Here is a 57,671-nt window from a genome sequence, read left to right on the forward strand (position 1 = left end):
ATGGAAAACCTGAACGAATTGTGGGTTGCTACACTAGAGAAGATTGAAGAAGAAGTTAGTAAACCCAGCTTCGAAACTTGGCTGAAAAGTACAAAGGCTGAAAAGTTGGAAGAAAACACGTTGATCATCTCCGCACCAAACGAATTTGCCAGAGACTGGTTAGAAACACAGTATACGGAACTGATTTCCAATATTCTCGAAGATGTTACCGGGACACGATTAGCTACAAAATTTATCATCCCGGACTCTGTTACCCAGCCAGAGGAAGAAGAAAAAGGACCGAAACCGAAGTCATCAGGAAATACAGGAGACGTATCAAAAACAATGCTCAATTCCAAGTACACCTTCGACACCTTTGTCATTGGAGCTGGAAATCGCTTTGCACATGCTGCATCATTGGCAGTCGCAGAAGCACCGGCAAAAGCATATAATCCGCTTTTTATTTATGGCGGTGTTGGTCTTGGGAAAACGCACTTAATGCATGCAGTTGGGCACTATGTACAACAGCACAATCCCGAAGCAAAGGTTGTCTATATGACATCTGAAAAATTTACCAATGAATTTATTAATGCCATCATGGACAACAAAACGTTAAATTTCCGCAATAAATATCGAAATGTCGATGTTCTATTAATCGATGATATTCAATTTATCGCGGGAAAAGAATCAACACAGGAAGAATTTTTCCATACATTCAATACATTACATGAGGAAAACAAACAAATTATTATCTCTAGTGATCGACCACCTAAAGAAATACCGACACTCGAAGATCGTTTGCGTTCCCGCTTTGAATGGGGATTAATTACAGATATTACACCACCGGATTTGGAAACGAGAATTGCTATACTAAACAAAAAAGCAAAGGCAGAAGGACTGGATATTCCAAATGAGGTAATGCTGTATATCGCTAATCAAATTGATACGAATATTCGTGAGCTGGAAGGTGCATTAATCCGTGTTGTCGCCTACTCTTCTTTGATTAATCAAGATATTGACGCCCCGCTCGCTGCAGATGCCCTAAAAGATATCATCCCTAGTAATAAACCAAGAACCATTACCATTCAAGGCATCCAGGAAGCAGTTGGAGAGAAATATAACGTTCGTCTGGAAGATTTTCCTGCAAAGAAACGTACAAAAGCAATCGCCTTTCCCAGACAAATTGCCATGTACCTCTCCCGTGAATTAACCGATTTCTCACTGCCTAAAATTGGGGAAGAATTCGGCGGACGTGATCATACAACAGTCATTCATGCCCATGAGAAAATTGTAAAGTCAATGGAGAATGACACGAATTTAACAAGTGAAATCGAAGAAATTAAAGAACAGTTAAAATCATTTTAGGAAAAATCCACATGTGCATAATGTGTAAAACAGAACAGATCGATGCACAAGTTATCAACATGTGCATAACTTGTTTCAGACGTTTATCTCTTACTTATCAACATAATCACAGCTCTTATTACTGGTATTACTGTATTTTATAATAAAAAATAATTAAGTATGTCTATAGGAGGATTCATTCATGAAATTTGTAATCAGACGTGATCAATTAATTGCCAGTGTACAAGATGTTATGAAGGCAATCTCATCTCGTACTGTTATTCCAATTCTGACGGGAATCAAAATCGAAGCAAAAAAACATGGCATTATACTAACAGGAAGTGATTCAGATATTTCGATTGAATCCTACATTCCAGCTGAAGAAGATGGAAATGTAAATATCGAACTTATTGAAGAAGGAAGTATTGTCCTCCATGCCAAATATTTTCCCGATATTGTCCGCAAATTACCAGAAAAGACATTAGAAATTGAGTCTGATGAAAATTTAAAACTAACCATTCGGTCTGGAAAAGCGGAATTTAATTTAAATGGACAAGATGCTGAGGAATATCCACAGCTCCCTTCTTTGCAGACAGATGAAAGCTTTGAACTGCCAACAGATTTATTAAAAAGTTTAACGAAGCAAACGGTTTTTGCTGTTTCCACAATGGAAACTCGCCCAATCCTGACAGGGGTGCATATGAAGCTGAACGAGAATACATTAACGTTTACAGCAACCGACAGCCATCGACTTGCATCACGAAAGATTCCTGTAAACGAGACAAACGTCGAATTTTCCAATATTGTTGTACCGGGAAAAAGTTTAAGTGAATTAAATAAAATTTTAGATGATACGCCGGAATCTATTGAAATTAGTGTGACGAATAATCAAATCCTATTTCGAACGAAACATTTGAAATTCATGTCTCGTTTACTCGACGGAAATTATCCAGAAACATCACGACTTATTCCGGAACAAAGTAAAACAGTGCTTCATGTAAAAACGAAGGAATTATTAAATACAATAGATCGTGCATCCCTTCTGGCGAAAGAAGAACGCAATAATGTGGTGAAATTGTCAACAGAAGGTAATCACTTAGTCGAAATTACAGGTAACTCGCCGGAAGTTGGAACAGTCGCTGAAGAAATTAACGTTCAATCCATCGAGGGAGAGGAATTAAAAATCTCGTTTAGTTCCAAATACATGATTGATGCATTAAAAGCGATTGAATATGAAGAGGTAAAAATAGAATTTACCGGTGCTATGCGGCCATTTATCATTCAACCAGCCAACGAAGATCCAATTTTACAACTGATTCTTCCAGTTAGAACCTATTGAGAAAAACATGATTCACCTTTTTTCTGGAGAATCTTCGTATGTGATAAAAACTGTGACGTAGTGAAAGTAACTTTATGAGAAGGTTCTCGTTCTAATGATAGTTGAGCGTAGCGAATGCTTCAACCAATGCTTGGAAAGAGAATGGCACATTACGTCGCTGTTTCGATGTTTAATGCTATAACATACATAAAAAAGCGCTTATCTTTTTTGGGGTAAGGGCTTTTTTTACGATAAAAGCCAAATTAAAGGCCAAATGAGCATTTTTTAAATAAAATGAGGGGTTTACCTTCCCTAAATGCTAAAACTTTAGTAAAATAGATATATGAAACGTTTAAAGCCAAATAACAAAAATGATGAAATGAAACTTGGTGAGTGAATTGCATGAAGAAATTGAAATAAATACGGAATTTATTACGTTGGGTCAATTTATCAAGCTTGCGAACATACTTGAATCCGGTGGAATGGTCAAAACATTCCTGCAGGAAGAAGGCGTCTTGGTAAATGGCGAATGGGAACATCGACGCGGAAGGAAGCTTTACCCAAGTGATGTGGTCAAAGCTCAAGATGTTGGATCATTTATCGTAGCAAAGAGCAATTAGTCGCAGAAAGAATGAGGAATCCTGCATGCACATTGATCAACTTAACTTAAAACATTTCCGTAATTACCAAAAATTGGATATTCCTTTTGATGATAAAGTCAATGTTATTATTGGGGAAAATGCACAAGGGAAAACCAACTTGATGGAAGCTATATATTTGTTGGCCTTTACGAAATCCTACCGCACCCCACGTGAAAAAGAACTTATCCTTTGGGACGAAGAATATGCTAAAATAGAGGGTAGGATTACCAAACGCAACCAGACGTTTCCACTTGAAGTTGTTATTTCATCTAAAGGGAAAAAAGCAAAGTTAAATCGAATGGAACAGAAACGATTAAGTGACTATATTGGTGCATTAAATGTAGTGATGTTTGCACCGGAGGACTTAACACTTGTGAAAGGCTCTCCGCAGAATCGCAGACGATTTATCAATATGGAACTGGGGCAAATTCAGCCAAGGTACATTTATCATTTAGCACAATATCAAAAATTAATCAAACAACGGAATCATTTATTAAAGAAAATGCAGCGGCAGGCAAATCCCGATAACAATAAAACAATGCTGCATGTATTAACCGAACAACTAATTGAACATGCTGCAATATTGCTGGAGAGGCGGTTTGTTTTTCTGGATTTACTGAGAAAATGGGCCAAGCCAATTCATCATGGTATCAGTCGCAACCTGGAGGACCTTGAAATCAGGTATGATCCCACAATTGAGGTATCAGAAGAGGCAAATAAGGAGAAAATAGAAACGATCTATTTAAATAAATTTCAAGAAATACAGGAAAAAGAAATCGAACGTGGAACAACATTGATCGGACCTCATCGCGATGATCTGATTTTTTATGTGAATAATAAAAATGTTCAAGTCTATGGTTCTCAGGGACAGCAGCGAACCACCGCTTTATCTGTGAAATTGGCAGAGATTGAACTTATTTATAATGAAGTCGGGGAATACCCTGTTTTGCTCCTTGATGATGTATTAAGTGAACTGGATCATTTCCGGCAATCACATCTGTTAAATACCATTCACGGAAAAGTTCAAACCTTTGTATCGACAACAAGCGTTGATGGAATTAACCATGAAACATTACGAAAGGCTGAGTTGTTTCAGGTAAACGAGGGAGAAATAGATATATGATTCAAGGGGGCACGCGCCTATGTTTATTCATATAGGCAATGATCATGTGATCAGATCGAGTGATGTTATTGCGATCGTTGATTATGATTTAATCGATTCATCTTCCATTATGGAAGAGATGATGACTGAATGGAACAAACAAAAAAGGGTTGTTGGATCAATGCATGATGCCAAATCGGTCATGATTACGACGGAAATTATTTATTACAGCACATTATCTGTTGCTACCTTAAAAAAACGAGCAAGTATGATTTCAACAATTAGTAAATTAGATGATTTTTCAGAGGAAATAGAATAAACACTTTTCAATATGGAAAATTTTTCTTATCAGTCAGGAAATGGATGTGAAAATATGTCAATGGAAGACAGAGATGAGAACCAGGCATACGATGCTGACCAAATTCAAGTTCTTGAAGGATTGGAGGCAGTTCGTAAAAGACCAGGAATGTACATTGGAACAACAAGTGAAAAGGGATTGCACCACCTTGTATGGGAAATCGTTGACAATAGTATTGACGAGGCCCTAGCCGGATATTGTGATCATATTCAAGTAATTATTGAAAAAGATAACAGTATCACGACAAAAGATAATGGTCGTGGTATCCCTGTTGATGTACAGAAAAAAACCGGAAGGCCTGCTCTTGAGGTTATTATGACCGTACTTCACGCAGGTGGTAAATTCGGTGGCGGTGGATATAAAGTATCTGGCGGGCTGCATGGTGTTGGGGCTTCCGTGGTTAATGCTTTGTCTAGTAATTTGGAAGTATATGTCCACCGTGATGAGAAAATTTACTTTTTAGGATTTAAAAAAGGTGCCCCTCAAGGCGAAATCGAAGTCATTGGCGATACGGATATTACAGGGACGATTACACACTTTAACCCGGATCCGGAGATTTTTGCAGAAGGAACAACATTTGATTATGATACATTGGCTCAGCGCCTGCGTGAATTGGCCTTTTTAAATCGAGGTTTAACAATTACGTTGGAAGATAGAAGAAGCGATGAGGAGCCGGTAAGTTACTATTATGAAGGTGGTATTAGTTCCTATGTTGAATATATTAACCGGACGAAAGATGTCTTGCATGAGCCTTTCTATGCAGAAGGTGAAGATGACGGGATTGCTGTAGAAGTAGCCATTCAATATAACGATGGATTTGCAAGCAATCTTTATTCGTTTGCCAATAATATTCATACGTATGAGGGTGGTACCCATGAATTTGGTTTCAGAACCGGCTTGACTAGAGTAATTAATGATTACGCACGCAAAAACAATCTATATAAGGAAAATGATCCCAATCTCTCCGGCGATGACGTACGTGAAGGAATGACAGCGATCGTTTCTATCAAACATCCGGATCCACAGTTTGAAGGACAGACCAAAACAAAACTTGGTAACAGTGAGGTGCGTACCGTTACCGATTCCGTATTTAGTGAGTCATTTTCCAAATTTCTATTTGAAAACCCATCTATCGGAAAAATTATTGTAGAAAAGGGTCTTATGGCTTCCCGGGCTCGAATGGCAGCAAAAAAGGCACGTGAATTAACACGACGAAAGGGCGCACTGGAAGTTTCCAACCTGCCAGGAAAACTAGCTGACTGTTCATCCAGAGACCCGGCAATCAGTGAATTGTACATTGTGGAGGGGGACTCTGCAGGTGGTTCTGCCAAGACAGGACGCAGCCGTCATTTTCAGGCGATCCTTCCATTGCGGGGTAAAATTTTAAACGTGGAAAAAGCACGTTTGGACAAGATTTTATCGAATAAAGAAGTACGTTCGATGATTACAGCACTTGGTACAGGGATCGCAGAGGATTTTGATATCACGAAAGCACGGTATCATAAAGTGGTTATCATGACGGATGCGGATGTTGATGGTGCGCATATACGTACGTTATTATTAACATTTTTCTATCGCTATATGCGTCCATTAATTGAACATGGCTATATTTATATTGCGCAGCCACCACTTTATAAAATTCAACAAGGAAAAACAGCCCATTATGCCTATAATGATGCGGATATGGAGAAAATTTTAAGTGAAATTCCAAATTCACCAAAGCCAGGCCTGCAGCGTTATAAAGGGCTTGGAGAAATGGACGCCACACAGTTGTGGGATACGACCATGAACCCCGAATCTCGTACATTGCTACAGGTAGACTTGACGGATGCAATGGATGCGGATCAGGTCTTTGATATGCTCATGGGTGATAAAGTGGAACCAAGACGAATCTTCATTGAAGAAAACGCCCAGTATGTCGAGAATTTAGATATATAACAGCTAGGTTAGAAGTAAAAGTCAGAGGTCGGATAGAAGACCCGACATTCTGACTCTTGTGTTTTAGGAGGGAACTAAATGGCAGAGGAACGATCAAACGTTCAGGAAATTAATCTTAGTAAAGAGATGCGTACATCATTTCTTGATTATTCGATGAGTGTTATTGTGTCACGTGCATTACCTGATGCACGCGATGGATTAAAACCGGTGCACCGGCGAATTTTATATGCAATGAACGATTTAGGGATGTATACGGATAAACCACATAAAAAGTCAGCACGTATTGTTGGTGAGGTAATCGGGAAGTACCATCCCCATGGAGACTCCGCCGTTTATGAAACGATGGTTCGGATGGCACAAGATTTCAGTTACCGTTATATGCTCGTAGATGGGCATGGAAACTTCGGATCTGTAGATGGCGATTCGGCAGCTGCCATGCGTTATACAGAGGCAAGAATGTCCAGGATTTCCATGGAATTATTACGTGATATTAATAAAGATACAGTCGATTATCAGGACAACTATGATGGAACAGAACGTGAACCCGTTGTTTTCCCTGCTCGTTTCCCCAATTTACTGGTAAATGGTACGTCAGGAATCGCAGTAGGTATGGCAACAAATATTCCACCGCATCATTTAGGTGAAACCATTGACGGGGTACTGGCACTTAGTGAAAATCCGGAGATAACGATTGATGAACTAATGGAAGATTATATACATGGACCAGACTTCCCCACAGCAGGGAAAATTTTAGGAAAAAGCGGTATTCGTAAGGCATATGAAACCGGCAAGGGCTCTATTACAATACGTGCAGAAGCTAATATTGAGGAACAGTCAAATGGCAAGGAAACCATCATTGTTACAGAGCTACCTTATCAAGTAAACAAGGCAAGACTCATTGAAAAGATAGCAGAACATGTTCGTGAGAAACGAATCGAGGGAATTGCAGATTTACGGGATGAATCCGACCGTACAGGGATGCGTATTGTGATTGAAATCCGGCGTGATGCCAATGCCAATGTTGTTTTGAATAATTTATATAAATATACAGCTCTGCAAACGACATTTGGTATTAATATACTTGCCCTGGTTAATGGTCAACCAAAGGTACTGAGCATTAAGCAATGCCTGGAGCATTATCTTGAACATCAAAAGGATATCATCAAACGCAGGACCGCATTTGAACTGCGTAAAGCAGAAGCGCGTGCCCACATTTTGGAAGGTTTACGTATTGCACTGGATCATTTGGATGAAGTTATATCCTTGATTCGAAATTCCAAAACAACGGACATTGCGAAAGAGGGTTTAATGGAGCGCTTTGAATTATCCGAGAAGCAATCACAGGCTATTTTAGATATGCGTCTGCAGCGTTTAACCGGTCTAGAGCGTGAAAAAATTGAAAATGAATATAGTGAGTTGATGGCTCTCATTGCTGAATTGAAGGCTATTTTAGCAAGTGAGGAAAAAGTACTGGAAATCATTCGCGAAGAACTGACAGAAGTGAAAGAACGCTTTAGCGACAGCCGTCGTACAGAAATTGCTGTTGGTGGTACAGACTTTTTCGAGGATGAGGATTTAATTCCTGAGGAGAATATTGTTATTACCCTTACGAATAAGGGTTATATCAAACGTCTGCCGGCATCAACCTATCGTAGACAAAATCGTGGTGGTCGCGGTATTCAGGGAATGGGTACGAACGAGGATGATTTCGTGGAACATCTTGTCTCCACCTCCACCCATGATACGATACTATATTTTACAAACAAAGGGAAAGTATACAAAACAAAGGGTTATGAGGTTCCCGAATTCAACCGAACTGCAAAAGGGATTCCGATTATTAATCTACTGCAGGTCGAAAAAGGCGAATGGGTTAATGCCGTCATTTCGGTTAATGAATTCAGTGAGGATTATTACTTTTTCTTTACGACCAGACTCGGTATATCCAAGCGAACGTCCCTTTCCCATTTTAAAAATATCCGAAAAGGTGGTTTGATTGCAGTCGGGCTGCGCGAAGAGGATGAATTAATTTCTGTTCGGCTGACCGATGGAACGAAGGATATGTTAATTGCAACGAAAAACGGCTACCTTATTCGATTTGAGGAATCCCAAATTAGAACCATGGGAAGGACTGCTTCCGGGGTAAAAGGTATTTCGCTTCGAGGAGAAGATGAGGTCGTCTCCATGGAAATACTGGAGGAAGGGTCGAATATCCTTCACGTTACGAACAAAGGATACGGGAAACAAACACCAGAAGAAGAATACCGGAGAATAAACCGAGGTGGCAAAGGTATTTTTACATCTAAATTATCGGATAAAACCGGACATGTTGTCGCCGTAAAAGCTGTATCCGGATATGAAGATTTGATGCTGATAACGGTAGCAGGTGTTTTAATACGTATTCCAGTTGAGAGTATTTCAGAAACCGGTCGTAATACAATGGGGGTACGCCTCATTCGTTTGCAGGAAGACGAAGAGGTAGCAACCGTTACGCGAATTGAGGAAGAAGACGAGCAGGAAGAAGCGGAAAAAGAATAAAATAAACAGTGATCAGGTGAGATTTACCGGCGTTTGGGAACTGCTTATCAGCGCTTACCTGTTCATAAACGAAAATAGATAAAACACAAGGTAACGTAGTAAGACAAATGTTATCATTTCGTCTGAGGCGTTACCTTATTTGCTTTCTAATCATAAAGTTTGGCAATGAAGGGGTATAGATCATCCCCCTACTTGATCAGCGGGAACTTTATTGGAGCCACTTTGTTGTTTGAGGAAGAGATAGATTCCGAGTAAAATAAGACAGCCGCCAATGACTTCTACGCCAGTTATCATTTCATGTAAGAAGACCATTGCTAAAATAGACGCTCCAACTGGTTCTCCGAGTGTGGCCATGGATACAGTTGTTGTATTGACATAGTTTAATAATAAATTAAAAATAATATGTGCTGCTGATGGGAAAAGCGCAAGCAGTAAAAATACACCCCAATCGTTAGCTGTATAACCTGTAACAGGGATGTTACCAATGACATTATAAACCAGCAACGTTAAACCGGCTATGAGAAAGACGAGAAAGCTGTATATCCAGTGATTGACGTATTTGACGTTTTTTTGTCCGATGAATAAATAGAAAACAACAGAAAAGACGGCAAGTAATGATAATATATTTCCCAATAGTACACCTTGCCCTAAATTTACATTACCCCCTCCTACAATTACCACACCTATAAATGCAATTCCGATCGTGATAAGTGTACGTATATGTATCTTCTCCTTGAAGAAAATGAAACCACCAAACAGAGCTATTACAGGTTGCGATGCTAAAATTAACGTAGAACTGGCTACAGTCGTATGATTTAGAGATTCAAACCATAAGCCAAAATGACCACCCAAAAAGATACCTGCAAAAATGAATGCGAACCATTCCTTCTTTTTAATTTGGGGTATGGTTTTCATATGTTTAAAGACAAAAGGCAATAGTAAAATACAACTAAGAAACATGCGATACATGCCCATTATCGTTGACGGTGCATCGGATAATCGAACGAAAATGGCGGATAACGATATACAAATAATAGCTGCGATAAGTAATGTATTTATCGTTCTTGATTTCATAGGAACACCTCTTTCAAACTTGAGCAATTAAGTCACTATGGCATATAGTAATAGTAAAAAGACTGAAAAAGCAAGTCAAATGCTACAAGATAATTGGGAAAACAGTTTAACACATATCGTACATTTACGTAATGATTCGTATGATTAGGGAAATGTTTGCTTTTTGTAGATGGATCCCAAATGATTTGCTATCTAATTAACGATTATTTATCATTGACAAGTCAAAATGGTATACTAGTTATGTATGTATATGAACAAGTAATTCAGGAGGAAAAAATGAGTAATTTACCTTTTATACCGATTATTGTTGGAACAGATATCAATGCCTATAATATGGCTATCTCATTTCATCAGGCATATGACGTAAAACCGATTTTAATTGGGAAACAGCAAATGGCATTTACCGATTTGAGTTCTGTCATTGAAAAAATAGAAATACACCCAACCTTGGCAGACGAAGGACAGTTTGTACCCACACTCACTACACTGGCTACGAAACTTGAACCTACAGATAAAAAACTTCTATTAGTAGGAACAAATGACGTATATATTCGGTTGATGATTGAGAATGAAGCACAATTAAAGGAACATTTCGTATTTGATTTAATCGACGAATCGTTAATGAATCAGCTTCAGAATAAATCGAATTTCTATAAGCTTTGTAGAGAATATGGTATTGATACGCCTACCACTCACTTTTATGATTGTAAGCACCCAAAACCTTTCGAAGAAGAGATGATGTATCCTGTCATCATTAAACCAAGTAATGGCATTGCCTATTACAATCACTCATTTGACGGGCAGCAAAAAGTATATAGGGTGGAATCGAAAGAAGAAGTGCAGCAAGTTATTGATAAGATCACTGCAAGTGGTTATCAAGATGAGCTTATCATTCAGGATTTTATTCCAGGGGATGATACATACATGTGGGACAGCGTTATATATGCAAATGCAGGAGGGCAGACACAACTTGTTACATTTGGACAAGTCGTACTTCAAGAGCATACGGCTACTGCAATAGGAAATTACACGGCAGTGATTTCACGTTATAATGAAGAAATGATGAAAAAATTACAGCATTTCCTAGAAGCTGTCGGCTACGTCGGGTTTGCAAATTTTGATCTAAAATATGATACCCGCGATGGTAAATTTAAAGTGTTCGAGGTAAATATTCGCCAAGGGAGATCCAGCTATTATGTGACTGCACTCGGGCACAATATGGCAACATATATTGTTGATGACAGCATTTACAGAAAGGAAAAGCCACTAACCTATCTAAACGAAGAGCATTTATTTACCGTTGTACCTAAAATCGTGCTTCGCAAGTTTGTCCGAAACGAAAAGGTGCTGGCGGATGTAAAACAGCTCATTAGACAAGGTAAATGGGGAAACCCATTATTTTACAAAAAGGATCGCAATCTTAAACGAAAACTCTATCTATTCATACGTCAAATCAACTATTATCGTAAATATAAGAATAATAAATGGTAAAGGCTTCATTCCGTTTCAGGGGCCCTTTCATACAGCCATTCTCCGATTAAAAAATATATCTTTTCAGCGGCTATATTGACGTAATGGGAAATGATTGCATAATCCTGTTCCGATTTGGTGGATATAAGCTCTCCCCAATATTCTGTCTCATAGCGGCTGATCATGCTTAAATTATATAATAATAAATAATGGACCATGATTTCATTTATAGATAGGTAATAGTCGCGGGAACAAGGAAAGTATATTTCTTGTTTATCAAGATGGACGTAAAACGGACCGGTTATATGCTGCAATGGTTTTTCCAGTTTAATATGAAGCCGGTCATTTGAAGTTTTTATATCCAGCATAGCTGGTAAATAAATACGGAGACGCTGTATGAATGCGGTCTTTGTTAAATGATAGCTATCCAGCAGGTGAAGTGGAAACGTTATGTTTGTGGCTCCTTTTTTACCGATCGAAATACTTTTTACCTCTTTCCGATAGGAGTAAAAATCATTCATTTCAGGGATTAATCCAAGCAATAGATTCATGTTAATCTTTTGGAATGGCGGGGTTTCTGCATGGAATAGGTGGTTGTAGGCATAACAGAATAGACCATTTTGTTGGATTTTCACTTCATCTCCTGTAAAAGAATAGTTCTTTTTCTTACGTTTTCTGGCCGTTACACCATGCGCCAGGACTGCTGTGGATTCCGGATAATCGGGGCGGTTTGTAAGGAGGCATGCCTTTAGCAAATGGACGAGGCCATAAAAATATAACATTGGCTTCAACCGAATATCTGCATGCTCCCCTTCTGTTAAAAAAATACTTCCATGATCCAGGTAATACATAAATGTTCCACTGTTTTCAAAGCTTTTGGCATTTGCATCGCTATTGGGCAGATCCCTGTAGCATTTTTTCAAAAAGATCTGGCTTGTTTGCAGTGTTCGTAAATAGGTATAAAGTGATTCCACTGTCCTTTTCTCCATGACGATTCTCCTCGTGAAATAATATAAAATTTCGAATCCAATTATTTTTAAGTATCGACTTGAAAAAGCTTTATGGATGGCGTATTGTAAATGAAAATAAGCATTACTTATGTAGCTTAACCAAGTTGCCTATTCGCATTCATAATTCATAATTGAAGGAGGATAAAGATGCGGGAAGATAAATTTGCCAAAGAAGGATTAACATTCGATGATGTGTTGCTCATGCCAGATAAATCAGATGTATTGCCAAAGCATGTACAAATTGCAACAACCTTGACAGATGATCTGAAACTGAAGGCTCCTTTTATTAGTGCAGGGATGGATACTGTAACGGAAGCAGAAATGGCGATAGCAATGGCCCGTCAAGGCGGATTTGGTGTCATTCATAAAAATATGTCGATTGAAGATCAGGCAGAACAGGTGGATCGTGTCAAACGTTCGGAGAGTGGTGTGATAACCAATCCATTCTTCTTGACCCCAGAGCATCAAGTATATGATGCCGAGCATCTTATGGGTAAATTCCGCATTTCAGGTGTACCGATTGTGAATACCATTGAGGAGCAAAAATTAGTCGGTATTTTGACGAATCGAGATTTGCGTTTTATCCAGGATTATTCCATTATGATCTCCGAGGTTATGACAAGTACAAACCTTGTCACAGCACCAGTAGGGACAACATTAAAAGAGGCTGAGGAGCTGCTGCAAAAACACAGAATTGAAAAACTGCCACTTTTAGATGAAAAAGGGATTCTAAAAGGCTTAATTACCATCAAAGATATTGAAAAGGTCATTGAATTCCCAAATGCTGCCAAAGATGCTCAAGGTAGACTTATTGCAGGTGCTGCCGTAGGGGTTACTGGTGATGGTATGAAGCGGATTGAGAAATTAGTTGATGCCGGTGTTGATGTTATTGTTATTGATACAGCACATGGGCATTCAGGTGGCGTTATAAATCAAGTGAAGGCTGTTCGGGAGACTTATCCGGAACTTACGATCATCGCCGGAAATGTAGCTACAGCTGAAGCAACGGAAGAATTAATTAAAGCGGGTGCATCTATCGTTAAAGTAGGAATAGGCCCGGGATCGATTTGTACCACCCGTGTTGTTGCAGGTGTCGGTGTTCCACAAATAACAGCAATCCATGATTGTGCTACTGTTGCGGAGGAGTACGGGGTTCCAATCATTGCAGATGGTGGAATTAAATATTCCGGTGATATTGTGAAGGCACTAGCTGCAGGTGCACATGCTGTGATGGTCGGCAGCATGTTTGCAGGGGTTGCTGAAAGCCCTGGCCAAACAGAAATTTTCCAAGGACGGCAATACAAAGTTTACCGTGGCATGGGGTCCGTTGGTGCCATGGAAGCTGGCTCCAAAGATCGCTACTTCCAAGAAGGAGCTGACGTGAAGAAGCTTGTCCCAGAAGGTATTGAAGGCAGAGTCGCTTATAAAGGGCCGATTGCCGACACCATTCACCAATTAATTGGAGGCTTGCGTTCAGGCATGGGCTATTGTGGTACAAGTTCGATTGATTCCCTGCGTAATGACGGGCGGTTTATCCGTATTACAGGAGCAGGCCTGAGAGAAAGCCACCCACATGATGTACAAATAACGAAAGAATCACCGAATTATTCGGTATAGTACTGTCGTTAAAATAAAAAAGTTATAGATGGGTACATTACCCATCTATTTTTTCTCTTTTTTCTGTGGTAAAATAAGAGAGATATATAAGATTTAAAATTTAGGTGGAGGTACGGGGAAGTGAAACAGATAAAAAAAAGGTTACTATTTTTAATTGCAAGTCTCGTGTTGATAACGTCGGTAATGGTACAACCATTTTCAACTCAAGCTGCAGATACATTGGATTTAGATGCAGAATCAGCGATTTTAGTTGATGCCGAAACTGGTAAAATATTATACGCAAAAGACCCGGATGTAGCCTTGCCACCAGCCAGTATGACGAAAATGATGACAGAATATCTTGTGCTTGAGGCGATTGATTCCGGTGATATTAGTTGGGATACAACAGCTGAGATCAGTGATTATGCGTACAGCATTTCTGCTAATGCATCATTTTCCGGCGTAGGTTTAGAGCAGGACAAAGAGTATACAGTTCATGACTTGTATGACGCTATGGCAGTTAATTCAGATAATGCTACAACAATTGCACTTGCTGAGCTGATAGCAGGAACAGAAACTGAATTTGTCGCTTTAATGAATGAAAAAGCGGATGAATTAGGTCTTCCTGAATATAAGTTTGTCAATTCAACCGGCTTGGATAATTCATCCTTGGATGATAATCGTCCGGAGGGTACGGATGCAGACGAAACAAATTTATTATCAGCTGAATCGTCTGCCTTGCTTGCTTATCATTTAGTGAATAAATTTCCGGAGGCTTTGGAGATATCCAGTCAACCGGAAATAGAATTTGAAGGTGAAAGTCTAGATAATTGGAATTGGATGCTTCCACATGAAGCTACATTCCTGGAACAATTTTATTATGAAGGTATGGATGGACTGAAGACAGGAAATACAGATCTAGCTGGCTATACGTTTACAGGAACAGCAGAACGTAATGGGAAACGTTTAATTTCAGTAGTGATGAAAACAGAAAGTGAAGCAGAACGTTTTAACCAAACAGAAAAACTGATGGATTATGGCTTTGAACAATTTGAAACCACTGAATTATTTCCTGCCGGCTATCAGGTAGAGAATGAATCCAGTATTCCGGTAGCGAAAGGAAAAGAAGATGCCTTGAATATTTCCACAGCGGAAAGTTTCACGGTTCCAATCAAATCCGGAGAAGAAGAACAATATAGCGTGGACTATACGATTGACGAAGATTATTTAAACGAAGATGGAGCGTTAACTGCACCAATTGAAGAAGGCGAATCAATAGGAACAGCAGAGCTTGTGTATGATGGGGAAGCGGATTATGGTTATATTTTTGATGATAACCGTAATACAGTTGATCTTGTGGCAAATGAATCCGTGGAAAAAAGTAATTGGTTTATGCTTACATTAGGTGCAATTGGCGACTTTTTCGCAAATTTATTCACTTCATCTGTGGATTGGATTAAAGGGTTATTTTAAGATTACATAAGGGGGAATGGAAATGGTTCATACAGGAACAGAACGAGTAAAACGTGGGATGGCAGAAATGCAAAAGGGCGGCGTTATTATGGACGTTGTCAATGCTAAGCAGGCAAAAATAGCCGAAGAGGCTGGGGCAGTTGCTGTTATGGCATTGGAGCGTGTTCCATCTGATATTCGTGCGGCAGGTGGTGTAGCACGTATGGCTGATCCTACTGTTACAGAAGAAGTTATGAATGCTGTATCGATTCCGGTTATGGCAAAGGGACGCATTGGTCATATTGTTGAGGCGCGTGTTTTAGAGGCAATGGGCGTTGACTATATTGATGAAAGCGAAGTGTTGACACCGGCCGATGATGTCTTTCATCTGAATAAATCAGATTATACGGTACCATTCGTATGTGGCTGCCGTAATCTAGGGGAAGCTATGCGTCGTATTGGTGAAGGTGCTTCTATGCTTCGGACAAAAGGAGAGCCCGGTACAGGTAATATTGTTGAAGCGGTTCGTCATATGCGCCAAGTGCAATCTGAAATTCGCAAGTTAACGGCAATGTCTGAGGATGAAGTGATGACATTTGCAAAGGAAATTGGAGCCCCATATGAATTATTATTGGAAGTTCGCGAGGAAGGTCGCCTTCCCGTTGTGAACTTTGCAGCAGGTGGTATTGCAACTCCAAGTGACGCAGCGTTAATGATGGAATTAGGAGCAGATGGTGTATTTGTTGGATCCGGTATTTTCAAGTCCGATCATCCGGAAAAATTCGCAAAGGCCATTGTTGAAGCGACAACTCATTATACGGACTACAAATTGATTAGTGAGCTTTCAAAAGGGCTTGGTACGGCTATGAAGGGTCTGGAAATGAGTACGATCGAAGGACATGACCGTATGCAGGATCGCAGCGAATAGAAAGAGGGAATCGTATGACAACAATTGGTGTACTTGCCTTGCAAGGTGCAGTTCGTGAACATATTCGGTCGATTGAAGCTTGTGGCGCAAAAGCCATGGAAATAAAGCGTAAGGAAGAACTCGAGGATATTGATGGTTTGATTTTGCCAGGCGGGGAAAGCACAACAATGCGCCGTTTGATTGATAGCTACGGCTTTTTTGAAGCCATTCAGGAATTTGGCAAGCAAGGTAAACCTGTGTTTGGTACCTGTGCCGGTCTGATTTTAATGGCAAGTGAATTGGAAGGTGAGGAAACCTCTCATCTAGGCTTAATCGATATGAAGGTAGCTCGTAATGCATTCGGACGCCAAGTAGCAAGCTTTGAAGCTGCGCTTACGATTACGGATGTGGCGGATGACTTTAATGCTGTATTTATTCGAGCCCCCTATGTGACAGAAGTGGGTACTGATGCAGAGATCCTTGCAGCGCATGCAGGGCAAATTGTGGCAGTGAAACAGGGGCATTATATTTGTACTGCATTCCACCCCGAGCTAACGGACGATAATCGTGTTATTGCATATTTCGTGGAAATGGTGGAAAAATCAATACAAACACTTGCATCTTAAGAAGAAATTGATTATGATGAAACATAACAAAAGTTGCGATAGGAACGAGTAACAGTAGATCTTTCGCTAGAGAGTCGATGGTTGGTGTAAATCGATGGGAGTATACTGTGAATCCATCCTTGAACTGGTTTACGGAAAAGGTCTCTAGTACATGAGTGACATGAAAGTAAACTCGGTTACGTGCCGTTACACACGAGAGCCGGAAGAGTGCGTCTCTTCAACAAGGGTGGCAACGCGGGAATGAGACTTCCGTCCCTATTATTCAGGGATGGGAGTCTTTTTATATATGGAGGAGCTGTTTCCCAACATCAACGCATGGGGTACAGATCCTTTACAGCGAATATGAAGGAGGTAATGAACATGTTAGATATGAAATTTTTACGGAATAATTTTGATGATGTCAAGGAGAAGCTTTCTAAGCGTGGTGAGGATTTATCTGCATTGGATAGGTTTGGGGAACTTGACGGGCAACGCCGCGATTTAATTGCTGAGGTAGAGAAACGAAAAGCGAGACGTAACGAAACGTCCAAACAGATTTCAGCCTTAAAAAAAGAAAAAAAGGATGCAGAACCAGCTATCAAGGAAATGCGAGAGGTTGGCGAGCAAATTTCTACGCTTGATAAAGAGCTGAAGGAAGTGGAAGGACAATTAGATTCGATCATGCTCTCCATCCCTAATATCCCACATGAAAGTGTACCAATTGGAGAAGATGAGGACGATAATATAGAGGTGCGTACATGGGGGGATTTTCCGGAGTTTTCCTTTGAGACCCAGGCTCATTGGGATATTGCAACAAATCTAGATATATTGGATTTTGAAGCAGCTGGAAAAGTCACAGGAAGTAGGTTTGTCTTTTATAAGGGACTTGGTGCGAGACTGGAGCGTGCACTTTTGAATTTCATGATGGATTTACATGCAGATGAACATGGTTATGCGGAAATGTTACCGCCATATATGGTAAACCGTGCAAGTTTGACAGGTACCGGACAGTTGCCTAAATTTGAAGAAGATGCGTTTCATATTTCAGATTGGGATTACTTTTTAGTTCCGACAGCGGAAGTTCCTGTAACGAATTATCATCGTGGGGAAATTTTACCCTCAGCGTCTCTACCAAAAAAATATGTCGCATTCAGTACTAATTTCCGTTCAGAAGCGGGGTCTGCCGGCCGCGATACACGTGGATTAATCCGTCAGCATCAGTTTAACAAGGTTGAGCTTGTACATTTTACAAAACCGGAAGACTCTTATGAAACGCTAGAGACGTTAACTGGGAATGCGGAAAATGTATTACAGTTGTTGAATCTACCATACCGTGTGATGAGTATGTGCACAGGTGATTTAGGTTTTACCGCAGCGAAAAAGTACGATATTGAAGTATGGATCCCTAGTCAGGATACGTATCGCGAAATTTCTTCATGCTCCAATTTTGAAGCTTTCCAAGCAAGACGTGCAGGCATCCGTTTTCGGCGAGATGAAAAGGGAAAGCCGGAATTCGTTCATACGCTTAATGGATCCGGACTCGCCATCGGTCGCACAGTCGCAGCTATTTTAGAAAATTACCAGCAGGAAGACGGATCAGTAATCGTTCCTGAAGTGTTGCGATCTTATATGGGTGGGAAGGATGTTATAAAGTAAGAGAGGTCTGTCCCTCGGAATATTAATGCGATAAAGTAGTAAGGACAGTTCCCAGCCTAGTTTGTAGACACAAAAACTGTAGCGGACATGGTGCTTCGGCATTCAGCGCAATTGGTTCGGTATTCCGAGCGTCGGTTTCGGCAATCGTGGCTTATTCATCGGCATTCAGCGTTTTATGTTCGGCATTCATGTCTGAACTTCGGGTTTCAGTATAGGGGGGCCTATTTTTTCCTACGTTAATACGTTGATGTATCGAAGACACTCCCCTTACAAGAAAATAATTTCTAAAAAAAACAATTGACAAATTAAAATAACGATAGTATTGTATATAGCAATACAAATTTAATAATTATTACTTCTTATCAAGAGAGATGGAGGGACTGGCCCTGTGAAATCTCGGCAACGAACTTTTTTTATAAAAGTAACGTGCCAACTCCAGCAAGCGATGAGCTTGAAAGATAAGAAGAGGATGAATACACGCGTTACCTCTTCTTATCTTTATAAGAAGGGGTATTTTTATTTTCGAGGGGGAGAGAGCTTGATTACATTTGAACATATGACAAAGGTTTATCAGGGTACGTCTCAAGAAGTGAAGGCCTTAGATGATGTTAATCTGCATATTGAAAAAGGCGAAATATATGGTGTGATCGGCTTCAGTGGTGCTGGGAAGAGTTCATTAATTCGGTGTGCCAATCTACTTGAGCGTCCGACATCGGGGAAGGTTATTGTGAATCATCAAGATCTATTAAGCCTTTCAACGAAGGATTTAAGGGAAGCCAAACGTAATATTGGAATGATTTTCCAGCACTTCAATTTATTGAATTCGAAAACGATTTTTACAAATGTAGCAATGCCTTTGTTACTTACCAAAACACCAAAAGAAGAAATAAACAAAAGGGTTTATGAACTGTTGGAGTTCGTTGGATTACGTGATAAGGCGGATAACTATCCAGATCAGTTATCCGGCGGACAGAAACAGCGTGTAGGCATTGCACGATCACTCGCTACACAGCCTGAAGTTCTGTTATGTGATGAGGCGACGTCAGCTCTGGATCCGGAAACAACCAATTCAATTTTGAAGCTATTGAAGCGCGTCAATCAGGAGTATAATATTACGATATTAATTATTACGCATGAGATGGCGGTTATTCGTGAAATTTGCGATAAAGTAGCGGTGCTGGATAATGGAAAAGTAGTTGAGTCAGGCTCTGTATTCGATGTGTTTTCCCAGCCTAAAACAGAGGTTGCCCATAATTTTGTCCGTTCCGTTATGCATGATGAGATACCTGAATCGGTGCACCAACTGCTTCAAAGGCAAGACGGGGATCATCAAATTTATCGCATTGTATTTACCGGTGAGTCAACAGGAGCACCACTGCTTTCCCAAATAGCGAAACATTTTAATGTCGAAGTGAATGTATTATTTGGAAGTATTACCGAATTACAAGGGACACCATTTGGCAATTTGATTGTGAAATTTGAAGGGGACGAAAAGGAGATTAATCGTGTCATCATGCATGTTCATCAGAAAAAAGTAACGATAAAGGAAGTGTTAGCAGATGTTAGTTGATTGGCAGCAAATTTCAGGCGCATTATGGGAAACAACTATCATGGTAATTGTCTCTTTACTATTTGCCGCTATCATAGGATTGCCGTTAGGAATTTTACTTGTTGTAACACGAAAAGGGCATTTATGGGAGAATAAAATAGTTTTTACCATTTTAAACGCTATCGTAAATATTTTCCGATCCATCCCGTTTATTATTTTAATGGTTGCAATCATTCCATTCACCCGCTTAGTTGTTGGAACGTCGATTGGAACTGCGGCTGCAATTGTGCCAATGATACTTTTTTCAGGGCCTTATATTGCAAGATTAATAGAAAGTTCCTTGCTTGAAGTTGATCCGGGTGTGATGGATGCTGCCCAGTCGATGGGTGCTACGCCTGTACAAATCATTACTCGCTTTCTTATTCCTGAAGCATTAAGCTCGCTTATGCTCGGTCTAACCATTGCAACGATCGGTTTGGTTGGTGCTTCTGCAATGGCTGGGGCCGTCGGCGGTGGGGGGCTTGGCGATCTAGCAATTACATTTGGGTATCAGCGCTTTGACACAATTGTCATGTTAATCACCGTTGGTATTCTTGTCATTATGGTCCAAGGGTTACAGTCAGCCGGAAATATATTATCGAAAAAAATTAGAAGAAGATAGAAGGAGGAAAACAACATGAAAAGATTTGGCTTCCTATTTTTCATTAGTTTTTTAGCTATTGCTCTTGGTGCCTGTTCGGATAGTGAAGCAGCAACAACCGTGAAAATTGGAATTAGCGGGTCCGATACGACAATTTGGGATTATGTTGCTGAAAAGGCGGAAGAGGAAGGAATTGAGGTTGAAATTGTCCGCTTTTCTGATTATGTGCAGCCGAACCTAGCACTGGCTGAAGGAGAGATTGACGCGAATGCGTTCCAAACAATTTCTTACTTTGATGCCTTTATTGATGAACATGATTTGGATCTCACACCGATCGCAACAACGGTTATCGCTCCAATGGGGTTATATTCAGAAAAACATGATGCGGTAGAAGACATTCCAGAAGGTGGAACCATTGCACTTGGTAAAGAAGCAACCAATATGGGACGTGGTTTGCAACTGCTTGAAGATGCAGGATTGATTGAGCTTGAAGAAGGCTTTGACGGCAATGGTTCCCTTGATAAAATTGTCGGAAATCCTAAAGATTTGGATTTTGAATTACTTGAAGCTGGGCAGACACCCCGTGTCCTACCGGATGTGGATGCATCCATTATTAATAATGGCATCGCAGTAGATGGCGGCTTTAGCCCCTTAGATGATTCGATTTTCCATGAAGATGAAACAGCGACACCTTATATTAATATCATCGCGACCCAAGTCGAAGACAAAGACGATGAAGTTTTAAACAGATTAGCAGAAATATATCAATCGGATGATGTGGCAGAATTTATTATCGAAGAGCGTGACGGGAATTCCATCCCGACAACTGTACCATTAAGTGAAATTGGTTATTAAAAAAATAGATGAGGTGATAAGTATGACAGTAGTGACAGATACGTTAGAGACAGTGAAAAAAAGCATTTTGGAAAATATCGAGGAAAATAAGGAACGTTACATTCAAACAAGCCATGAGATTCATGATAATCCTGAAATTGGCAATGAGGAATATTTTGCCTCAGGGCGCTTAATCCGTATTTTAGAAGAAGAAGGCTTCCATGTAGAGAAGGGAGTTGCCGGGCATGAAACGGCATTTTTGGCCAAAAAGAAAGGCAAGAAAGACGGACGCTCGATTGGATTCCTCGCCGAATATGATGCACTTCCTGAAATTGGTCATGCATGTGGTCATAATATAATTGGTACAACAAGTGTAGCTGCTGCTGTTGCTTTAAGTAAGGTCATTGATGAAATCGGCGGAGAGCTTGTCGTGCTCGGGACTCCGGCTGAAGAAGGCGGGCCAAATGGAAGTGCGAAGGGAAGTTTTGTGAAGGCAGGTTTAGTGGAAGGGATTGATGCAGCCATTATGCTTCACCCGGGAGCAGAAACGAATCTAACAGGTCCAAGTTTAGCGGTTGATCCACTGGATTTTGAGTTTTTTGGAAAACCGGCACATGCTTCTGCACATCCGGAAGAAGGAATCAATGCATTAGATGGCGTACTGCAGCTGTTTAATGGGATCAATGCCTTGCGTCAGCACATACCATCCGATGTACGCATCCATGGTATTATTACCGATGGTGGGGATGCGCCGAATATTGTACCTGAATATGCAAATGCCAGATTTTTCATACGTGCTCCCTCAAGGACGGTGTTGAATGACATCACCACGAAGGTAAAAGCTATTGCAGAGGGTGCAGGACTTGCAACCGGCGCAACAGTGAAGGTGAGCGCTTTTCAAAATGAAGTGGATAATTTCATTGTAAATAAACGCTTTGATCACGTATTTAAAGGCGTCGCTGAGCATTTAGGAGAACGGGTAAGTACAAAAGAAAGAGCGGCATTAGGCTCAACGGATGCAGGCAATATAAGTCAAGTTGTTCCGACGATTCATCCCCATATTAAAATAGGTCCAAGTGATTTAATTGGGCATACGGTCGAATTCCGGGAAGCAGCTCGCTCCGAAAAGGGTGATCATGCCTTAATTACAGGAGCAAAAGCATCTGCATTAACAATATTAGAACTCCTTACCAATCAAGAAGTGTTTGATGAAATTCAGCAGGAGTTTGCGGAACGATCAGAAGGATAAATGCTTATCAAGGGACTGTCCCTGCTACAATGTATTCATGTAGCAGGGACAGAACTCATAGCCATCAAGTCATGATAAGCGCATGGGATTAGCTTATAGAAACTCCATTAGCTGCGTTGCAATGGAAAAGTAAATCATCAATCCAATAATATCGTTCAAGGTTGTAATAAATGGCCCTGAAGCAATGGCAGGATCAAAATTCAGTTTGTTGATGATTAATGGAATAACCGATCCCACAACGGCTGACACGCTCAGGGTACAAAGGGTGGATATGCCCACAATGACTCCTAACATGCCATTTCCATAAATAACAAGGATAATGGCAGCGATGATCACCATACAAATGAGCCCCAGGAGTGCCCCTGTACTGAACTCTCTTCGTATCATTCGCCAGAGATTACTTTTTTCCACGGTCCCAAGTGCAAGTCCACGCACAGAAACAGCCAGTGACTGAGTGCCCACATTTCCCCCGGAACCCATGATCATGGGGATGAAGGCGGCAAGCAGCACAACGGATTCGAGTGTCTCTTCGAATCGATCGATGACCCCACCTGTAATTAAACTCAAAAGCATCAGTACGATAATCCATGGTGCACGCTTTTTAGCAGCTTTAAAAGGGCTTATACTAACATCTGTTGCTCCTTTTGTTGCGGAAATCTCGCCAAAGTCTTCCGTTGCCTCTTCTTCCAGAATATCCAACACATCGTCAACGGTGACAATACCCAGCAGCTGATTCTGATGGGAGACAACAGGGACGGCTAACAAGTCATATTTTTTGATGACCATCCCGACTTCTTCCTGGTCCATATCTTCAGAGACGGATACAACGTTTGTACTCATTGCGTTTTCGATGGTGGTATCCGGTTTAGCTATAATTAAATCGCGGAGGGAAACGACACCGACAAGTTCCTTCTGAGCATCAACCACATATAAATAATAAATAATTTCGGCATCCGGGGCCTCATTCCTTAACTTGTCTAACACAGCTTCTACAGTTGCGGAGGCTGGGATACTAATCAATTCTTTGGTCATTATCGCTCCGGCAGTTTCATGTGCATAAGATAAGATCGCCCTTATTTCATGCGCTTTTTTATCATCCATTTGTTCTAATATTTCGTCTGCCCGATGACTGTTGATTTCCGTTAAAAACTGGACAACATCATCGGTAAATAAATGATTAAATATGCTTGAGGCATAGTTTTCATCCATCTCCAGGAAAAACAGTTTCTGATCCTGGATATCCAAATTACTGAAAATCGCTGTGAATTCCTTCGGGCTTAAAAAGGAATATACAAGGTTGCGTGCTTCCACATCCATTGTTTTAAACATATCGGATTGGTCGAATGGATGCAGTTCTAAAAAGGTATCACGAAACTGTTGCTTTTTTCCGTTATGCAGTGCATCCAGTACCGTTTTCGTATATATGGCGCGCTTTTTTTTCGTTAGTTTACCCATTAAAAATCCTCCTTATCTTGAAAGGAGTCTATACTGCTTCTAGAAGCTTTAGACACAAGTTTCATAATACGGACATGCGGTTATTTAGAACCCCGCTCCAGAAATATACTTCGCGCACCTTAGGGCGGCTGGTGGGCCTCCGAAGTGCTAGCGCACTTCGGAGTCTCACCTATGCCTTTCCTCCCGCAGGAGTCTACGTATATTTCTTCCGCTAAACGATGTATTATTCGTTTACAGGGTTGATCATTTTACTTTTGTCCAAGGCCTCTAGCTAAGGATGCAGGAATGGACTCCTTGATACTTGCATATTTTTAACATAAATCGAAAGGGGTCTGAGTCAGTTGATGTACTTTGCTGCATATCCATTCCACATCCTTTCCTAATGGTGTACTAAAAAAACACCTCCTCGAAAGAAGGTGTTTTGTATCTAGCGTTGATGATAAAGCCAATGTCGAATCAGGCTTATTCAAATAGGCGTAACAAAATTCCCTCAATCGTAGAGCTTTAGCACTGTGCGGCATAGGAAAAAATCCAGCTACATTAAAAACCACCTTATGTCGATGGTTTCTGTTGACCCATTGGCGTCTTTGGACATTTTTGGGCAGTAGCGTATCTCCATCACAGGAGCCTTACCTAACGAGGTATCTTTTTATTCATAGGTGATAATACAGGTCTTTGTTCCGTTTGTCAACCCAATCCCCTTCGTTTCTTAAGCTGCTTATTTCATTTAATCTCGAGTATAACAATGTATCACCCGGGACAGTCTCTTCAAAATTCCCATTCATCCTTCAGTATCAGGTATAGTGTCAGAAGCATATTTTCCAGTTCCCGTTCATTCTTCCTGTTCACTCCTATACCTGCTTTTGGTAAAAGAGTCTGAGCCATCTTATACGTAAGCTGCATTCTTTCAGCTTGAGGTAATTGCAATATTCGATTACTGTATGTATTCAATAAGTTCCATTCTTTTATTCCAAGTGAATGAAGGGCTCCGTCTTCTATAGATAGGCTTTCCTTCGAAAGACCACGTGATTTGATTTCTTTTTCAATCGCGGTGGCTTTATGTTCTTTCTTTGGTCTAGGTTCATGTACAACAAGCGTTCCGGCAACTAAATCACCCAGCCTTTTATGTTTGGAATGGAAGAAAATCATGATCATTCCAGTAAGATACATTGGAATCATATCGATCACGCGCAGTAGATTTCGGATCAAACTGGAAAGCAATGTGATGCTATGCCCATTATCCTGAATCACTCGAAGCCCCATTAATCTTTTTCCAAGTGTTCTGCCACCAAAGAAATATTCACATACGAAAAAATATCCCCAATAGGCGAGAAACATAAGAATAACGACAATAGCAGCAGCGGAATCCGTTACGAGCAAGTCCATGTCAGCGTTAATAGCGAATACTAAAAATAAGGTAATGACTATATTGAAAATCGTCAACACGATCTGATCGATAATCATTGCTCCTGCTCTACTCCCCAAACCTGCCAGCTTAAATTGGAGGGAGACGAATTCCGGTGTTTTAATCGCTACTTGTTCTTCTTGATTCATCTTTATTACCCCATTTCATTCATAATAGTTTTCATTAAGGTACGTACAGCTTATAATAGACAATAGCCTGAGAAAATATGGAATCTAGTGAAAGAAGGTGTTGGCATGAACCTCAATCAATTCGTGAAACAAAATCGCAAAGACTGGAAACAGCTTGAGCAATATATAACAATCTTACAGAAAAGCCAACGAAAACAAACCGGTGAGACCATTCATCAATTCAACCAACTTTATCAAAAAGCGGCACAGCACCTGTCTTATAGTCAAACATTTTTTCCGGATGAGGAGATTACTTCCTATTTAAACGGGCTTGTTGCCAAATCTCACAATCTATTATACAAGGACCAAGTTTCCAGTATGAAGCAGATCCGGACTTTTTTCAGTACAACGTTTATTGGGCTGCTTTTGGAGCAGTGGAAGGCGGTCACCGTAGCGATGGCCCTGTTTATTATTGGAATGCTTGCTGCCTTTCTTTCGGTACTAAGTGATCCACTACATCTTTACGGGCTACTGCCGGAACAAGTAGCGCAATCGGTTAGCCCGGAGGAATTAGGTGCTAATCACGATGCCATTAATCATTCTATGATGTCTGCTTCGATTATGACAAATAATATTCAGGTAGCATTTCTCGCCTTTGCAGGAGGGATTACATTTGGAATCCTGACCGTCTATGTCATGGTTTATAATGGGATCATGATTGGCGCGCTGGCCGGCCTTTTCTGGCATTACGGGCAATCTTACGAGTTCTGGGCTTACATTGTTCCGCATGGCATCATCGAACTCACGGCTATATTTATTGCAGGTGGCGCCGGCTTGCTGATGGGATATAAGTTGTTTGTCCCCGGTCCATACGCTCGTGGATACCAATTAAAAAGGCAGGCGAAGCGATCCGTCCAGCTATTGCTTGGAACGATTCCTTTATTCGTGATTGCTGGTATTATTGAAGGATTCATTACCCCAGCATCATTTTCACTAGAGGTGAAATATATCGTTGCCATTGTAACCATTCTTGCACTCATTCTTTACATGGTAAGTGGAAAAATGCTGTATCTTAAAAACAGTACTAAAGCAAGCCTTGATTCATAATGTCAATATAACGAGAAACGGCTGTCGTGGCAAGATGCTCCTCTGTTGTCTCGACCAGGAGCAGTCCCTGTCTCTCCCATTTGACTTTTTCCCGTTTTTTCGTTTGTATTTGTTGCTGGGCCATGCTTTTTAACATGGCCTGTTGCACTTGCATTGGTTCCTGTTTAGAAGTAGTAAGAAGCGTCTCATCTGCTACAGCGATGATCATAAATAAATGCTGTTGCCGCAACCGTTTTAACTGGATGAGGATGGTTTCTTCCTGCAAGAATGTATGGACATCACTAAATAAAAGAATCAGACTTCGCTTTTTTTGTACGTTTTGTACATAGGCAAAGGCGGCCGGATAATTGGATTCATTCGTATCTACGTTTACATTGTATATTGCCTGTACTATTTTTTGCAGGTGATTCATTCCTTTGGCAGGAGGCACAAATACGTTTACCTGTTTCGAAAATGCAAGTACTGCCACGTAATCCCCATTTTTGAGTGCTGCTGTAGCTGTCGTTAATGCTGCTTCCAGACTTTTTTCCAAGCGGTTTCCATTTCTTAGTTCGGCGCCCATCATTCGTCCGCAATCGATTAAAATCGTGATATATTTTCCATGCTCCGGTTCATACTCATTCGCCATCAGCGTTTGCAGTTTTGCCGTCTGTCGCCAGTTGATTTTTCGCGGATCATCCCCCACTACATAATTTCGGATCTGGGTAAATTCCCCTGTACGATCTCGTTGTTTTCGAATCTTTGCTCCTTCATACAATAAAAATCGCTGTGCATGCTTTAAATACTGCTTTGTTTCCGTCAAATCAGGAATAACCTTCACCATATTTTCCAGCTCGATTGCCATTTGCTTTTCCCATAATCCGAAGACACTCTGGTAGCGAATGTACATTTTGTTAACTTCATATTCCCCTCGGACTGGTGCAACGATGTTATACGACAATATAGCAGACTCCTGTCTATTTATATTCCCCTTTAATGGGAAAGGAGCCTGAAATGATTGTGGCACCCCATCTATTAAACGTACGTTTACTGCATAAGCGGAGGCGTTACTCAGTTTCATGTGAGCGGTGTAGGTGATGCCCTTTTCCATTTCACTGGGTATTTGGCGTTGCCCCGTTATTTCCTTCCTTTTTGGTGAAAAAGATAAATCGATTAGACTCATCCCTAGAATAATACCATTCACGATAAATAGCCAAAGCCATGAAAGACCTGAAAAATTGGAAATCACAATGAGACCAATGGAAAAAATGAGAAAAATCACAAGCAGTTTCCTTGTTGGCAAGATCCCTCTATCTTGGAACAGGAACCGCGCCCACAAGCTCTTCAATAATTTGGTCAAGGCCCACTCCCTCCAATTCCATCTGTGGCGCTAATTGTAACCGATGCCTTAATGCTGGCTTTGCAACGATTTTAATATCGTCAGGGGTTACATAATCACGACCGGTCAAATAGGCCCAACTCCTGGCTGCTTTCACCATGGAAATAGCTGCACGTGTACTTGCCCCGAACTCGATAGCATCTATTTCTCTTGTCCGTCGTACAATTTGCATCGTATACTCAAAAACATCATCACTTAATGTGACATTCTCAATCTCATGGCGTATGGAAAGAAACGTCTTCATGTTCATCACAGCATCTATTCCTGCTTCTGCTGTATTGTTTTCCATGACTTGTTTTAACACATTTGTTTCATTTTCAAAGGAAGGAAAATCGATATTCAATTTCAATAAAAAACGATCCTGCTGCGCTTCCGGTAACGGATATGTCCCTTCATATTCGATGGGGTTTTGTGTAGCCACAACGAAAAAAACTTGCGGCAATGGATACGTTTCTCCTTGAATCGTCACTTGCTTCTCTTCCATTGCTTCCAATAAAGCAGCTTGCGTTTTTGCTGGTGTCCGGTTAATTTCATCCGCCAACAATATATTTGAAAATATCGGCCCTTTAAGGGTTTGAAAACGACTGTCCTGCATATTGTAAATGGTGCTCCCGGTGATATCACTCGGAAGTAAGTCCGGTGTAAACTGTATTCGTTTAAAATCTCCATCCATTAAATCGGCAAGGGTTCGAACCATTTTTGTTTTACCGGTGCCGGGGACACCCTCAATCAATACATGCCCATCTGCTAAAATTGCAGCTAACAGGAGTTTCAAGTTTGACGTTTGACCAAGAACGCTTTTTTCATACGCTTCCAGTAAAGACGTTAATTCATTTCTCATCATCTTCCACCTCTTTTTGCAATCTATCTAACTTTTTCGACCATAAAAGGTATTCTTGTTTGTTCACATGCGCCTTATGTAAAACATCGATAAGACCATTCAGAAAGACGTCAACCCCTTCGTTCGGTTGCTTCTCCCATCTTTGATTCAGCTCCCCCTTTATGTCTGCCCAGTTCTTGTGGTAGGGAATGCCCCACCGCTCCTGCAATAATTGTTTTACATAATCTGCTTGAATAGCTAAGGAATCTTGATATCGATGTCCCTTTTGATACCAGGATGCCAGTGCCCGGATCCGTTCATCACTGAATCGAGCGGTTTCTTCCCTTGGCTCCACAATGGGGCCAAAGCGTTTCCCTTGTAGCCAAAGCCACATGAGAGTAAGCAAAATTGCTTGTATCCCGAGCACCAAGATCCAGTCGGGATAAAGGTTGGTTAGACTTGAAGCATGCCCTGTTTCATGCATATATTCATCAAAAAAAATCGTGTTCCAGTTTTGTTTTTCTTCCTGCATGAGTTCCTGCAGCAGCGGTATATGATCTTCATCCAGAATTCTACTATTGGTCATCCAATCAGGAGCCGTTGCTGCAATTAATGTTCCATTGCCATAAGCGCGTTTGATGGCGATTGCGCCAGCCTGATCATGCAATAAAACATCATCTTCCGTGCTTGCCTCTATACGAACGGAAGAACTTTTTACGGCTTGGTAATCTGTTCCGGTACTGTTATGTATGATTTCATTACTTGTATCTTCCTCGACAGCTGTCGTATTCAAACCAAACATCCCATCCGGATTGGTTTTTAATAAAAGAATGGAGTTCCCGGATTCCATAAAGGAAATATAGTCATCCATTTTTCCTTGGTCAGGGATGAAAAATGGTTCAGCCATAATAAGCAGTTGATCTTCCTCTTGCGCCGGTAAATGTTCCGGTGCAAACGGCCATCTTTCAACCGAATCCATTTCCTTATTCATGGATGTGTAAATGGCCTTCACTCCTGTTGGCGAAGGGGACTGTGAAACAAAAGCAGGATATTCTTCCGGTTTATCTGGTGCAATAAAATAACTGATTACTCCGACAAATAGAAGAAGAACAGCGAGCCAGATCAACATTCTTCTGCCTGAAATTGGTTTTTGCAACGTTGTCCCTCCCCTAATCTTTCGTGTGTCTTTCTCCTATATCTTCTGTGAGCCACCCCATGATCTCATCGCGAAATGGGATATATTCGCTCTTTTGTAAATGGCGTTCGCCATAGACCACTTGATCAAATACCAACGCCAGGTGATAAAATGGATCTGCGATTTGCTGATTTACTTCCTTAAGTTCAGCAACGTATTCCCCATTTGTCTTCCAATTTCTCACTATCAGCCAATTTTTCGCATGAAAGTAAAAGAGAAGCGCCAGGAACATATGACGCGTGGCACCTGTATAATTTTCGCTATTTTCCTGTTTGCGGGCCTCTGTTAGATGATCGTGGTATGTCCAATCTTTTTCGTTCATGGACTGCAGCGGCTGATAATCGCGAAATGTACGGCTTCGTCTTCCTTTCCGAAAAGCGAGAAAAACGACGAATCCAATGAGAACGACCACAATACCAATAAGTACCATAAGTATGATACTCGCAACCCCCTGCGTTGGTTCTAGTGAAGGTAATATATCGGATAATAGGTCATGAAACCAATTTTTTAACTGATCCCACCAAACCTCCAGAAAATTTCGATTATCTTCATAATAAATCTGATATTCCGGTTGGTCTAATATATCCTCTAGTTCTTCCCTCTCCATTTTTGATCACCTCCATCTCGACCCTCCCCGGTACATGTTAATTACCGGGGGTTTGATAGTCATCGATCATTTCATTTAAGTCATCGCCATCATGCCGTGTTTTTAAATCAAAATAAAGAATGGCATACCCCACCATAAATACCATCGACGTAAATAGGGTTACCAGATTAATGATAAGTGTATATAGGACGCTTGTTCCTAAAAGCATAATGAATATGGATTCGATGGCCACACTTATAATAAAAAATATGAGGGAAAGGACTAAATAGATCCCCAGTACTTTCCATACTTGTTTACGTGTTAAGCGCCAACTCCTTGCCAGTCCAGGCATGTTATCGTCAAACACGGTAGCCCCAAGGTAAAGGCTCCAGCGACTCATGAAAAAGAATACAGTGAATCCAAGACCTAAAAATAGAATAATCATCATTATAATTCCTGCAACCGGGGCTGCCATCGTACCGATAACACCGAAGATTGTAATGATAATAGTTGGGACAAAAACCATGCCAAAAAAAATGACGCCAAACAGTAAACTACTGCCTAGGATCTGCCAAAATTTGGAAAACGCTTGTTTTATAACAGATTTCACTGTAAATTCCTGCCCTTTATTCAACTGATTGATAGCAAATAAACCAGCTGCTAATGCAACAGGATACAATATCAACATTGGAAAAGTCACGACAATATTCGCCAAATCTTCTCCTAACGTTGTATTAGCACTCGCCTCCACACTTGAAAAAATTTGATCAAACCTACTGCTTCCACTACCCATTTCTCTAAAAAAGCTAGTTCCGGATAATAATAAAATGATAGCTTGCAGTAAATAAATCGGACCAATAAGGATAAGTACAATCTTGAAAAAATCCGAAAAATGATTTTTGCATAAACGAAATGCTGCATCAAGGATTTCACCAAACCCCTTGGTTTGTTGTTGTTTATTCATTTATTCTCCCCCTCCTGGAATTTGTAGTATGCCTATTTTAACATTATTTTCTACAATTTGGGTGTTTGGTTGAATAAAATCCGATAATGTACAAAAGGTCTGGTACCATTAAGTTAATAAGTGGGATGATGGCAGTTCCGTAAACTGATCCTACTGCTAATTATGATTTTTAATTGACTTCATTTCAACTATATTTTACTATTACGTTATACGTTATATCGTAAAACGTAATAGTTGTAAAAAGGAGTGAGAACGTGCCTAAAAAAAGTAAATTCTCAGAACCTAGCTTGCTCATTTTGATAAGCCTTGCTGAGAAGAACCGTCATGGTTATGCCATTATGGAAGACATTGAGGAAAGTTATAACATCAAAATAGGACCAGGGACATTATATGGAGCTATTTCTCGTTTAGAGAAATGGGGATATATACGTGTGCTTACGTCTGAAGAACATAAAAAACCATACAAACTGACAGAGGAAGGACAACAATACGTAACGGAACAAATTAAAGAAATGCAAAAGGTAACGAATCTTGGTTTAAAAAGGCTTGGTCTAGTATGAAGTGGTTTGTTTATTTGTATCCTAAAACGTGGAGAAAACGTTATGGCAATGAACTAATGGATGTATTAGAACATACCGATAAGTCATTTAAAACAATCGTTGATTTGCTTTTTGGTATCATTGACGCCTGGAATATGGAGTTAACAGAACGGAATAATTATTGGATTCGTATCGGTCAAATGTTAGTTTTTATCACGTTAATCAATGCTATTATTGTGTTAAAAGTGAAGCCGCTAAACGAAGTTATATTGGTAGAACAAGTGGCGATGGCGGCAGTTTTGATAGCTATGCTTTCTTTATTGGCAGCGGTTGTTGCTTTTATCGTAGGCTTATTTAAGTTTGGCGTCGAAGAAGGCTATTCCTTTAAAACAAAACTATTGAAAACTTCCGTAGGTTTCATGGGAGTATATGGGATTTTTACTGTAACATTTTTGGTCTTGATAAAATAACGAGGTATCAGGCAAGGAAGACGACTCCAACGATATGAAAAGGAGAGGATTATTATTTATCTAGGAAATTATAAAATTTTGCAATCGTGGGTAAGTTTATCAACGATGATAGTGGCCTTTGCTGCTTTAGTAATAACTGCTAATACCACACCAGCTTCTGACACTGTGGTATTGGATGAACCAACTGATATGTGGTCATCCATTGGAAAGCTAATGGTTTTATTTTTACCACCTTTCATTTTATCGTTGTTTAAACATTCTTCTGTGAAAATTATAGCTGCGATTTATCAAGTTTTTATTATTCTTGTTTTTTTAGGTGTGATTCTTTTAGGCATCATTTTTTCTAATGGTTTTCATCTATCTCTTTCTAGTGGCGGATTTTGGATAAGTGCTCTTGGTGTGATAGGTATGATTGGTAGTATGGTTAGTATCATCAGTACTGTGAGGGAACTTAAAAGAAATTCAGTTATTCATTAAACACATTTTAAGACAGATAAAGCCATGAAACGTGTAGGAGGATTAGTTAAATGTTGAAAAGGCTCTCCATGGTCCTGTTAACGTTGATAGTAGCTCTTATTGGGGTTTTATTAGCTGCAAATACGAAAACAGGTGAAACAATCTCTTTTGAGGAACCCATTCTATTTTGGATAGGTATTGGAGTAGTTATTATATTATTCTTACCATCTTTGATCTTATCTATCTTTAATAATAATGGCGCAAGAATTGCATTTGCAATGTGTCAAGGGTTTATTGCATTATTATTTTTGGGGCTTATCCCCTCTTGGTTTTTAGGTTTTAATGGCGGTGCCGGGGCCAGTATAATTGGAATTGTAGGCACTGTTGTTAGCGCTTGTAGTATAGCGGTTACTTTTTTTGATGGGAAAAATAACGGCAATAAAGGAGTAGTGTCATGAGTAAAAATAATAACGTTTTGGCGTCACTAAATTATTTTGGCATTTTTTTTGCTCCGTTTTTATTTCCACTTGTTATGATGCTTGTAACCAAAGATGATAAAGTACGGTTTCACGCAAAACGAGCAATCTTATCTCATTCGCTCATACTTATCATAATAATCGTAGTGATGGGGTTAAGTACGATCTTTTATCTTTTTCATCCAGCGAAATTGACAGCTGGTGTTTTGGTAATTGGTTACCTCGTAGCAAGTGTAATAAGTGTCATTCTTTTTATATGGAATGTGGTACAGGGCGTTGAAGCGGTGACTTCAAACAACATTGCTAGATAGATACCGTTTTTTAGGGTGAAGTTGTATTCCTCCCCTTTTTCCCATTCTGATAACGTGCAAATGAACGTTTCTTCATGTTAGAATGGTCATACGTTATCGTGAATGACTCCGTATGGTTTTGAGTTCGTCAACCTTAATGATACGTGGTTTCACGATGACTTTTTATTGATTTTGATGTTGTTGCATTCATTTGCTAAATCATAATTTAAACACTTTACCCATTTTTAGAGAAAGAAGGTTTCCCTTTTGTATATGTTAATTATCGTGGGAATGATTGCTGGTATGATGGTTCCTATGCAGACTGCGGTAAATAATCGGCTGACGGTATTTACAAAAGCTGTTTTGCCGACATCTTTTTACTCTTTTTTAACGGGGACTATTATTCTATTTATCATTAATCTTATCGTGGATCCTGGCAAATTCACGCTTTCATTTTTTGGGTCCCAATCATACTCTTATGTCTGGTTTGCAGGCGGTGTATTGGGTGTTATTTTTTTGACAGGGAATATTCTGTTATTACCCAGAATCGGTGCAGCTTTGACGGTTATTGTGACAGTCACAGGACAAATGGTCATCGGTATTTTTATTGATACATTTGGCTGGTTTGATGCAGACGTAAAGCCTTTGCATGTGATGCATATTGTTGGTGTACTCCTATTAATTGCCGGGATTATTTATATGAACGTGAAAAAAAGGGGAGCTGTTACAAAGAGTTCTTCCCTCCTTTGGATTTTATTCGGCTTAGGTACAGGAATGATGCCGCCGATGCAAACAGCTATCAACAGCAGTTTGCGATATGAGGTAGATTCCTTTATTTACGCGGCTTTCATATCATTTCTTGTAGGCACCATCGTGTTATTTATGATGGCAATCCTTATTCATAAGGGAATCAAATTAACACGTACTTCCGGAGATATGACATTAAAGCCATGGCATTTTGCCGGTGGTGTTCTTGGTGCTGCATATATTGCTTCCAATATTATGTTAATGCCTTACCTTGGTGTAACACTGACGTTGATGTCTACGATTTTAGGGCAAATTGTTATGGGGCTCGTCATCGATCACTTTGGCATGTTTAACTTACCGAAATATCCGGTTGATCAAAGAAGAGTGATTGCTGTATTGATGATTATCAGTGGCATTGCATTATTAAATTTCTTTTAAAAAAGCCGTTTTTAGGGGGATGCATCAAACGCTAATTCCCCTAATGGGAAAATATGGAATTGAAAAACAAAGAGATTAAGCGAGTAAAATGTTTATAAAATAATTGACATCAAAAACAAGGCATGATATATTAATCCTTGTCGTTACGGAGGTATACCCAAGTTCGGCTGAAGGGATCGGTCTTGAAAACCGACAGGCGGGTCAAACCGCGCGGGGGTTCGAATCCCTCTACCTCCTCCATTTTATAAATTAGCGCATAACGATTGGAGATAAAAATCGCTACATTGTAGCGGTTTTTTTATATATATGTGCTTTTAACCATTGTAATAAAGACTCTTATATAGCATACTTACTGTACATGTTGACGAGGAACGGACTATTTTTCGGCAAAAAAGGTGGATATCAAAATGAATAAAAACATTGCATTTATTGGTGCAGGATCGATGGCAGAAGCAATTATTTCAGGCATTGTGAAGGCTGAGATATTACATAAGGAGCAAATAATCGTTACAAATAAAAATAATCAGGAGCGTGTGCGTCAGCTTCAACAAAAATATGAAATCCGGAGTATGATGGATAAAGAGAAAGTAGTGCGTGAAGCAGATATTATTATCCTTGCTACGAAGCCATATGATCTAAAAAATGCGGTTGAGACCATAAAAGCATATATCAAGCCGAATCAGTTGATTATTTCCGTCATTGCTGGAATTTCTACAGATCATATTTCCGACTTAATCGAAGGTGATTTCCCGGTAGTACGTACCATGCCCAATACCTCTGCTACCATTGGCTATTCCGCAACAGCAGTTACGGCAGGCAAATTCGCTACAGAGGAACATCTCGAACAAGCGAAGGCGTTGTTTCAAACCATTGGAACCACAACCATTGTCGATGAAGCAGACATGCACACGGTTACAGGCATCTCTGGAAGTGGACCAGCATATATTTATTATTTCGTGGAAGCCATGGAAAAAGCTGCTGTTGAATTTGGACTGGATCAAGATGTTGCGCGCAAGCTTGTTATCCAAACGATTGTAGGGGCAGGTGAAATGCTCCAACATTCCGGTGAATCCGCATCTACATTACGAAAAAAAATCACCAGCCCAGCAGGAACAACAGCCGCCGGCATTGACACTTTAGATCAGTATCACTTTGAAGAAATTATGAAGCAATGCGTGCAAAGTGCAAGAGAGCGTTCGATTGAATTGGGTAAGAAGGAGTAAAGGAGAGATTTCTAGATAGGGTGCCTACATGTGCTCTCGGTAGAAGCTAAAGTTATGTTGAAGCGGTTCCTTCGTGTGAGGGTGATCTGTCCTTACTTCGAGGAGAAGTGTTTCATTTACTAAAAATATAATGTAAGAGAAGGACTTCGCTATTCAGCATAGAATAAAAGTACAATCACAAAAAAGCCTTATAGTTAAGGAGTTACAGCCATCCAATTCCCTAACTATAAGGAGATCGCACTGATAATAGAATGATAAAAACAATATTTAAGGCCGGGTGGTTCCATGCCTCCTAATCAATAGTAAAATAAATCCATCCAACTATTTCATGAATTCCCTCGATTTCCATCGCCGTGACTGCTGGATAAAATGTCCTATTCTTTCTAAAATCGGCTCAATGGATCCTTCTTCCTTCATTAAATCATAATCGGAGATACTAATGCGCAGAATGGGACAGGCATTGAAATTATTAATCCAATTTTCATAGCGTGTGTACATTTCCTCCCAATAGGAAATAGGTGTATTTTTCTCCATTTCGCGTCCACGTTCATGAATTCGCTCAATAATCTCATCAAATGTCCCTTCTAAATAAATGAGTAAGTCCGGGTGTGGGAAATACGGAGTCATTACCATGGCGTCAAATAGATTTTTATATGTTTCATAATCTGTTTTGGGCATGGTGCCATTTTCATAATGCATACGTGCAAAAATTCCTGTGTCTTCATAAATGGAACGATCTTGAATGAATCCACCGCCATATTCGAATATTTTCTTCTGTTCCTTAAATCGCTCTGCTAAAAAATAAATTTGTAAATGAAAGCTCCAACGTTCAAAGTCTTCATAGAATTTTTCCAAATAAGGGTTTGTATCTACCTTTTCCAAGGATGTTTTAAATTGCAATGCATGTGCCAGTGCGTTCGTCATGGTAGACTTTCCGACACCAACTGTACCTGCTACTGTTATGATGCTGTCATTTGGAATTTGGTATTTTTCTCTTAATTTCATTATGTTTATTCTCCTCTATCAATCGTTTATCGTTTCGCCTGAATAGCACGGGACTCGAGCTGCATCCGCACCTGCTCAATCACACGATTTAAATCTTCCTGATGGTGCACAAAGTCTGTCTTATCTCCGTTAATCCGTATGACCGGAATATCCGGATGCATGACCTCAAATTTATTCATGTAATCTTCATAGTCTCGTGCGAGTTGAGCCAAATAGGATGGCTTCATATTTTGCTCCACATCCCTCCCGCGTCGACGAACACGCTCGACTAGCGTATCAATGCTGCCGTGCAGGTATATCATCATATTCGGAACGGGCATGTCACTCGTCAAAATATGATAAATCTGTTCATACTTCTCAAATTTATCCGCTGGTAATGTACGTTTCGCAAAAATCATGTTTTTCGATATATGATAATCAGCAATAACTGCTTTATGCTGCTTTAGGAATTGTGTTTCAATATCCTCTAATTGCTTGAAACGATTGCATAAAAAGAACATTTCCGTTTGAAAACTCCAAGCCTTGATATCATCATAAAATTTGCCGAGAAATGGATTTTCCTCGACGATTTCTTTAAGCAAATGAAAATCAAAATGGACAGAAAGTTTTTTTGCAAGGGATGTCTTTCCAATACCAATGGGCCCTTCTATTGCAATAAATGGAACCTCTGTCATAGATACTCCTCCAATCAATAATCAATCTGGACAGATGTGTTTTATTTTATCATAGAATGAAGCGATCATCTATGAGATAAAAACTTCCACTTTTCAACAAAGCCTCATTTATGTATAATGGGTTTACTACAATTAACACATGTGGCTCCGTAGCTCAGGGGATAGAGCGTTGGTTTCCTAAACCATGCGTCGCAGGTTCGAATCCTGCCGGGGCCATTCACTTAAGTTCTACGATTTTCGATAGGATATAATTCCATTCGCTACTCCACTACAAATGACAACAAGAGAGGGAATAGTATGAGTCTTACAAAGAAAATTCTTATCGCCCTTATTTTAGGGGTGATTGTTGGTATAGGTTTTACCTTTGTATCACCAGAGGTGTTTTCCCCTGTTGATACGTATGTATTAACTCCGGTTGGACAAATATTCTTAAACCTCATCATGATGATTGTTGTGCCGATTGTGTTTGTATCTATTGTACTAGGTACAGCCGGTTTAGGTGATCCGACAAAGCTTGGGAAAATCGGGCTTAAGACGATTAGTTTTTATCTGGTTACTACAGCGGTTGCATTAATGATTGGGCTGGGAGTTGCTTATGTGCTTGAGCCTGGTACGGAGGGAACTTTTGATGTAGAAAATGCGGAATTTGAAGCGGAATCTACCCCACCGGTCATGGATACGCTGATCAATATTATTCCGGAAAACCCTTTTGAAGCACTGGCCTCCGGGGAAATGTTGCAGATTATTGCGTTTGCATTATTCATTGGGATCGCACTTGCTTATCTAGGTGAAAAAACGGCTGGAATATTTCGGTTGTTTGAACAGGCAAATGAGCTTTTGATTTGGCTGGTTCATGTTATTATGAAAACAGCACCATACGGAGCGTTTGCTCTGATTGCATCAGCGATCGGTGATGCGGGGCTGGATGCGATTGGATCCATGGCGATGTATATGGTTGCCGTGGTATTAGCCTTAGTTATACATGGAGCTGTTACGTATAGCATAGCCATTTGGGGACTTGGAAAGGCAAGTCCGATTAAATTTTATAAAGGATTTTTCCCTGCGATGTCAGTAGGCTTTAGTACCTCTAGTTCCAGTGCTGCCTTGCCTATTGCTATGCAATCAGCGCAGGAAACCTTAGGTGTGAAAAAATCGATCAGCAGCTTTGTTCAGCCATTAGGTGCAACGATTAATATGGATGGAACCGCTATTATGCAAGCTGTTGCAACGGTGTTTATTTCACAGGTTTATGCGGTACCGTTGGAATTTACGGACATTATTCTAATTATATTGACGGCAACACTTGCGAGTATTGGAACAGCAGGAGTTCCAAGTGTTGGTTTAATCATGCTAGCGATGGTCTTACAACAAATCGGATTACCGGTAGAGGGAATCGCATTAATTGTCGGCGTTGACCGCCTACTGGATATGCTTCGTACCTCTTTAAATATTACAGGAGATGCAACAGCCGCATATGTCATCTCGGAAAGTGAAAAGCGGAAAGAAGCAAACACAGCTGAATCTGCAAAATAATAAACAAAGAAGACCGCCCTTATGATTAGGGGCGGTCTTTGCTAATAATCAGGCTTTACCAACAGAATCAGTCTGCCACATTTCTAATTTTTCGGCCATTTCCCAAAACATGTATTCAAATTGACTGGTCTTGATCACGATTTCTTCTAATGCTACAAGTTCATGTTCAGGTTTGTCTTTCGTAAGTTCATTGATTACATCCATACAGTCATTTGCCAATGTGGTAAAATCATCAGAGGAATACATTTTCACCCATTCTCCATAAAATTCATGATCCAACGCTCCAGGTATTAAAGCTAAATGTTTCCCAATAAAATTATAGCTCCATGCACAAGTAAGAATAGCTGCAATCACATTTTCCACTCCGCCTCGTTGGGACATATTCAACATATAACTGGTGTATGCAGTTGTCGTAGACGCAGCTTCCGTCTCTTCCAGTTCTTTAGTTGATATGTTAAATTTGCTAGCATACTTACGATGTAAATCCATTTCTACATGCAATGTTTCATGTAATAGATTTGCAAATGTTGTCATAGTCTTCAAGTCAGGTGCTTTCGCACTACCTAAAGCAAAAAGCCGAGCATACTCGATGAGATATACATAATCTTGCTTCAAATAGTGTTTAAACTTTTCTTGATGCAGCGTACCATCCCCAATTCCTTTTACAAAAGGATGCTCCAAATAGGCATTCCATATTGGTTGGACTCGGTTCCATAATCGATCTGTAAATAAATTCTCCATTATATACACTCCTTTGATTTTTTCCCACATTAGAGGAGTGAAAAGAAAAAACCCCATCCACTAGCACAGTAGTAGAATGGGGAGCCATCATCAAACATGTATACATAGCCACTTTCCTACGCTAGTATGAACTAGATCAGGTTCGAAGGGTCAAGTATCCTCTCTCAGCAAATAAATATGCTCCCCTAGTGAAAAATGAAATAATATGAAGTTATTTATTATGAATTAAACCATAAATATAAGTATAAATCAAAAAATAAGCCTATAACTTAAACCAAATCACTTTAAAAAAGTCATAAAATGTTCTAAAATAGAAATCAGTTAGCTTAATGTTTGGATTTTTTCTAATTGTAATCGGTTGCAAAAACTTAAATTGAGGTGATTAGATGGATGTACAAAAAATCCCGGCAAGAGAAGGGAATTATAATCTACAAAACTACGAAAAAATGCGTGAAACATTTAAGTGGGATGACGTTAAAAAGAACTTCAGCTGGAATGAAACCGGCAATGTTAATATGGCATATGAAGCCATAGATCGTCATGCCAATGATCCAAATAAAAAAGATCAGGTTGCTTTATTATATTCCGCTCCGGACCGGGAAGAGCGGGTTACCTTTGAGCAACTTCGGCAAGAGAGTAATAAATTCGCTAACGTACTGAAGAAGTATAATGTGAATAAAGGTGATCGTGTCTTTTTGTTTATGCCTAGGAGTCCGGAATTCTACGCATCTTTCTTTGGTATATTGAAGACAGGGGCAATTGCCGGTCCGCTGTTTGAGGCGTTTATGGAGCAAGCTGTACGAGATCGTCTGCAAGACAGTCAGGCACGTATACTTATTACGACCCCGGATTTATTAGACAGGGTGCCACAGGAGGATTTACCTGATCTTGAAAGAATTGTCCTCGTTGGGGATCACAGTGAAACCGCTGATATGTATATTGATTATAAAAAAGAAATGAACGTGGCATCACCGGATTTTTTGATCGAGTGGGTTGACCTGGAGGATGGCATGCTGATTCACTATACATCCGGTTCGACAGGCAAGCCCAAGGGTGTATATCATGTACACAATGCGATGATTCAGCATTATGTCACTGCTGAATGGGTGTTGGATCTCAAGGATGACGATATTTATTGGTGTACCGCTGATCCGGGCTGGGTGACCGGCACAAGTTACGGGATATTTGCCCCATGGTTGAAGGGGGTTACGAATGTTGTTCGTGGCGGGCGCTTTACGCCGGATGATTGGTACGGGACCCTGGATAAATATAATGTAACCGTATGGTATACCGCACCAACAGCATTAAGGAAGCTTTTAAGTGCCGGCGAAGAGGCTGTGAAAAGACATGATTTATCACATTTGAGACATGTGCTAAGCGTTGGAGAACCACTGAATCCGGAAGTTGTGACATGGGCATTAAAAGCATTTGGTTTACGTATTCACGATACATGGTGGATGACTGAAACGGGTGCACAACTGATTGTAAATCTTCCATCAGAAGAAATTCGCCCTGGGTCAATGGGTAAACCAATTCCAGGAATCGAAGCGTCTATTGTTGATAATGAAGGTAACGAAATTCCACCAAACCAAATGGGGAATTTAGCAATTAAAAAAGGCTGGCCTGCGATGATGCGTACGGTGTGGAATCGCCCGGAGAAATTTGAAAGTTATTTTATAAATGGCTGGTACGTATCCGGAGACAGTGCCTATAAAGATGAAGATGGGTACTTCTGGTTTCAGGGCCGTTTGGATGACGTCATTAACACTTCGGGGGAGCGCGTTGGGCCATTTGAGGTAGAAAGTAAATTACTCGAACATCCAGCAGTTGCAGAGGCCGGCGTCATTGGTAAACCGGATCCAGAGCGCGGGGAAATTGTTAAAGCATTTATTACACTAAATGATGGCTACGAGAAATCGGATGAGTTGCTTGAAGAAGTTCGACAATTTGTGAAAACTGGATTGAGTGCACACGCAGCACCTCGTGAAACAGAGATCACCGATAGTATTCCAAAGACACGCAGTGGTAAAATCATGCGTCGTCTTCTGAAATCATGGGAACTTGGCTTGCCGACAGGGGATACGTCGACATTGGAGAAGTAAACATAAAACGTTGGCTCTTTATTATATGAAGAGCCAACGTATTTTGTTTGTGCAATTGGGAAGTTTTCTATAAGGATAGCAAGACCAGGCACCTTCTCAAGTACATGATATGCTGAAATTTATCCAATTGATGTGTCGGAGAGCCCATCTCAAGAACATGATAAAGCTGAATTAGACCCAACCATGTGCTATAGAGCGCGTCTCAAGAACATGATAAGGCTGAATTAGACCAATTGATGTGTCGGAGAGCCCATCTCAAGAACATGATAAAGCTGAATTAGACCAATTGATGTGTCGGAGAGCGCGTCTCAAGAACATGATAAGGCTGAATTAGACCAATTGATGTGTCGGAGAGCGCGTCTCAAGAACATGATAAAGCTGATTAGTCCAATTGATGTGTCGGAGAGCCCATCTCAAGAACATGATTAGACTGAAATAGTCCCAACCATGTACTATAGAGCCCATCTCAGGAACATGATAAGGCTGAATTAGACCTAACCATGTACTTGAGATCCTTACTCATGTACGTAACTACACCGATTCTACATCATTCATATACAATAGAATCCCGAATTTGTAGCGGTGAAGCCGCGAATTTAGAATCAAGGAATCCCGAATGGGTAGTGTCGCAGCTTCCTTAAAAAGCCCCTCCCTCCGCACACTAAGCTGCAGTAATATCTTCTGCTGGTCCGAAAATCTCAAAATGAAGATCCGTATCTCTCACACCATATTTTCGTAGAATTTGATAGGACGCGCGCATGAACCCTTTTGGTCCGCAGAAATAAAACGCAGCATCATTTGTCGGCAGCGTTTCACTCAGCCATTTATAATCAATACGGCCTTCTTTATCACAATAATCGCCTGCAGAAGGATTGCCATATACAACATGACTTGTAACTTGCTTGTTATCTTCAGTAATCTCACGTACACGATCCTTCATGGCATGGTAATTGCTCGATCTGGCGGAATGGATAAAGATGACCTCACGATTAGGCTGTTCTTTAATTACTGTCTCCAGCATACTCATCATCGGTGTTAGTCCCACACCACCACTCATTAAAACTAGTGGTCGCCTGTCCTTTTGATCAAGTATGAAGTCACCAGCTGGCGCGCTAATTGGTAAAATGCTTCCCTCATGAACGTCTCTATGCAAGAAATGGGATACGATTCCCGCCGGACTATTCCCTTGTGCCTCTTCCCGTTTTACACTGATTCGATATCTGCCTTCTCCCGGTGCGCAGGATAGGCTATATTGACGCAAGTGGGTATAAGCTTCTCCCTCAATCTCTGCTTTTATGGTAATATATTGTCCCGGTTGATAAGTAGGAACGGTTACCCCATCTGCTGCTTCTAAATAAAATGATGTAATAACATCACTCTCTGGTACCTTCTTTACCACTTTAAAATTACGGAAACCAACCCAGCCACCAGGTTTATTTTGGGTCTCTTCATACAGCTCCTTTTCAACGTTGATAAACACATCCGCTATCGCATCATAAGCTTTCCCCCAGGCATTGATGATGTCGTCCGTAGCCGCATCTCCCAGCACATCTTTGATCCCCAATAATAAGTATTTTCCAACAATTTTATATTGGTCTGGTTTGATATTCAAGCTTTTATGCTTTTGGGCAATCTGTTTAACTACTGGTAAAATTTCCTCCAAATTATCGATGTGTACTGCCGCAGCATACACCGTTTTCGAAAGTGCTTTTGGTTGTTCTCCATTTACTTGATTGGTTTGGTTGAAAATGTTCTTTAATTCAGGATGGGCTGTAAGCATCAGTTCATAAAATCGATTTGCTATTGCATCCCCATGTTCTTGCAAAACTGGTACAGTTGCTTTTACAATGTCTCTAGTTTCTTTATCTAACCTTGCAGTCGTTTCAATTGCCACAACAATGCACTCCCTTTTAAAAAATAAACATGTATTTCGTATACATGTTTATTATATAAGAAACATTGTAACTGTATCAATAGTGTAAACGGGTTTTGTGTTACAATATTGTGAAGACGATATAAGGAGAATACTAATGCAATTAAAAAAATATACCGATTACGCATTACGCGTATTAATTTTTACAGGAATGAAGCGAGATGGAGAGCTTGCGAGTATTAAAGAGATTTCCGAGGTATATAACATCTCGCAGCATCATCTCGGGAAAATTGTTTTCGAGCTAAATAAAATGGAACTTTTAGAAACGGTTAGAGGGAGAGGCGGTGGGATTCGGCTTGCGAAGCCAGCAAATGAGATTAATGTTGGTCTTGTTGTTCGGCGGCTGGAGAATGATTTTAACTTACTGGAATGTTTTGATAAAGGAACCAATCATTGTGTAATCTCCCCGGGATGTACGTTGAAGCATGCGCTGAACAAAGCATTATTTGCATTTTTTCAAGTGCTCGATCAATATACAATCAAAGATTTAGTAGCCAATGAGGATGAATTACGTGAATTGATGGGAATCAAATAGCGATGTTTTAAATCTGTACAAACGGGTATACTTATTTATGTACTACTCGCAAAGGAGCGTATAAAACATGGCTAAAACAATAGCGACAGTCATTACAGATATGTTTGAAGATGTAGAGTATACAGAACCGGCAAAGGCATTTAAAGATGCCGGGCATGATGTAGTAACAATTGAAAAAGAAAAAGGAAAACAAGTGACAGGAAAACAAAATGAAGAAACTGTTACGATCGATCAGGGGATTGATGACGTGAAACCGAGCGACTTTGATGCATTATTTATTCCGGGTGGATTTTCTCCGGATCAATTGCGTGCAGATGATCGTTTTGTACAATTTGCGAAACAGTTTATGGATGAGAAGAAACCTGTTTTCGCCATTTGTCATGGGCCACAGCTGCTCATTACGGCTAAATCATTAGAAGGCCGCAAAGCAACTGGGTTTAAATCCATCCAGGTGGATATGGAATACGCTGGAGCCAATCTGGTCGATCAAGAAGTCGCTGTTTGCCAGAATCAGCTGGTAACAAGCCGTCAACCTGATGACATTCCTGCATTTAACCGTGAATCGTTAAATGTGTTAAAATAGCAATAAAGGGAGCCTCTAGCCATACATCATGGCTAGAGGCTTTTTTTCGTCATTTAAAGCTTTGTAATCGTAAAATTATCTTCAAGCAGCAGCCAGTTCTGTGGAAAGGCTAGCCCCAACTTCCAGTAAGCAATCCCAAGCAGGCCTAACTCCTTAATCAAATCAAATTTGGCTTGAATTGATCTGGCGTCTTCAAACCACACTTCATGTAATTTCCCCTGTGCATCGCGATATCTATAAAATGGCGCTTGAGCGGTATCATCATATTCAATTGCTGTATGTTGCTGTCGAGCTCGCGTAATTGCTTGTTGTGGGCTAATCGCTTCTGCTGGCTCGCCGCCTTCTTCAAAGGGCAAGGTCCAATCATAACCGTATAAATTTTGCCCTAGTAAAATTTTATCTGCAGGTATTTCGGTTAATGCATATTCGACGACTTGCCGTACTTGATTCAGTGGGGAAACAGCCATTGGTGGTCCGTAACTATACCCCCACTCATACGTCATCAGTACAACAAAATCGGCAATTTCCCCGTGTGCTGCGTAATCATGTGCCTCGTACCATGCTCCTTCCTGCTCGGCGCTGGTTTTTGGTGCCAAGGCAGTTGACATGAATAAGCCGGCTTCTTCTATACGTTGCTTTGCTACTCGCAGGAAATTGTTATAAGCTTCTCGATCCCCTGGTTGTAGGAATTCAAAGTCAAAATGTATATCTGTAAACCCCTCGGTTGTCGCTGTATTGATAATACTGTCCAGCAATGTATTTTGAACAGCTTGGACAGTGAGGATAATATGTCCTAACTCTGCGCTAAAGGATCCTTCTTCCAAATTGGTTACCACAAGCATGAGTGATGTATTGTTGGATGTTGCTATTTGTTGCAGGTTCCCCATTGGGGGCGCTGTGAGTGTACCGTCACGATTAACATTGTAGCTAAAGAGGTTGAGATATGTTAAATAGGGAGCATTTTTCATAGCTGCATTTTCCAGCGTTTCCGAAACAGTGTTCCCAAAAGGCTCAATATAGGCGCTGGATGTGATCTCTCTTGTTGCTGAAGATGGAATATATAATCGGAAACCAATCTGCAATGCATGGTCTAGGGACAAATTATTGACTTGTGCTAATTCCTGATAGGATATGCCGAATGTTTGAGCGATGGAATAAAGCGTGTCGCCAGGCTGTACAAAATAAAAATTACCGATAATCGGAATAACAAGTGCCTGCCCAACAACAAGGTTATCCGGTGCATCCAGTTCATTCGCATCAATAATGACATTCACCGTTGTATGGTATGTAGCGGCAATCTTATTTAGCGTATCCCCTTGTTCTACAACATATATTTGCAAAAAATCCCCTCCTTTTAAGTAAAATCATGCTACTTACACTTTATGCGGAGGGTGATTCAAATATAACGTTAAATGGGATTGATTGTTGCGTCCATTACCGTTCGCATTAGATACAATGCATATTCGCTACCTTCCTTTTCTTCAGAGGCAATGCAATTTTCCGGAATATGCATATTAAAACCATACATATATGCATCTTTAGCCGTGAATAAAATACAAATATCACCGGCAACACCCGCCAAAATTAGGTTGGTTTTTCCGATATCATGGAGCAATGATTGGAGTGGTGTCTGAAAAAATGCCGAGTGCTGTGGTTTAATAATAAAGTAGTCATATTTATCAGGTTTCAGCGCATCTATTATGTGTTTGCTTCGTTCATTTTTACAGTGATCCATAATTTTATGGAAATCTCCTTGCCACAACCCATAATGATCATTAATATAGATAGTAGGCAAACCATTTTCTTTAGCAAAGCTCTTTAATTTTTTCAGATTAGGTAAAATTTGGGTGGTATGCTTAATCAAATTCTCTCCACCATCAAAGTCAAAATCGTTAATCACATCGATAAATAATACTGCTGTATTTTCAAGTGATTGCTTCATCTAATTTCTCCTTTTGGCGATGTTATATGTATTATTTCCTATTTCTACTTTTTAAAACTTTAATGCAGTGAAGGGTTGACACAGGTATGACAGATGAAAAATTTATGCAAGCAGCCATGAAAGAAGCACAGAAGGCGCGTGAGATAGATGAAGTGCCGATTGGTGCTGTGATTGTCTATGGGGATGAAGTAATTGCCACTGGATATAATGTACGTGAAACGTCACAAGAAACCCTGTCCCATGCTGAATTGATTGCTATCAGAGAAGCGAATAGGAACATCGGCAGTTGGCGCCTGGAGGAATGTACGTTATACGTCACGCTTGAACCCTGTCCGATGTGCGCTGGTGCAATTGTGCAATCACGAATAAAACGTGTTGTCTATGGCGCACCTGATCTGAAAGCAGGCTGTGGGGGACTTTAATGAATTTACTGAATGAAGAGCGATTTAATCATCAGGTGGAAGTTACGCGCGGCGTGCTTAAAGCGGAATGTGGGCAGTTGTTGACGGCGTTTTTTAGGGATTTAAGGAAGAGAAGGAAGGAGTAAAGGATGGAAAGACGATGCTCCTTTTTCCTTCAAAATAACTAAAAAAATTTACACTTAAATTAATTGCTACTCAACAAATGAAGTTATCATTTAAAATTCCATAAATTTGCCTTCAAACATCATTGCATTTCCAACAAAAAATCGTTATAATGAATAATGTCGTGCTAAGCGGGGAGGTAGCGGTGCCCTGTACTCGCAATCCGCTATAGCGAGGTTGAATTCCCATCCGAGGTGAGGCGTCTTTATGGACTGCCTTATGGGATTGGTGTTGACGCTTAGGTCCTGCGCAACAGGAACCCATGAATTCTGTCAGGTCCGGAAGGAAGCAGCAGTAAGTGGTATTTTCTGTGTGCCGCGGGGAAGCCTGGGCAGAGCCATGAACGTAAGTAACGCGTAGGGACGTCGCATCAACGATGGGTGCACGGCATACATATTCCAAAGCCCCTGCCATTGTAGAATGGGCAGGGCTTTTTATATCTTTTTCCATAAGAGGTACTTTATGAATGAAGAGTAGCATAAGGTATATTTTGGAAGTTATATGCATGTGTTATTTTTAAAAAAGGGGACAAAATAGAGTTTGTAAGTGATTTTAGTCTACCAAGGTCACTTAACAAAACATCTAAGAGGTGTTTACCTTTGGACGAAAATAACCGTCGAAATCGTAATAATGAGTGCAAAGACCGTAACAATCAAAACGATGTAGACAATGTTGAATTTGCTAATGAGTTTCTTGATGATGTCAATCTGGATCAAGACCATAGCAACGAGCATAATTACAATTTTAACAGAAACAATAATCGTAATAGGTAAGTAATGTAGGAAAGTCTGTGTGCTGTGTGATCATACAGGCTCCTTTTTTTGCTTCGTTATAAAATAGATGTATAAAGTCGGTATTTTTATACTGGTGGCAAGGTTTATTTTAAATATTCTTTCAAATAGATAACAGAAATGTTATGCTATCATTATTGACCGATAATTTGATTTAATCCGTAAAAAGCGCTTTAGGAGAGAGGTATATTGGTAGTTTATAATGAAAAACAACTATATGAATTATGGGTAAAAGCTTGGAATGAAGATATTTCCGTCATTGATAACATAACAAACCCTGGTTGTATTGTTCATTATGTGAGAAGAATGGATGGGAACTCCTTAGGTAATCTAACTGGTGTGGAAGCGTTGAAAGAGGTGATTAAAGACCGCAATACCTTTTTTAGCAATATAAAGATGACGGTAGAAGTTGGTCCTATCATAAATAAACCATATGTATTATCGCGTTGGAACCTTACAGGTATTTATAAAGGAGGTATATCAGAAGCCAAAGTGAAGGTTGGGAAGAGAATAAAACTCAAGGGTATGGATCTTTTTTTTATGGAGAAGGGAAAAATAAAAAACTATTGGTTTTCCTGGGATCGGGCACATCTAATGGAACAATTGAATATGTTATGAATGGTGCAACCGGGGAGTTCCCAGGTTGCAATGCTTAATAAGGATCCTTTTCTTCCATTGTTTTGAAAGGTTTAAGAAGATATATTCACTCCTTCGCGTTTACAATAGGAGTAGGATAAGATTCTAATATATTCATTTTCGTTTCTAATTTATCCAATGCATCATCAATGTTCTTTTTTTGCATTTGTAATTTTGTCTTATGATCTTTAAAAATTCGAGTTCTCTCCTCTAGCGTACTTGATCCTTCCATATGTAGATGAGCCACATGTCTTAACGTTTCAATAGACATATTTGTTTCTCTCATACAACCTATCATTTCTAGCCAAAAAAGATCTTCCTCTTTAAACATTCGGTAACCGTTTTGGCTTCGTTCTATAAAAGGCAAGAGCCCTTCATCATCATAATAACGAATAGTAGATGGTGAAATCGATACTTTATCAGCAGCCTGTTTTACTGTTAACAAAAAATACCTCCTTATTATTTTGATTCATTTTACTTATGTATTTACAAGTTAAGGAACCTATCACTAGCTATAATAGTTAATCACCGCCTATATATGTTCATCTTATATCACAGATGAGGGATATTCAAGTTATAAAAAGTTCTTTAGTGATCATTGTGATCTGATTGTTCAAGTGCTATTTGCAATAGATGAAAGATAGCTTGTGTACGAGTTCCAAACCCTTTTAAATCTTTAAAGTAATCTACTCGGTCTAAAAGTGTTTTGGGAAATCTTAATATGACTGATTGTTTATTCATTGTTTCACCTCGATCGTATACAAACTCACTATTTGTGCGAATTTATTTTTTATTTTTCTATTTCAATACAACGCTTTCTTAATTCCGTTTTTAATAGCTCAATAAATTCAAAGTCCAATTCCAAAGATTTGGCTTCAAAATATGCTTCTATTAATAGCTCATTAGATATTATGTTAAATTAACACACAACCTTTCTTTTTATTTTTTCAATAAAAGTAAGTTGTATAGACAATGTTGGCAACGATTGTGCCATTCATCTATTGTTTTTTCGAATAGCTTTTGAAAGAGCCTCACCAACAGTATTAACAGTAGTTGTTTGCTTTGTTTTATTTTGGAAAGGTTCACTGTGATAAATTACTCCATTCTTGCGCCCTCCTACGTTTAAAGGTTTTTAAATTAATTCCATTTATGACCTCCTTACAGAAGCGCATCCAGTATAAACCTTCGAGTGTACTTGTAAGCAAGAGATTTTTGATTGATTTTGTGTAAAAAGTTTAATAAAATGATATACAAAAGATATCTGTGGTGTTATAATAAGGATAACTAAAAAATGATGATACCATACTTTTGAAGGCTGGATGCGTCATTTTTAAAGTAACAAAATATGGATGACATGATTTCGGGAATGCGATGCTTGTTTTTTGGTCAATTCATAGCCATCGATCTCTTCTGGTTGAGATTTATGCACCCCCATTTCAGGTCAAGTTTTGTTGCTCTTATGTTTCATTTAAATTATATAGGGCTTGCTGAATACTTTTTATGAAGAGTTTCGTATTCAGCAGCCTCTATATAAATTCCGAAAGTTACGTTAAAACAATCCGTATGTTATTGATTCAGGTATAAGTGGAGCCCGTCAAGAACACCTTTAGCTATGTTGTTTTGGTATTCCTTGGTTTTGATAGCTGATAGATCACTAGGATTTGTTATAAAACCTAATTCTAGTAATACACTAGGCGCATTACTTTCTCGAAGGACATAAAGATCGCTTTGTTTAATGCCACGACTTGCAAGAGGCGTGTTTTGTTCTAATGACGATTGCATTGCATTTGCTAAAGCATCGCTTTTGGCGCCTGAGTAATAATGTGTTTCTACACCATTTACATCCATAACAGGATGAGAATTAAAATGTAAACTAATAAAAGCATGTGTATTATATGAATTACTTATGTACACCCGATTTGGTAAAGAAACAAAGTAATCACTATTTCTTGTCAAAATTACATTCGCTCCTGATTCCTGGAGAATGCTTACTATTTCATCGACTGTACTCATAATAATATCTTTCTCAAATTTTCCATTAACAGCCTCTGCACCAGGGTCTGAGCCACCGTGTCCAGGGTCAATAACAATATTATAACCTTCTAATGATTGATTATCCTCTTTTTGATGCTCCAAGACGTTGTCTGTTTTGCTATTTTGTTCTGAACCTTTGGATATAGATGCTTTATTTAAATAGTGTAAAGCAACCCATGCCTCCTTTCCATCATAATAGGTCTGAGCCCAACCAAAGGATTCCTGTAAGACATTGATTTGATCGCCACTTTGTAATTCACCTATTACTGGTGCATTTAGGGATGGAGATGATCTTACATTTAAGTTTGAGTTAGATGTTCCAACCTCATATATTTCCCCATTATCAGCGTCAATCGTCGGAATAATGAAGAGAAATGAAATGGTTGCTATGATTATACTCGAAAATAAAACTCTCACAATTTCTCACTCTTTTCCGTATAAAATTATTGGTGAGTACTCACGAAAAACGGGTAGTACCACGAGCTTTATCCAATCTTTCCTCCCTCCAAGTATATTTAATTTCAATTCTTGCGACTTTCTTGTTGACTATGAACATATGACAAGATTTTCCGGTTATATATTGTTCTGATTTCAAGTAATTCTCATTTCGCACAAGGAAGTAATAACTATTCCTCTTTCACATTACACTCTAGGTCTGGATGGAATCATCTTCGTATTGTATGTCTTCCGATTTTCTTAACGCATATGTCGATTTAACACGCTCCATTTCTATCTTGTTATCTATTTACAAATAAAACAAATATATTAAAATTCCCTACTGTTTTTAATAGTGGGTTTTTGTCTTATTTTGGTATGTTTTGGAGTGATTTTAAATAAAGTAGTTTTAATTAATTGTAATTACTATTATATTCCATTTCAATAGTTTTACGTAAAATGAATAAAATGACTGTATTTTTTGACCGGTCATAGGTATAAATTATTATTTCATTTAAATTATTTGAATATATTTGATTCAATGGACCTATTTTATTCTAGTTACTTTTGAGTTTTTACATGTTTATTCCAGCAATTTTTAAAATGTTACAAAAACCGCAATATTTGCTATACCTTGACAAAATTATGACAGATCATATATGCTACAATTGATAAATACATAATTTCCATATTTTACCTAGATAGGAGGGACTCAACTTTTAATTAATTTAATTTTTAAGGGGGTGTTAAATGGTCAAATAACAAGGTGTCAATAAATTCATAGGGAGGAGTGATCTAACTAAAAAAGTGTAAGTTAACGTAGCATTTTTCACATAGCATTTACATTTTTAGGGAGGTAAGGCATGTATAGTTATCTAAAAAGTCAAAGTAGTTATTATGCTAAAATTCTGCTCATCCTTATGTTAATCAGTTCACTGCTTATAAATGGGTTGATCGCAGAAAGGGTATCAGCAGAAGAAATTATTCAAGAAGATGGAACGGGTTCTTATATTAATCCGGATGATAATCCAATTGAATATGAGGATTCCATCATTTCTAAAGAAGCTACGTATTCCGGGGATCCAGGGGAATACTTTATTGACTTAACTATTGAAGGGAAAGAAAAAGAACAAACAGAAACTACGGATATTGTTCTTGCCTATGATAACTCCAATAGTATGAGTGAGAATAATAGAGATAGTATTGCTCACGAGGCGACGTCCTCCTTCGTAACGGATTTGTTGGATTCAAGTAGTAACGATAATGGAAATACGCAGATGGCATTAGTGACGTTTGGTTCGGATGTATTTGATGGTAGAGTTAATAGGCCTTATGACGAGGTACCTGAGATTCTTTTCCCAATTTATACAGAAGATCTATCCTATAAAGAATTGACTACTAATTCAGAAGATATTATTAGTCAATTACCTATGGATACGCCAGCGGATAGGGATCCAGGGGATGGAAACCTTACAAACAATGGAGGAACATATACACAAGCAGCATTAGAGGAAGCGGAAGCTATTCTAGCAGAGAGTACAGCGGATAATAAATATATCTTTACGATTACAGACGGTGTTCCAGTCTTTAGTGAGAACCCAGATGGAGATATAGTAGGTGCAGCAGATTTATATGAACCTGGCTTTGAATTTAGTTTTTACTATGATTACAACGGATCGGAAAGAACACACGGCCAGGATACAATTGAAGAAGCTGAAAGAATCCAATCTCAGAATAGTGATTTTGACTTGTATTCCATAGGTATTGAAACCTCGGAAGATTATGGTGCAAGTGAGGAAGAAGCGATTGAAGTATTGGAGGGGATTTCCTCTTCGCCAGATCAACATTATGAGGCTTCTGATGTAGAAGAAATCGCTGATATGTTACGAAATTTATCTTCTCCGGTTGTTAATAGTATTAATAATGGTGTTGTTACGGACCCAATGGGAGAATTATTTAATTTACAAGTAAGTGACAACGAATTTACGGAAGCAAGTGATGAAACGTTATCGGATGGAGACTACTACGTAACTGGAGAAATTGACGGTGAGTCTGATCAACAACTAATAGAGACAGTTAATGCTAATGTAGTAGATTCTGATTTATCCGATCAGACGATTCAAGTAGAAGGGTTGAATTTGGGTGAAGGTGAACAGGTAAACGTAAGGTATAAAGTCCAGCTTGACACGGGACATGAAGACTATTCTGCTGATACCTATTTCCCAATGAATGAAAGAACAACATTACAACCAGAAGGAGATGACGCAGATACACTAAGGGATTTCCCGATACCTGAAGCATTATTGTATGAAGCAGCACCGGTTACAGTGGAACACGTAGATGAAGAAGGAAACGAACTCGCGCCATCAGAGGATCTAACAGGAAGCATTGATGCTCCGTATGAATCGCAACCAGAAGAGATAGATGGCTATGAATTGACCGAAACACCAGAGAACGCAACAGGCGAATTCACAGAAGAGCCACAGACAGTAACGTATGTGTATGCGCCGATAGAAGAAGATGAAGCAGCACCGGTTACGGTAGAACACGTAGATGAAGAAGGAAATGAACTCGCACCATCAGAGGATCTAACAGGAAGCATTGATGCTCCGTATGAATCGCAACCAGAAGAGGTAGATGGCTATGAATTGACCGAAACACCAGAGAACGCAACAGGCGAATTCACAGAAGAGCCACAGACAGTAACGTATGTGTATGCGCCGATAGAAGAAGATGAAGCAGCACCGGTTACAGTGGAACACGTAGATGAAGAAGGAAACGAACTCGCGCCATCAGAGGATCTAACAGGAAGCATTGATGCTCCGTATGAATCGCAACCAGAAGAGATAGATGGCTATGAATTGACCGAAACACCAGAGAACGCAACAGGCGAATTCACAGAAGAGCCAAAGACGGTAACGTATGTGTATGCGCCGATAGAAGAAGATGAAGCAGCACCGGTTACAGTGGAACACGTAGATGAAGAAGGAAACGAACTCGCGCCATCAGAGGATCTAACAGGAAGCATTGATGCTCCGTATGAATCGCAACCAGAAGAGATAGATGGCTATGAATTGACCGAAACACCAGAGAACGCAACAGGCGAATTCACAGAAGAGCCACAGACAGTAACGTATGTGTATGCGCCGATAGAAGAAGATGAAGCAGCACCGGTTACGGTAGAACACGTAGATGAAGAAGGAAATGAACTCGCACCATCAGAGGATCTAACAGGAAGCATTGATGCTCCGTATGAATCGCAACCAGAAGAGATAGATGGCTATGAATTGACCGAAACACCAGAGAACGCAACAGGCGAATTCACAGAAGAGCCACAGACAGTAACGTATGTGTATGCGCCGATAGAAGAAGATGAAGCAGCACCGGTTACGGTAGAACACGTAGATGAAGAAGGAAATGAACTCGCACCATCAGAGGATCTAACAGGAAGCATTGATGCTCCGTATGAATCGCAACCAGAAGAGGTAGATGGCTATGAATTGACCGAAACACCAGAGAACGCAACAGGCGAATTCACAGAAGAACCGCAGACAGTAACCTATGTGTATGCTCCGGTTGAGGACCCCGCCTTCAATGGTGTTGTGTTTGTTGAACATGTTGATCAAGAGGGAAATTTACTTGTTAGCACGGAGTCAATTACTGGTCCAACAGAAAGTCCATATGAAACTACATCTGAAGAGATAGATGGCTATGAACTAGTTGAAACACCAGAGAATGCAACAGGTGAATTTACAAATGATCCACAGACAGTAACCTATGTATATGCACCGGTCGAGGAAACGGGTTCTCCAGTAAACGTAGAACATGTGGATGAAGAAGGAAATGAGTTAATTTTACCCGAAGAAGTAACTGGAAATGTAGGGGATCCATATGAGACACAACCTGCAAATATTGGAGGATATGAATTAGTTGAAACGCCAGAAAACGCAACTGGCGAGTTTGGCGAAGACCCGCAAACGGTAACGTATGTATATACACCAGTTGAAGGTGAGCCACAGGGGACGGTTGTTACTGAATATGTAGATGAAGATGGTAATCCTCTTGTGAGTAGAGATACTGTATCTGGATTAGTAGAGGATCCGTATGAGACGCAACCAGAATATATCGATGGCTATGAATTAGTAGAAACGCCAGAAAATGCAACAGGTGATTTTACAGAAGAGCTGCAAACGGTAACGTATATATATGCGCCTGTTGAACAGCCATCAGCGGATAGTGCTATAGCAATTCAGCATGTAGATGAAGATGGTAATCTAATTGCAAATCCTGATACTATGGCTGGCCCAGCAGGGGAACCATATGAAACCACGCCTGCAGCAATTGATGGTTATGAATTAATCGAAACACCAGCAAACGCAACAGGCGAATTTACAGAGGAGCCACAAACGGTAACGTATGTATATGCGCCAGTAGAAGAAGATGAGTCAGCACCAGTTACAGTGGAATATGTCGATGAGGAAGGAAATCCAATCGCAGATTCAGCAGAGTTAACTGGAGATGTTGAAGAGCCCTATGAAACCGATCCGGTAAACGTAGATGGTTATGAATTAATCGAAACACCAGCAAACGCAACAGGCGAATTTACAGAGGAGCCACAAACGGTAACGTATGTATATGCGCCAGTAGAAGAAGATGAGTCAGCACCAGTTACAGTGGAATATGTCGATGAGGAAGGAAATCCAATCGCAGATTCAGCAGAGTTAACTGGAGATGTTGAAGAGCCCTATGAAACCGATCCGGTAAACGTAGATGGTTATGAATTAATCGAAACACCAGCAAACGCAACAGGCGAATTTACAGAGGAGCCACAAACGGTAACGTATGTATATGCGCCAGTAGAAGAAGATGAGTCAGCACCAGTTACAGTGGAATATGTCGATGAGGAAGGAAATCCAATCGCAGATTCAGCAGAGTTAACTGGAGATGTTGAAGAGCCCTATGAAACCGATCCGGTAAACGTAGATGGCTATGAACTAGTTGAAACACCAGCAAACGCAACAGGCGAATTTACAGAGGAGCCACAAACGGTAACGTATGTATATGCGCCAGTAGAAGAAGATGAGTCAGCACCAGTTACAGTGGAATATGTCGATGAGGAAGGAAATCCAATCGCAGATTCAGCAGAGTTAACTGGAGATGTTGAAGAGCCCTATGAAACCGATCCGGTAAACGTAGATGGCTATGAACT

At 39.9% G+C, this 57,671-nt stretch carries 49 protein-coding genes, 2 tRNA genes, 1 other RNA gene, 1 pseudogene, 3 riboswitches and 1 other annotated feature (1 of these 57 running past the window's edge); of the genes and pseudogenes, 35 read left to right on the plus strand and 18 right to left on the minus strand.

Annotation, left to right across the window (positions count from 1 at the left end; translation table 11 throughout):
* The 7 genes from dnaA to gyrA form a co-directional block, all read left to right on the plus strand.
* Positions 1–1,344 (plus strand): chromosomal replication initiator protein DnaA (gene dnaA, locus KFZ56_RS00005; protein ID WP_222639189.1); only part of this gene is annotated, 1,344 nt, incomplete at its 5' end.
* 181 nt (positions 1,345–1,525) lie between these two features.
* A complete protein-coding gene (gene dnaN, locus KFZ56_RS00010) occupies positions 1,526–2,662 on the plus strand; it encodes a DNA polymerase III subunit beta (RefSeq protein ID WP_222639191.1) in 1,137 nt (378 codons plus the stop codon).
* A gap of 377 nt (positions 2,663–3,039) precedes the next feature.
* The gene (gene yaaA / locus KFZ56_RS00015) at positions 3,040–3,261 is read left to right on the plus strand and encodes a S4 domain-containing protein YaaA (protein WP_222643836.1); all 222 of its coding nucleotides are present in this window, start codon (positions 3,040–3,042) and stop codon (positions 3,259–3,261) included.
* A 25-nt stretch (positions 3,262–3,286) separates the two neighbouring features.
* The gene (recF, locus tag KFZ56_RS00020) at positions 3,287–4,405 is read left to right on the plus strand and encodes a DNA replication/repair protein RecF (RefSeq protein ID WP_222639192.1); all 1,119 of its coding nucleotides are present in this window, start codon (positions 3,287–3,289) and stop codon (positions 4,403–4,405) included.
* Between the two features lie 19 nt (positions 4,406–4,424).
* The gene (remB, locus tag KFZ56_RS00025; RefSeq protein WP_222639194.1) at positions 4,425–4,703 is read left to right on the plus strand and encodes an extracellular matrix regulator RemB; all 279 of its coding nucleotides are present in this window, start codon (positions 4,425–4,427) and stop codon (positions 4,701–4,703) included.
* 54 nt (positions 4,704–4,757) lie between these two features.
* Complete coding sequence (gyrB, locus tag KFZ56_RS00030) at positions 4,758–6,680, plus strand: DNA topoisomerase (ATP-hydrolyzing) subunit B (protein ID WP_222639196.1); 1,923 nt, start codon at positions 4,758–4,760, stop codon at positions 6,678–6,680.
* 78 nt (positions 6,681–6,758) lie between these two features.
* Positions 6,759–9,215, plus strand: coding sequence for a DNA gyrase subunit A (gene gyrA, locus KFZ56_RS00035; RefSeq protein WP_222639198.1), 2,457 nt, complete (start codon positions 6,759–6,761; stop codon positions 9,213–9,215).
* Between the two features lie 180 nt (positions 9,216–9,395).
* Here gyrA and KFZ56_RS00040 read toward each other — a convergent pair whose 3' ends face one another.
* A complete protein-coding gene (locus tag KFZ56_RS00040; RefSeq protein ID WP_222639200.1) occupies positions 9,396–10,289 on the minus strand; it encodes a DMT family transporter in 894 nt (297 codons plus the stop codon).
* Between the two features lie 276 nt (positions 10,290–10,565).
* Between KFZ56_RS00040 and KFZ56_RS00045 the strand changes: the two genes are divergently transcribed.
* Positions 10,566–11,780: a carboxylate--amine ligase gene (locus tag KFZ56_RS00045; RefSeq protein WP_222639203.1), complete on the plus strand. Its 1,215-nt coding sequence runs from the start codon at positions 10,566–10,568 to the stop codon at positions 11,778–11,780.
* A gap of 5 nt (positions 11,781–11,785) precedes the next feature.
* Here the strand turns inward: KFZ56_RS00045 and KFZ56_RS00050 are convergent, their stop codons facing one another.
* Positions 11,786–12,748 (minus strand): YaaC family protein, encoded by a 963-nt coding sequence (locus KFZ56_RS00050; protein WP_222639205.1) that lies wholly within the window; start codon positions 12,746–12,748, stop codon positions 11,786–11,788.
* A gap of 168 nt (positions 12,749–12,916) precedes the next feature.
* On the opposite strand from KFZ56_RS00050, the gene guaB reads away from it, so the two are divergent.
* The 9 genes from guaB to KFZ56_RS00095 all read left to right on the plus strand — a co-directional run bounded on the left by guaB (position 12,917) and on the right by KFZ56_RS00095 (position 23,257).
* On the plus strand, positions 12,917–14,386 hold the full coding sequence (guaB, locus tag KFZ56_RS00055; RefSeq protein WP_222639207.1) for an IMP dehydrogenase: 1,470 nt from the start codon (positions 12,917–12,919) through the stop codon (positions 14,384–14,386).
* Positions 14,387–14,506: 120 nt separating this feature from the next.
* Positions 14,507–15,838: a serine hydrolase gene (locus KFZ56_RS00060; protein WP_309228231.1), complete on the plus strand. Its 1,332-nt coding sequence runs from the start codon at positions 14,507–14,509 to the stop codon at positions 15,836–15,838.
* 22 nt (positions 15,839–15,860) lie between these two features.
* Complete coding sequence (gene pdxS, locus KFZ56_RS00065; protein WP_222639209.1) at positions 15,861–16,745, plus strand: pyridoxal 5'-phosphate synthase lyase subunit PdxS; 885 nt, start codon at positions 15,861–15,863, stop codon at positions 16,743–16,745.
* Positions 16,746–16,759: 14 nt separating this feature from the next.
* Positions 16,760–17,350: a pyridoxal 5'-phosphate synthase glutaminase subunit PdxT gene (gene pdxT, locus KFZ56_RS00070; RefSeq protein ID WP_222639211.1), complete on the plus strand. Its 591-nt coding sequence runs from the start codon at positions 16,760–16,762 to the stop codon at positions 17,348–17,350.
* A 26-nt stretch (positions 17,351–17,376) separates the two neighbouring features.
* Positions 17,377–17,610, plus strand: a binding site (T-box leader).
* A gap of 100 nt (positions 17,611–17,710) precedes the next feature.
* A complete protein-coding gene (gene serS / locus KFZ56_RS00075; protein ID WP_222639213.1) occupies positions 17,711–18,985 on the plus strand; it encodes a serine--tRNA ligase in 1,275 nt (424 codons plus the stop codon).
* Positions 18,986–19,341: 356 nt separating this feature from the next.
* Positions 19,342–19,450, plus strand: a riboswitch (SAM riboswitch).
* A 73-nt stretch (positions 19,451–19,523) separates the two neighbouring features.
* Positions 19,524–20,555 (plus strand): methionine ABC transporter ATP-binding protein, encoded by a 1,032-nt coding sequence (locus tag KFZ56_RS00080; RefSeq protein WP_222639215.1) that lies wholly within the window; start codon positions 19,524–19,526, stop codon positions 20,553–20,555.
* Positions 20,545–21,195, plus strand: a complete 651-nt coding sequence (locus KFZ56_RS00085) for a methionine ABC transporter permease (protein ID WP_222639217.1) — start codon at positions 20,545–20,547, stop codon at positions 21,193–21,195. Before KFZ56_RS00080 ends, KFZ56_RS00085 begins: the two co-directional genes overlap by 11 nt.
* A 15-nt stretch (positions 21,196–21,210) precedes the next feature.
* The gene (locus KFZ56_RS00090) at positions 21,211–22,029 is read left to right on the plus strand and encodes a MetQ/NlpA family ABC transporter substrate-binding protein (protein ID WP_222639219.1); all 819 of its coding nucleotides are present in this window, start codon (positions 21,211–21,213) and stop codon (positions 22,027–22,029) included.
* 22 nt (positions 22,030–22,051) lie between these two features.
* Positions 22,052–23,257: a M20 family metallopeptidase gene (locus tag KFZ56_RS00095; protein ID WP_222639221.1), complete on the plus strand. Its 1,206-nt coding sequence runs from the start codon at positions 22,052–22,054 to the stop codon at positions 23,255–23,257.
* A 93-nt stretch (positions 23,258–23,350) separates the two neighbouring features.
* Here the strand turns inward: KFZ56_RS00095 and mgtE are convergent, their stop codons facing one another.
* Together mgtE and KFZ56_RS00105 are read right to left on the minus strand one after the other, a co-directional pair.
* Positions 23,351–24,712: a magnesium transporter gene (gene mgtE / locus KFZ56_RS00100; RefSeq protein ID WP_222639223.1), complete on the minus strand. Its 1,362-nt coding sequence runs from the start codon at positions 24,710–24,712 to the stop codon at positions 23,351–23,353.
* 482 nt (positions 24,713–25,194) lie between these two features.
* Positions 25,195–25,360, minus strand: a riboswitch (M-box (ykoK) riboswitch).
* Between the two features lie 120 nt (positions 25,361–25,480).
* Complete coding sequence (locus tag KFZ56_RS00105; protein WP_222639225.1) at positions 25,481–26,266, minus strand: RDD family protein; 786 nt, start codon at positions 26,264–26,266, stop codon at positions 25,481–25,483.
* A 105-nt stretch (positions 26,267–26,371) separates the two neighbouring features.
* Here KFZ56_RS00105 and KFZ56_RS00110 point away from each other — a divergent pair, with 105 nt between their 5' ends.
* Positions 26,372–27,352 (plus strand): stage II sporulation protein M, encoded by a 981-nt coding sequence (locus KFZ56_RS00110; RefSeq protein WP_222639228.1) that lies wholly within the window; start codon positions 26,372–26,374, stop codon positions 27,350–27,352.
* Here the strand turns inward: KFZ56_RS00110 and KFZ56_RS00115 are convergent.
* From KFZ56_RS00115 to KFZ56_RS00135, 5 genes are read right to left on the minus strand one after another with little or no spacing between them, the layout of a single operon-like run.
* Positions 27,330–28,691 (minus strand): DUF58 domain-containing protein, encoded by a 1,362-nt coding sequence (locus KFZ56_RS00115; protein WP_255584735.1) that lies wholly within the window; start codon positions 28,689–28,691, stop codon positions 27,330–27,332. The two genes, KFZ56_RS00110 and KFZ56_RS00115, sit on opposite strands and share 23 nt — an antisense overlap.
* Positions 28,642–29,571, minus strand: coding sequence for an AAA family ATPase (locus KFZ56_RS00120; RefSeq protein WP_222639230.1), 930 nt, complete (start codon positions 29,569–29,571; stop codon positions 28,642–28,644). Before KFZ56_RS00120 ends, KFZ56_RS00115 begins: the two co-directional genes overlap by 50 nt.
* On the minus strand, positions 29,561–30,706 hold the full coding sequence (locus tag KFZ56_RS00125) for a DUF4350 domain-containing protein (RefSeq protein ID WP_255584736.1): 1,146 nt from the start codon (positions 30,704–30,706) through the stop codon (positions 29,561–29,563). The genes KFZ56_RS00120 and KFZ56_RS00125 overlap by 11 nt, the downstream gene beginning before the upstream one ends.
* A gap of 13 nt (positions 30,707–30,719) precedes the next feature.
* The gene (locus KFZ56_RS00130) at positions 30,720–31,352 is read right to left on the minus strand and encodes a DUF4129 domain-containing protein (RefSeq protein ID WP_222639232.1); all 633 of its coding nucleotides are present in this window, start codon (positions 31,350–31,352) and stop codon (positions 30,720–30,722) included.
* 37 nt (positions 31,353–31,389) lie between these two features.
* A complete protein-coding gene (locus KFZ56_RS00135) occupies positions 31,390–32,295 on the minus strand; it encodes a DUF8558 domain-containing protein (RefSeq protein WP_222639235.1) in 906 nt (301 codons plus the stop codon).
* Between the two features lie 254 nt (positions 32,296–32,549).
* Here KFZ56_RS00135 and KFZ56_RS00140 point away from each other — a divergent pair, with 254 nt between their 5' ends.
* The 8 genes from KFZ56_RS00140 to proC all read left to right on the plus strand — a co-directional run bounded on the left by KFZ56_RS00140 (position 32,550) and on the right by proC (position 36,934).
* Entirely contained in the window at positions 32,550–32,855 is a 306-nt protein-coding gene (locus KFZ56_RS00140) for a PadR family transcriptional regulator (RefSeq protein WP_222639236.1), read from the plus strand.
* The gene (locus KFZ56_RS00145) at positions 32,852–33,304 is read left to right on the plus strand and encodes a hypothetical protein (RefSeq protein ID WP_222639237.1); all 453 of its coding nucleotides are present in this window, start codon (positions 32,852–32,854) and stop codon (positions 33,302–33,304) included. The genes KFZ56_RS00140 and KFZ56_RS00145 overlap by 4 nt, the downstream gene beginning before the upstream one ends.
* A gap of 78 nt (positions 33,305–33,382) precedes the next feature.
* The gene (locus tag KFZ56_RS00150) at positions 33,383–33,781 is read left to right on the plus strand and encodes a YdeH family membrane protein (protein ID WP_222639238.1); all 399 of its coding nucleotides are present in this window, start codon (positions 33,383–33,385) and stop codon (positions 33,779–33,781) included.
* Positions 33,782–33,831: 50 nt separating this feature from the next.
* Positions 33,832–34,218: a YdeH family membrane protein gene (locus KFZ56_RS00155; protein WP_222639239.1), complete on the plus strand. Its 387-nt coding sequence runs from the start codon at positions 33,832–33,834 to the stop codon at positions 34,216–34,218.
* Positions 34,215–34,547 (plus strand): magnetosome magnetite crystal formation protein family, encoded by a 333-nt coding sequence (locus tag KFZ56_RS00160; RefSeq protein WP_222639240.1) that lies wholly within the window; start codon positions 34,215–34,217, stop codon positions 34,545–34,547. The genes KFZ56_RS00155 and KFZ56_RS00160 overlap by 4 nt, the downstream gene beginning before the upstream one ends.
* Before the next feature lie 252 nt (positions 34,548–34,799).
* Entirely contained in the window at positions 34,800–35,711 is a 912-nt protein-coding gene (locus KFZ56_RS00165; protein WP_255585260.1) for a DMT family transporter, read from the plus strand.
* Positions 35,712–35,858: 147 nt separating this feature from the next.
* Positions 35,859–35,951, plus strand: a tRNA-Ser gene (locus KFZ56_RS00170).
* Between the two features lie 167 nt (positions 35,952–36,118).
* A complete protein-coding gene (proC, locus tag KFZ56_RS00175) occupies positions 36,119–36,934 on the plus strand; it encodes a pyrroline-5-carboxylate reductase (RefSeq protein WP_222639244.1) in 816 nt (271 codons plus the stop codon).
* A 321-nt stretch (positions 36,935–37,255) separates the two neighbouring features.
* On the opposite strand, the gene KFZ56_RS00180 is transcribed toward proC, so the two are convergent.
* Positions 37,256–37,939: a deoxynucleoside kinase gene (locus KFZ56_RS00180; protein WP_222639246.1), complete on the minus strand. Its 684-nt coding sequence runs from the start codon at positions 37,937–37,939 to the stop codon at positions 37,256–37,258.
* Positions 37,940–37,965: 26 nt separating this feature from the next.
* Positions 37,966–38,613 carry a deoxynucleoside kinase gene (locus KFZ56_RS00185; protein ID WP_222639248.1) on the minus strand — a complete coding sequence of 216 codons (648 nt, stop codon included), beginning with the start codon at positions 38,611–38,613 and terminating at the stop codon, positions 37,966–37,968.
* Positions 38,614–38,756: 143 nt separating this feature from the next.
* Here KFZ56_RS00185 and KFZ56_RS00190 point away from each other — a divergent pair.
* Positions 38,757–38,829: transfer RNA gene (locus KFZ56_RS00190), tRNA-Arg, on the plus strand.
* A gap of 81 nt (positions 38,830–38,910) precedes the next feature.
* Positions 38,911–40,146 (plus strand): dicarboxylate/amino acid:cation symporter, encoded by a 1,236-nt coding sequence (locus tag KFZ56_RS00195; protein ID WP_222639250.1) that lies wholly within the window; start codon positions 38,911–38,913, stop codon positions 40,144–40,146.
* Between the two features lie 48 nt (positions 40,147–40,194).
* Here the strand turns inward: KFZ56_RS00195 and tenA are convergent, their stop codons facing one another.
* The gene (gene tenA / locus KFZ56_RS00200) at positions 40,195–40,887 is read right to left on the minus strand and encodes a thiaminase II (RefSeq protein WP_222639252.1); all 693 of its coding nucleotides are present in this window, start codon (positions 40,885–40,887) and stop codon (positions 40,195–40,197) included.
* Positions 40,888–40,983: 96 nt separating this feature from the next.
* Positions 40,984–41,084: riboswitch (TPP riboswitch) on the minus strand.
* A 189-nt stretch (positions 41,085–41,273) separates the two neighbouring features.
* On the opposite strand from tenA, the gene acsA reads away from it, so the two are divergent.
* Positions 41,274–42,989: an acetate--CoA ligase gene (gene acsA, locus KFZ56_RS00205; RefSeq protein WP_222639254.1), complete on the plus strand. Its 1,716-nt coding sequence runs from the start codon at positions 41,274–41,276 to the stop codon at positions 42,987–42,989.
* 661 nt (positions 42,990–43,650) lie between these two features.
* On the opposite strand, the gene hmpA is transcribed toward acsA, so the two are convergent.
* Positions 43,651–44,877, minus strand: coding sequence for an NO-inducible flavohemoprotein (gene hmpA, locus KFZ56_RS00210; protein ID WP_222643840.1), 1,227 nt, complete (start codon positions 44,875–44,877; stop codon positions 43,651–43,653).
* Between the two features lie 142 nt (positions 44,878–45,019).
* Here hmpA and KFZ56_RS00215 point away from each other — a divergent pair, with 142 nt between their 5' ends.
* Together KFZ56_RS00215 and KFZ56_RS00220 are read left to right on the plus strand one after the other, a co-directional pair.
* Positions 45,020–45,457, plus strand: coding sequence for an Rrf2 family transcriptional regulator (locus tag KFZ56_RS00215; RefSeq protein ID WP_222639256.1), 438 nt, complete (start codon positions 45,020–45,022; stop codon positions 45,455–45,457).
* A 67-nt stretch (positions 45,458–45,524) separates the two neighbouring features.
* A complete protein-coding gene (locus tag KFZ56_RS00220) occupies positions 45,525–46,040 on the plus strand; it encodes a type 1 glutamine amidotransferase domain-containing protein (protein WP_222639258.1) in 516 nt (171 codons plus the stop codon).
* A gap of 53 nt (positions 46,041–46,093) precedes the next feature.
* Here the strand turns inward: KFZ56_RS00220 and KFZ56_RS00225 are convergent, their stop codons facing one another.
* Positions 46,094–47,380: a glycoside hydrolase family 18 protein gene (locus tag KFZ56_RS00225; RefSeq protein ID WP_222639259.1), complete on the minus strand. Its 1,287-nt coding sequence runs from the start codon at positions 47,378–47,380 to the stop codon at positions 46,094–46,096.
* 68 nt (positions 47,381–47,448) lie between these two features.
* Positions 47,449–47,982 (minus strand): cysteine hydrolase family protein, encoded by a 534-nt coding sequence (locus KFZ56_RS00230; protein ID WP_222639261.1) that lies wholly within the window; start codon positions 47,980–47,982, stop codon positions 47,449–47,451.
* 86 nt (positions 47,983–48,068) lie between these two features.
* Between KFZ56_RS00230 and tadA the strand changes: the two are divergent.
* From tadA to KFZ56_RS00245, 3 genes and pseudogenes are all read left to right on the plus strand, one after another.
* Positions 48,069–48,529, plus strand: a pseudogene (tadA, locus tag KFZ56_RS00235) (tRNA adenosine(34) deaminase TadA).
* 159 nt (positions 48,530–48,688) lie between these two features.
* Positions 48,689–48,954, plus strand: an RNA gene (gene ffs / locus KFZ56_RS00240) — signal recognition particle sRNA large type.
* Between the two features lie 592 nt (positions 48,955–49,546).
* Positions 49,547–49,975, plus strand: coding sequence for an ester cyclase (locus KFZ56_RS00245; protein ID WP_222639263.1), 429 nt, complete (start codon positions 49,547–49,549; stop codon positions 49,973–49,975).
* 85 nt (positions 49,976–50,060) lie between these two features.
* Here the strand turns inward: KFZ56_RS00245 and KFZ56_RS00250 are convergent, their stop codons facing one another.
* The 3 genes from KFZ56_RS00250 to KFZ56_RS19810 form a co-directional block, all read right to left on the minus strand.
* Entirely contained in the window at positions 50,061–50,438 is a 378-nt protein-coding gene (locus KFZ56_RS00250; protein WP_222639265.1) for a MerR family transcriptional regulator, read from the minus strand.
* Between the two features lie 345 nt (positions 50,439–50,783).
* A complete protein-coding gene (sda, locus tag KFZ56_RS00255; protein WP_222643841.1) occupies positions 50,784–50,906 on the minus strand; it encodes a sporulation histidine kinase inhibitor Sda in 123 nt (40 codons plus the stop codon).
* Between the two features lie 653 nt (positions 50,907–51,559).
* On the minus strand, positions 51,560–52,444 hold the full coding sequence (locus KFZ56_RS19810; protein WP_309228232.1) for an N-acetylmuramoyl-L-alanine amidase family protein: 885 nt from the start codon (positions 52,442–52,444) through the stop codon (positions 51,560–51,562).
* Positions 52,445–53,325: 881 nt separating this feature from the next.
* Here KFZ56_RS19810 and KFZ56_RS00265 point away from each other — a divergent pair.
* Positions 53,326–57,671 carry the 5' portion of a MucBP domain-containing protein gene (locus tag KFZ56_RS00265; RefSeq protein WP_222639267.1) on the plus strand. 460 nt of this gene lie beyond the right edge of the window, so 4,346 of the gene's 4,806 nt are visible here — the first part of the coding sequence; it begins with the start codon at positions 53,326–53,328; the stop codon falls past the right edge of the window.

Origin of the sequence: Virgibacillus sp. NKC19-3, from assembly GCF_019837165.1 — a bacterium.
Taxonomy (GTDB): Bacteria; Bacillota; Bacilli; order Bacillales; family Amphibacillaceae; genus Virgibacillus_L; species Virgibacillus_L saliphilus.

What these genes read in the sequence shown, in the direction of transcription:
- dnaN (WP_222639191.1), top strand. Translation starts at nt 1,526, where the DNA reads ATGAAATTTGTAATCAGACGTGATCAATTAATTGCCAGTGTACAAGAT.
- recF (WP_222639192.1), top strand. Translation starts at nt 3,287, where the DNA reads ATGCACATTGATCAACTTAACTTAAAACATTTCCGTAATTACCAAAAA.
- remB (WP_222639194.1), top strand. Translation starts at nt 4,425, where the DNA reads ATGTTTATTCATATAGGCAATGATCATGTGATCAGATCGAGTGATGTT.
- gyrB (WP_222639196.1), top strand. Translation starts at nt 4,758, where the DNA reads ATGTCAATGGAAGACAGAGATGAGAACCAGGCATACGATGCTGACCAA.
- gyrA (WP_222639198.1), top strand. Translation starts at nt 6,759, where the DNA reads ATGGCAGAGGAACGATCAAACGTTCAGGAAATTAATCTTAGTAAAGAG.
- KFZ56_RS00040 (WP_222639200.1), bottom strand. Translation starts at nt 10,289, where the DNA reads ATGAAATCAAGAACGATAAATACATTACTTATCGCAGCTATTATTTGT.
- KFZ56_RS00045 (WP_222639203.1), top strand. Translation starts at nt 10,566, where the DNA reads ATGAGTAATTTACCTTTTATACCGATTATTGTTGGAACAGATATCAAT.
- KFZ56_RS00050 (WP_222639205.1), bottom strand. Translation starts at nt 12,748, where the DNA reads ATGGAGAAAAGGACAGTGGAATCACTTTATACCTATTTACGAACACTG.
- guaB (WP_222639207.1), top strand. Translation starts at nt 12,917, where the DNA reads ATGCGGGAAGATAAATTTGCCAAAGAAGGATTAACATTCGATGATGTG.
- pdxS (WP_222639209.1), top strand. Translation starts at nt 15,861, where the DNA reads ATGGTTCATACAGGAACAGAACGAGTAAAACGTGGGATGGCAGAAATG.
- pdxT (WP_222639211.1), top strand. Translation starts at nt 16,760, where the DNA reads ATGACAACAATTGGTGTACTTGCCTTGCAAGGTGCAGTTCGTGAACAT.
- serS (WP_222639213.1), top strand. Translation starts at nt 17,711, where the DNA reads ATGTTAGATATGAAATTTTTACGGAATAATTTTGATGATGTCAAGGAG.
- KFZ56_RS00085 (WP_222639217.1), top strand. Translation starts at nt 20,545, where the DNA reads ATGTTAGTTGATTGGCAGCAAATTTCAGGCGCATTATGGGAAACAACT.
- KFZ56_RS00090 (WP_222639219.1), top strand. Translation starts at nt 21,211, where the DNA reads ATGAAAAGATTTGGCTTCCTATTTTTCATTAGTTTTTTAGCTATTGCT.
- KFZ56_RS00095 (WP_222639221.1), top strand. Translation starts at nt 22,052, where the DNA reads ATGACAGTAGTGACAGATACGTTAGAGACAGTGAAAAAAAGCATTTTG.
- mgtE (WP_222639223.1), bottom strand. Translation starts at nt 24,712, where the DNA reads ATGGGTAAACTAACGAAAAAAAAGCGCGCCATATATACGAAAACGGTA.
- KFZ56_RS00105 (WP_222639225.1), bottom strand. Translation starts at nt 26,266, where the DNA reads ATGAATCAAGAAGAACAAGTAGCGATTAAAACACCGGAATTCGTCTCC.
- KFZ56_RS00110 (WP_222639228.1), top strand. Translation starts at nt 26,372, where the DNA reads ATGAACCTCAATCAATTCGTGAAACAAAATCGCAAAGACTGGAAACAG.
- KFZ56_RS00120 (WP_222639230.1), bottom strand. Translation starts at nt 29,571, where the DNA reads ATGAGAAATGAATTAACGTCTTTACTGGAAGCGTATGAAAAAAGCGTT.
- KFZ56_RS00130 (WP_222639232.1), bottom strand. Translation starts at nt 31,352, where the DNA reads ATGGAGAGGGAAGAACTAGAGGATATATTAGACCAACCGGAATATCAG.
- KFZ56_RS00135 (WP_222639235.1), bottom strand. Translation starts at nt 32,295, where the DNA reads ATGAATAAACAACAACAAACCAAGGGGTTTGGTGAAATCCTTGATGCA.
- KFZ56_RS00145 (WP_222639237.1), top strand. Translation starts at nt 32,852, where the DNA reads ATGAAGTGGTTTGTTTATTTGTATCCTAAAACGTGGAGAAAACGTTAT.
- KFZ56_RS00155 (WP_222639239.1), top strand. Translation starts at nt 33,832, where the DNA reads ATGTTGAAAAGGCTCTCCATGGTCCTGTTAACGTTGATAGTAGCTCTT.
- KFZ56_RS00160 (WP_222639240.1), top strand. Translation starts at nt 34,215, where the DNA reads ATGAGTAAAAATAATAACGTTTTGGCGTCACTAAATTATTTTGGCATT.
- KFZ56_RS00165 (WP_255585260.1), top strand. Translation starts at nt 34,800, where the DNA reads ATGTTAATTATCGTGGGAATGATTGCTGGTATGATGGTTCCTATGCAG.
- proC (WP_222639244.1), top strand. Translation starts at nt 36,119, where the DNA reads ATGAATAAAAACATTGCATTTATTGGTGCAGGATCGATGGCAGAAGCA.
- KFZ56_RS00180 (WP_222639246.1), bottom strand. Translation starts at nt 37,939, where the DNA reads ATGAAATTAAGAGAAAAATACCAAATTCCAAATGACAGCATCATAACA.
- KFZ56_RS00185 (WP_222639248.1), bottom strand. Translation starts at nt 38,613, where the DNA reads ATGACAGAGGTTCCATTTATTGCAATAGAAGGGCCCATTGGTATTGGA.
- KFZ56_RS00195 (WP_222639250.1), top strand. Translation starts at nt 38,911, where the DNA reads ATGAGTCTTACAAAGAAAATTCTTATCGCCCTTATTTTAGGGGTGATT.
- tenA (WP_222639252.1), bottom strand. Translation starts at nt 40,887, where the DNA reads ATGGAGAATTTATTTACAGATCGATTATGGAACCGAGTCCAACCAATA.
- acsA (WP_222639254.1), top strand. Translation starts at nt 41,274, where the DNA reads ATGGATGTACAAAAAATCCCGGCAAGAGAAGGGAATTATAATCTACAA.
- KFZ56_RS00215 (WP_222639256.1), top strand. Translation starts at nt 45,020, where the DNA reads ATGCAATTAAAAAAATATACCGATTACGCATTACGCGTATTAATTTTT.
- KFZ56_RS00220 (WP_222639258.1), top strand. Translation starts at nt 45,525, where the DNA reads ATGGCTAAAACAATAGCGACAGTCATTACAGATATGTTTGAAGATGTA.
- KFZ56_RS00230 (WP_222639261.1), bottom strand. Translation starts at nt 47,982, where the DNA reads ATGAAGCAATCACTTGAAAATACAGCAGTATTATTTATCGATGTGATT.